Source organism: Protofrankia sp. Cr2 (assembly GCF_963555885.1).
Classification (GTDB): domain Bacteria; phylum Actinomycetota; class Actinomycetes; order Frankiales; family Frankiaceae; genus Protofrankia.
Genome location: NZ_CAUVXG010000008.1, coordinates 81,227 through 125,830, shown reverse-complemented (window position 1 = coordinate 125,830; position 44,604 = coordinate 81,227). Strand labels below are relative to the sequence as shown.

The 44,604-nt window shown below is 66.7% G+C and carries 31 protein-coding genes and 2 pseudogenes; 6 read left to right on the top strand and 27 right to left on the bottom strand.

Features of this window, described 5'->3' with window-relative positions; genetic code table 11:
• A pseudogene (locus U9978_RS06745) lies at positions 1–1,199 on the bottom strand (transcription-repair coupling factor); the annotation flags it as partial.
• A gap of 240 nt (positions 1,200–1,439) precedes the next feature.
• Positions 1,440–2,684, bottom strand: a complete 1,245-nt coding sequence (locus U9978_RS06740; protein ID WP_322760177.1) for a glycoside hydrolase family 26 protein — start codon at positions 2,682–2,684, stop codon at positions 1,440–1,442.
• 431 nt (positions 2,685–3,115) lie between these two features.
• On the opposite strand from U9978_RS06740, the gene U9978_RS06735 reads away from it, so the two are divergent.
• Together U9978_RS06735 and U9978_RS06730 are read left to right on the top strand one after the other, a co-directional pair.
• Entirely contained in the window at positions 3,116–3,907 is a 792-nt protein-coding gene (locus U9978_RS06735) for a glucose-1-phosphate cytidylyltransferase (RefSeq protein ID WP_322760189.1), read from the top strand.
• Between the two features lie 24 nt (positions 3,908–3,931).
• Positions 3,932–5,218 (top strand): DUF4910 domain-containing protein, encoded by a 1,287-nt coding sequence (locus tag U9978_RS06730; RefSeq protein ID WP_322760188.1) that lies wholly within the window; start codon positions 3,932–3,934, stop codon positions 5,216–5,218.
• Between the two features lie 55 nt (positions 5,219–5,273).
• Here U9978_RS06730 and U9978_RS06725 read toward each other — a convergent pair whose 3' ends face one another.
• The 7 genes from U9978_RS06725 to U9978_RS06695 form a co-directional block, all read right to left on the bottom strand.
• Positions 5,274–6,506, bottom strand: coding sequence for a hypothetical protein (locus tag U9978_RS06725; RefSeq protein ID WP_322760176.1), 1,233 nt, complete (start codon positions 6,504–6,506; stop codon positions 5,274–5,276).
• A 148-nt stretch (positions 6,507–6,654) separates the two neighbouring features.
• Positions 6,655–8,289, bottom strand: a complete 1,635-nt coding sequence (locus U9978_RS06720; protein WP_322760175.1) for a Wzz/FepE/Etk N-terminal domain-containing protein — start codon at positions 8,287–8,289, stop codon at positions 6,655–6,657.
• A 496-nt stretch (positions 8,290–8,785) separates the two neighbouring features.
• Positions 8,786–9,769, bottom strand: a complete 984-nt coding sequence (locus U9978_RS06715; protein WP_322760174.1) for a hypothetical protein — start codon at positions 9,767–9,769, stop codon at positions 8,786–8,788.
• Positions 9,770–9,794: 25 nt separating this feature from the next.
• Entirely contained in the window at positions 9,795–11,066 is a 1,272-nt protein-coding gene (locus U9978_RS06710) for a hypothetical protein (protein WP_322760173.1), read from the bottom strand.
• Between the two features lie 113 nt (positions 11,067–11,179).
• Positions 11,180–12,463: a class I SAM-dependent methyltransferase gene (locus tag U9978_RS06705; protein ID WP_322760172.1), complete on the bottom strand. Its 1,284-nt coding sequence runs from the start codon at positions 12,461–12,463 to the stop codon at positions 11,180–11,182.
• Between the two features lie 100 nt (positions 12,464–12,563).
• Positions 12,564–13,112, bottom strand: coding sequence for a dTDP-4-dehydrorhamnose 3,5-epimerase family protein (locus U9978_RS06700; RefSeq protein ID WP_322760171.1), 549 nt, complete (start codon positions 13,110–13,112; stop codon positions 12,564–12,566).
• Complete coding sequence (locus tag U9978_RS06695; RefSeq protein WP_322760170.1) at positions 13,112–14,137, bottom strand: SDR family oxidoreductase; 1,026 nt, start codon at positions 14,135–14,137, stop codon at positions 13,112–13,114. Before U9978_RS06695 ends, U9978_RS06700 begins: the two co-directional genes overlap by 1 nt.
• Positions 14,138–14,416: 279 nt before the next feature.
• Here U9978_RS06695 and U9978_RS06690 point away from each other — a divergent pair, with 279 nt between their 5' ends.
• Complete coding sequence (locus U9978_RS06690) at positions 14,417–15,322, top strand: glycosyltransferase family 2 protein (RefSeq protein WP_322760187.1); 906 nt, start codon at positions 14,417–14,419, stop codon at positions 15,320–15,322.
• Here the strand turns inward: U9978_RS06690 and U9978_RS06685 are convergent.
• On the bottom strand, positions 15,288–16,496 hold the full coding sequence (locus U9978_RS06685) for a glycosyltransferase (RefSeq protein WP_322760169.1): 1,209 nt from the start codon (positions 16,494–16,496) through the stop codon (positions 15,288–15,290). The two genes, U9978_RS06690 and U9978_RS06685, sit on opposite strands and share 35 nt — an antisense overlap.
• A 138-nt stretch (positions 16,497–16,634) precedes the next feature.
• On the opposite strand from U9978_RS06685, the gene U9978_RS06680 reads away from it, so the two are divergent.
• Both U9978_RS06680 and U9978_RS06675 read left to right on the top strand, forming a co-directional pair.
• Positions 16,635–17,930, top strand: a complete 1,296-nt coding sequence (locus U9978_RS06680) for a glycosyltransferase family 2 protein (protein WP_322760168.1) — start codon at positions 16,635–16,637, stop codon at positions 17,928–17,930.
• Between the two features lie 32 nt (positions 17,931–17,962).
• Positions 17,963–18,616, top strand: coding sequence for a PIG-L deacetylase family protein (locus U9978_RS06675; RefSeq protein ID WP_322760167.1), 654 nt, complete (start codon positions 17,963–17,965; stop codon positions 18,614–18,616).
• 20 nt (positions 18,617–18,636) lie between these two features.
• On the opposite strand, the gene U9978_RS06670 is transcribed toward U9978_RS06675, so the two are convergent.
• From U9978_RS06670 to U9978_RS06630, 9 genes are all read right to left on the bottom strand, one after another.
• Positions 18,637–20,049 carry a hypothetical protein gene (locus U9978_RS06670; protein WP_322760166.1) on the bottom strand — a complete coding sequence of 471 codons (1,413 nt, stop codon included), beginning with the start codon at positions 20,047–20,049 and terminating at the stop codon, positions 18,637–18,639.
• Between the two features lie 31 nt (positions 20,050–20,080).
• The gene (locus U9978_RS06665; protein ID WP_322760165.1) at positions 20,081–21,109 is read right to left on the bottom strand and encodes an NAD-dependent epimerase/dehydratase family protein; all 1,029 of its coding nucleotides are present in this window, start codon (positions 21,107–21,109) and stop codon (positions 20,081–20,083) included.
• A 5-nt stretch (positions 21,110–21,114) separates the two neighbouring features.
• Positions 21,115–21,996 (bottom strand): glycosyltransferase family 2 protein, encoded by an 882-nt coding sequence (locus U9978_RS06660; protein ID WP_322760164.1) that lies wholly within the window; start codon positions 21,994–21,996, stop codon positions 21,115–21,117.
• Positions 21,997–22,033: 37 nt separating this feature from the next.
• Complete coding sequence (locus tag U9978_RS06655) at positions 22,034–23,200, bottom strand: nucleotide sugar dehydrogenase (RefSeq protein WP_416210871.1); 1,167 nt, start codon at positions 23,198–23,200, stop codon at positions 22,034–22,036.
• A gap of 184 nt (positions 23,201–23,384) precedes the next feature.
• Complete coding sequence (locus U9978_RS06650) at positions 23,385–24,434, bottom strand: glycosyltransferase family 2 protein (RefSeq protein WP_322760162.1); 1,050 nt, start codon at positions 24,432–24,434, stop codon at positions 23,385–23,387.
• Positions 24,435–24,466: 32 nt separating this feature from the next.
• A complete protein-coding gene (locus U9978_RS06645) occupies positions 24,467–25,360 on the bottom strand; it encodes a WecB/TagA/CpsF family glycosyltransferase (protein ID WP_322760161.1) in 894 nt (297 codons plus the stop codon).
• A gap of 411 nt (positions 25,361–25,771) precedes the next feature.
• Positions 25,772–27,106 (bottom strand): O-antigen ligase family protein, encoded by a 1,335-nt coding sequence (locus tag U9978_RS06640; protein ID WP_322760160.1) that lies wholly within the window; start codon positions 27,104–27,106, stop codon positions 25,772–25,774.
• 86 nt (positions 27,107–27,192) lie between these two features.
• A complete protein-coding gene (locus U9978_RS06635) occupies positions 27,193–28,101 on the bottom strand; it encodes a hypothetical protein (RefSeq protein ID WP_322760159.1) in 909 nt (302 codons plus the stop codon).
• Between the two features lie 584 nt (positions 28,102–28,685).
• A complete protein-coding gene (locus tag U9978_RS06630) occupies positions 28,686–29,495 on the bottom strand; it encodes a DUF4082 domain-containing protein (protein WP_322760158.1) in 810 nt (269 codons plus the stop codon).
• Between the two features lie 342 nt (positions 29,496–29,837).
• Here U9978_RS06630 and U9978_RS06625 point away from each other — a divergent pair.
• Positions 29,838–30,962: pseudogene (locus tag U9978_RS06625) on the top strand (lipopolysaccharide biosynthesis protein); the annotation flags it as partial.
• Positions 30,963–31,432: 470 nt separating this feature from the next.
• Here U9978_RS06625 and U9978_RS06620 read toward each other — a convergent pair.
• The 8 genes from U9978_RS06620 to U9978_RS06585 form a co-directional block, all read right to left on the bottom strand.
• Positions 31,433–32,083, bottom strand: coding sequence for an acyltransferase (locus tag U9978_RS06620; protein ID WP_322760157.1), 651 nt, complete (start codon positions 32,081–32,083; stop codon positions 31,433–31,435).
• A gap of 88 nt (positions 32,084–32,171) precedes the next feature.
• On the bottom strand, positions 32,172–33,314 hold the full coding sequence (locus U9978_RS06615; RefSeq protein WP_322760156.1) for a DegT/DnrJ/EryC1/StrS family aminotransferase: 1,143 nt from the start codon (positions 33,312–33,314) through the stop codon (positions 32,172–32,174).
• Positions 33,311–34,681 carry a glycosyltransferase gene (locus U9978_RS06610; protein WP_322760155.1) on the bottom strand — a complete coding sequence of 457 codons (1,371 nt, stop codon included), beginning with the start codon at positions 34,679–34,681 and terminating at the stop codon, positions 33,311–33,313. The genes U9978_RS06615 and U9978_RS06610 overlap by 4 nt, the downstream gene beginning before the upstream one ends.
• On the bottom strand, positions 34,678–35,874 hold the full coding sequence (locus tag U9978_RS06605) for a DegT/DnrJ/EryC1/StrS family aminotransferase (RefSeq protein WP_322760154.1): 1,197 nt from the start codon (positions 35,872–35,874) through the stop codon (positions 34,678–34,680). The genes U9978_RS06610 and U9978_RS06605 overlap by 4 nt, the downstream gene beginning before the upstream one ends.
• Positions 35,871–37,010: a glycosyltransferase gene (locus U9978_RS06600; RefSeq protein ID WP_322760153.1), complete on the bottom strand. Its 1,140-nt coding sequence runs from the start codon at positions 37,008–37,010 to the stop codon at positions 35,871–35,873. Before U9978_RS06600 ends, U9978_RS06605 begins: the two co-directional genes overlap by 4 nt.
• Before the next feature lie 77 nt (positions 37,011–37,087).
• Positions 37,088–38,104, bottom strand: coding sequence for an SDR family NAD(P)-dependent oxidoreductase (locus tag U9978_RS06595; RefSeq protein WP_322760152.1), 1,017 nt, complete (start codon positions 38,102–38,104; stop codon positions 37,088–37,090).
• Positions 38,101–39,147, bottom strand: coding sequence for a Gfo/Idh/MocA family oxidoreductase (locus U9978_RS06590; RefSeq protein WP_322760151.1), 1,047 nt, complete (start codon positions 39,145–39,147; stop codon positions 38,101–38,103). The genes U9978_RS06595 and U9978_RS06590 overlap by 4 nt, the downstream gene beginning before the upstream one ends.
• Before the next feature lie 89 nt (positions 39,148–39,236).
• Positions 39,237–44,120: a DUF4082 domain-containing protein gene (locus U9978_RS06585; RefSeq protein ID WP_322760150.1), complete on the bottom strand. Its 4,884-nt coding sequence runs from the start codon at positions 44,118–44,120 to the stop codon at positions 39,237–39,239.
• Between the last annotated feature and the right edge of the window lie 484 nt (positions 44,121–44,604).

The following is a 44,604-nucleotide window of genomic DNA, read 5'->3' as shown; positions in this document are numbered from 1 at the left end:
GGGCGCAGGCTGGAGACGACGGAATCCTCGTCGAGGTCCTCCTCACCAGCACCAGCACCAGCACCAGCACCGACACCGACATTGAACGGGCTGACCGACCACCACGGCAGGCCGATCTCGGCAGCGCGCTGGCGGACCTGCGCGATTGATCGGTAAGCAGCCGCGCCGAGGTCGATCGGGGCACTGCCGCCGAGCGCGGCCGTGCTCCAGGACGCCTCCAGGAACTCCTGGCTGGTGCGCACCAGTTCGGCGGCGCGGGCACGTACCCGCTCGGGGTCGCACACCAGCACGTGCGTTCCGGCGGGCAGTTCATCGAGCATCAGCACCATCCGGTCGGACAGCACCGGCGCGAGCGCCTCCATGCCGTCGACGGGAGTGCCATCCGCGATCTTGTCGAGGATATCGAGGATCTCGGGATGCTGTGCGGCAAGCGCCCGGGCCCGGACCCGGACCTCGGGCGTGAGCAGCAGCTCCCGGCATGGCGGCGCGAACAGCCGGTGACGGCCGCCGTCGCCGTCGCCGGTATCGGTCAGCGCCCGCTGATCAGCCACGGAAAACGGCCGGATGTCCTCGACCTCGTCGCCGAAGAATTCAACCCGCAGCGGATGTTCCTCCGTGGGCGGGAAGATGTCGAGGATGCCGCCACGGACCGCGATCTCGCCGCGCCGTTCCACCAGGTCGACCCGGTGGTAGGCGACTCCGACCAGCTTTTCCACCACGTCGTTGAGATCGGCACTGTCACCGACCTGCAATGACACCGGTTCCAGGTCACCGAGCCCGGCGACCTGCGGCTGCAGGACAGCCCGGACCGGCGCGACCACGACCGACAGCGGCCGCTGGCCGGTGCTGTGCGGATGTGCCAAGCGCCGCAGCACGGCAAGGCGGATGCCGACCGTGTCGGCCCGCGGGGACAGCCGTTCGTGCGGCAGCGTCTCCCAGCTCGGAAACACCGCGACCGAGGCCGGATCCAGCATGCTCGACAGCGCGGCAGCAAGATCATCTGCTTCTCGACCGGTCGCGGTCACGGCGAGCACCGTCCGACCGCCCCGGCCCGCGAGTGCGGCAGCGGCGAACGGCCGCAGCGCAGCCGGCGCCGACAGGTCAAGCCGGAGCTCACCGACCGAGGCGAGGGCACGGGCCAAGGCCGGATCAGCGCCCGGGCTGGCCGTCAGAACGTCCAACAGCGGGGCGAGGGTCATAGGTGCGTCCCGAGCCTCTCGACGAACGGCGCAATCTTACAGACGGACACGACGTCGCAAACCCGGTCGCTGGCCGCGCACCGGAGCGTCCTCACGGAGCACCTCGCGACGCCGGCGCGCGAGGCGTTATGCCCAACCTTACCCGCCGAGGGATGCCCCACCCCGGTGGCCATGCTCCGACCACCGGGCAGTGGCCGCACCACAACCCTCCTGACCGTGGGTTCCCTCGTTCGGACGTCGCTACCACAGGCGCTGGTACTCACGGGCGGCCAGCGGGTTCACGGTCGGATTGATCAATGCTGACCGGACGTCACCGACCCTGTCCTCATTGAAATATGCCTCATAAGCAAGTATATCGGCATTATCAACAAATACCTTGTACATCTTCGCGACGAACAGGGCGTTGTCACCGCCGGCCTGGCCGAGCGGCCCGGCCTGCGAGCCCTCCTTCGCCACCACCCCCCACTCTGGCACCGAGAACAACTTGTTGTGCAGCCGGGCGAAACGGACCACTCCGCACAGTCCGTCGAGACCGTTGCACTGCGCATCAAAAGTCGCAGGGTCGACACTCGGCGGATAGTGATCGTAGGCATCTATGCCGATGACATCGACATAGGCGTCCCCCGGATACAGCTCGAACGCGTCAGCCACGCCGACCGACCCGTGCGCGTGGAGGTTCCAGTCGAGGCGAACCTGTGGGTCGGTCCGCCGAATCGCGGACGCGGCATGACGGTAACACCTGATCCACAAAATGGGGTTGACCGCGGACCACGCGAACCACCCGCCGTTGAACTCCCACCCCAGCCGGACGAACGAACTGCCGCGCCCCTTGGCCACCAGCCAGAGTCCGAAATCGCGCCAGTAGCCGTCGTAGGCGCCCGCGGCACAGTCCGTCAGGTTGCCCCTTTCCGGTCCGGACTCCGGGAACAAGGGCTGGGTGATGACCCAGGTGCCGGGGAATCCGGCAAAGTGGTTGCGGTCTCGTCCGATCCCCGGGCGGACGATCGTGTGCCAGCTTGACCGGTCGGTGTAGGTGACCACCACGTCGTTGGGCCGACCGCGAAATGTCGCCCACGCGTTCGCCTCGGCAAGCGTCCCGGCGGCCACCCCGCTCGGGAACGGGCCGAGATGAGTCGCGGGCGCGACCCGTGGCACCGCTGCTGCGGCAGCGTCATCTCCGGCGACCGCGGTTCCCGCACCCGCACCCGCTGTGGCCGTGGCGCTGGCCATAGCCGATGGGCTGACCGTAGCCGACGTCATGGCCGGGGCCGACGTGCCCAGGCCGCCCGCGGACACCGGTGAAGTGCCTGGCGGGTCTGACCCGGCCTGGTGCGCTCCGGTCGGGGTCAGCCGCCAAGCGGTCAACGCGAGGACCGCGGCCATGACGACGCCGACGACGGGAAGCAGTCGTTGGTCCAGCCGACCACGCCGCACCCACCCACCCCCCATACCGTCAGGGGTCTCCGGGTGCCCGAAAAAATCCATTATCGTGCACCCTTTGCCCATTTTATGATCTTCAATCACGCGATTACGGATCGTCAAAGATCATCGCAGTCAACGAAATCTTTTAATGTGACCTCGGATACCTCGCGAACTGTAACGAAGGGGGTCTGACGGACGGCGGGCAGCCCATCCGAGGCCGCACCGACGCCCGCGCCGGCGCCCGCGACAGCGCCCGCGACAGCGCCCGCGACAGCGCCCGCGACGATCAATATTGCCAACCGATCGTGGCGTCCGTCGCCCACCGCGGCCCATCCCGGTGAGCGTCGCCAGGAATACGGCCGACGCCGCGCGGGAACAACCGTGCCACGTATTCCCCTCCGGGCAGTCACCGGGTCGATCACGGGAGAAAAGAAGAAGTCGTGACAACCGATAAAAAACCCGTCGATGAAGAACGATCAGTTACATACTGTTACATGCCGGATATTCCGGTCGTCATCCTGTGCGGCGGCATGGGCACCAGGTTGCGCGAGGCGAGCGAGAAACTTCCCAAACCACTGGTCGACATCGGTGGCAGGCCGATCCTCTGGCACATCATGAAAACCTACGGACATTACGGATTCCGCCGTTTCATCCTGTGTCTCGGCTACAAGAGCGACTCGATCAAAAACTACTTCCTGAACTACCGCGCGCAGGTGGCCGACTTCACCCTGCACCTCACCGACGACCACACCCCGCGGTTTCACAACGCAGCCGGCGACGAGGACTGGGAGGTGACCTTCGCCGAGACGGGCCTGCTCACCGGCACCGGGGCGCGACTGGCGCGGGTTCGCGACTACCTGACTGAGCCCAGATTCATGCTCACCTACGGCGATGGGCTCAGCACGGTCGACCTCACCGCCGTACTTGCCGACCATGAACGCGCCGGCCGGATCGGCACGGTGACCGGGGTCCGGCCGTCCAGCCGTTACGGCGAACTCGCCACCGTCGCCGACACGGTCACGGGATTCGCGGAGAAACCACCGTCGTCCGGCTGGGTCAGCGGCGGATACTTCGTTTTCGAACGTGAGTTCGTCGACGGCTATCTGAACGACGACCCCGACCTGCTCCTCGAACGTCGGCCGCTGCAGCGACTCGCGCACGCGGGTCAACTCACGCTGCATGCTCACGAGGGCTTCTGGATGGGTATGGACACCTACCGGGACTGGACCGAGCTCAACCAGCTCTGGGACTCCGGCGCCGCGCCTTGGCGCGTCTGGAAGCACTAGTTCGTGCCGCGCATTCCCGGCGAGATGAGCAGTGCGCTCGGGGCACGCCTGTACGACCTGGTTGCCGAGCTCGCCCCCGCGATGCGCAGCATCACCGGCGACGGTGTGCGCGCGACGCTGGCCACGGTCCGGCGGGCACTCGGTCCGGCCGTCCCCTTCACTGTGCACGAGGTTCCCACCGGCACGCCGGTGCTCGACTGGACGGTGCCCAAGGAGTGGAATGTCCGGGAGGCATGGCTCGCCGGCCCGGACGGCCGGCGCATCCTCGATGTCGCCGACAATCCGCTGCACCTGCTGAACTACAGCGCACCGACGTACACCCGCCTTGCCCTCCCCGACCTGACGCCGCACCTGCATTCATTGCCCGACCGGCCCGACTGGGTGCCGTACCGCACCTCCTACTACCGCGAAACCTGGGGTTTCTGCCTGCCCGACCGGCAGCGGCGCGAGCTTCCCGATGGTGAATACCAGGTGCACATCGATACGGCACTCACCGACGGATCACTGACGTTCGCCGAGATCCTCCTGCCCGGTAGCGACCCGCGGGAATTCCTCCTGACCACCCACGTCTGCCACCCGGGCATGGCGAACGACAACGCCTCCGGTATTGCGATGACGACGCTGCTCGCCGGGGCACTCGCGGACCGGCCCCGGCGCCTGACCTATCGGCTCCTGTTCATCCCCGGAACGATAGGGGCGATCACGTGGCTCGCCCACAACCGCGACGCCGTCCAACGCATTGAGCACGGTCTCGTGCTGACCGGACTCGGCGACCGAGGGCAACCGACATACAAGCGCAGCCGACGCGGCGATGCGGACATCGACCGGGCCTCGGCGCGGGCACTGAAAGAAATGGATCGACCGCACCAGGTGGTGGATTTTTCGCCGTACGGGTATGACGAGCGCCAGTTCTGCTCGCCCGGTTTCAACCTGCCGGTAGGCCGCTTCGGCCGCAGCCAGCACGGTGAGTACCCGGAATACCACACATCCGCCGACAACATGGACCTCGTGACGGCGGAAAGCCTCGGCGACTCCTTCGCGATCATCATGCGCATAATCGAAATCTGCGAACGGGACCGGACCTGGACCAGCACGTCCCCGTTCGGGGAACCGCAGCTGGGACGGCGGGGCCTGTACCGCTCGATCGGCGCCACCCTCGGGCGCGAGGCCGTCGAGATGGGCCTACTGTGGGTCCTCAACCTCGCCGACGGCACCCACAGCATGCTTGACATCGCCGAACGTGCGGACCTGTCGTTCGACACGGTTGCGGACGCGGCGGACGCGCTCGCGGCGGTAGGTCTGTTGACCTGACCTGACCAAGTGCCCGGATCCGGACCCGGACCGGACCCGGACCCGGACCTGGGCATCACCAGACGTCGCGCGCGAACCAGGTCACCAGGAGCAACCCGAGGTAGACGACAACCGGGCTGAGCAGACTGCTGGACAGCACCGTGAAGAAGACCAGTACCGCACCGGAGAGGACGAAGGACGGGGATCCGCGCACGAACGCCAGCACGACGAGTGCGAGGAAAGCCGTCCCGCCGACGAGGCCGTACTCCAGGACGAGCTTGGGCAGCATGGCGTAGTTCAACGGCAGGCCGGTGTTCTGCATGAACTGGTCGGCGTCACGGTCGGACCAGCCCGGCCCGGAGCCGAAGAGCACGGTCAACGGATCGCCGCCGAGCCGGTCGAAGGTCCGGGTGTAGGGCTGGACGAAACGCAGGCTGCCACTGGAACTGCTCGTGGACGTCTCGGTGGCGCGCTCGGCGAAGACATCCGCAGCCGGCGTGAAGCTCACGACGGTCACGACCAGCGCAATACCCGCCGCCGCCGTCATCGCGAAGCGAGGTCCCTTGTGGACCGCGAGCAGCACAAGCGCGGCGGCCAGCAGGATCACCCCGGTGCCCGAGACCGTGGCCAGTATCGCCACGACGAGTAGCAACAGGCGCCACCAGCGGACACCCCGCAGCACCGAGACGACAAGACCGATGGCGAGGAACTGCGAGCAGAAGGACGGCTCCAGGCAGACGAACCCGTTCGCCTTGTACAGGTCGGCGCCGTAGGCCACTGGATACGAGGTGTTGAAGTTCCGCATGACCAGGTCGGGTGGGAGAATACCGCCGATGATGTCGCTGTAGTGCCAGCCCGCGAGCTGCAGACCGAACTGCGCCACCGCGAGTCCGGCCAGCACCGCCGTCATGATCGCAAAACGGTCCAGTACCCGGGGGAACAGCGTCGCCGATACGTCGGCGCGAAGGCCGTAACAGAACGGCGCATAGGTCACCACCAGCAGGAGCAGCGACGTCAACGAATTGTCGTCAAGGCCCCGGATGAACGCGACCAGCGCCGCGCTGACGCACGCCGCCATGGCGATCAGGTAGGCCCTGGTTCGGCCCATGTTGGCCGCGAGATCACACCGCGCGAGCAGGACCACGGTGCCGCCGAGAATTCCCGGCAGCATCAACGGCACCTGGGTGGAACCCACCGGGACCGCCAGCCGCTGGAGAAAGACCTCACCGAACAGCAGCACCGTCAGCAGCCGTAGCGTCCGGCGGTCGGCGGCGGGGTCGGTCACCGCCGCCGCCGGCTCAGGGATCACCCAGTTCCGTGGAATGCGGGTTGTCAAACTTGTTACCACAGACGGCCATCCGGCTTGGTCCGTGTGACGTCCCTGGTCACGCTGGCGCTCTGGGCATCAGCCACCTGTGCCGCCGACCTCGAAGTACCGCCAACCGCCGCCCAGGCGCTCACCGCTTACCCGTGGGACGGACGTACCTGTCCGTAGCCTCTCTGTCGCTGCGCCTACGGCGCCCGGCGTCCATCGACGGCCTCGACGATGCGCCTGGCGCGGAGGCAGCACGACCACCGGCACCCACGAGCGGGCCGACGATGTCGTCAGCGGCGCTCGCGGGCACCGCATTCCGCGCGGACCGACGCAAGCCGGACCGGCCGTCGAAGACCACGCCCACGATCCGCCCGGCCAGGGCCGGCCAGTCCCGCGGCACCCGCGACAGCTCCTTGAGCAGGGAATCACTGCTGGCGACAACGATGATGGCATCCGCCTGCGCGGCGGACACGGCTGTCGTGGGAAGCTCACTGAGCGTCGGCGTCAGCAGGATGACAAGATCGACGACAGGAGCGCGCTCCGCCAGGATGGGCGCGAGCCCACCAGGCCGGGCAGCCCGCGCCGGCGCGACCCGGTTATACAGCAGATGCCCTCGGCCGGTGCCGGATGAGCGGGCCAGGCAGGTCTGCTCGTGCGCCCAGCGGGGCAGCTCGCCGGAAACCGCTGGAGGCAGGCGCTCCAACAACGCGCGGACGTCCTGCTCCGGGGAAGCATCGATGATCAGTACAACTCCCTGATCGTCTGCCCAGCTCGCGGAGACGGCCGCCACCAGATCGGCACCCAGATCGCCTCGCACCGCCGGAACGAGCGCCACCACTTTGACAGTGGGCGTCAACACCGCGGACATGGCGGAGACAAGAGTGTCGGTCGGGAGTCCGAGGCCACGCCGGTCGGGAACGTCGGCAAGCAGTGGAGCATCAAGGGCAAGAGCCGCGCCGCGCCCGTCGAGAACCGTTGGCCGGCGCAGGTAGACGCACCAAACCAGTGCCGCCGCCAGGAACATCCCGACCAGTGCGCCAACCAGAGCGTCACGGAACAGATGCGGTGCGACCTTGCCATCAGAGCGCGGAGCCTCCGCCAGAGTCACCGAACCGGCCCTCAACGCGGCGTTGACCTGCGCCTCGGGAATCCGTCGGTTGAGATCGGCGATCTGTGAGTTGAGGTTGCTGATCTGACTGGCAAGAGCCTGTTCGTCTGCGTTACGAGGCAGGGCCGCCTGCTGGGCCTGCAGCCTCTGGACGTTCTTGTACGTATCGTCCCGCAGCTTGGTAAGCCGCTCGACAGCGCCACTGCTATCCGCCCCATACTGGGACAGAAGTTGCTGATAGGCGGCCTCGGTGGCCTGGACCAGCCGCACCGACTGCTCCTCGGTGCCGCCCCTGCCGACGATCGTGAAGAAGTAACCTCCCGCCGACGGCGTGACCTTCACCCGTTTGGCCACATAGGGCCGCGACACCTTGAGCTGTTCGGCGATCAGGTCCAGAGCCGCGGTGGATGCGGCGAACTGGGCCTGTGTCTGGACGACCCGGGTGGCATCGACCGAGCCCCCGCCGAGCGCCGCGTCGGATGTACTCAGGAACACCCGGCTCGTCGCCTGATACACCGGAGCCTGCCGCTTGGCGAGGATGAGCGCCAGCGCCGCTCCGATAACCACCGCGATGACGATCGTCAACCAACGGCGTCCCAGGATCCGCAGCAGGGACACCCCCGCAAGACCCCGGGCCGCGTCGGCCGACGGCTGCGCAACCGGGCTCACCTGCGCGCTCCCGTCGACTCAGGCACGATCAGCACATCGGAGATCCCACGGAAACGAAGGGATCGGCCGCCCTCGTGCCACCCGGATCGCGGAAACATCGCAGCCCCCTGTTTGTGGTGGCCGCCGGACGCGCGAAGAACCATGATCGCGCGCCCTTTGGCCAAGACTCCATCTCACGGCCGCCGGACGCGCGAAGAACCATGATCGCGCGCCCTTTGGCCAAGACTCCATCTCACGGCCGCCGGACGCGCGAAGAACCATGATCGCGCGCCCTTTGGCCAAGACTCCATCTCACGGCCGCCGGACGCGCGAAGAACCATGATCGCGCGCCCTTTGGCCAAGACTCTTCCACCGCGCACACAATTCCATGGCGACGGAGCCAGCTTGTGAGCATAGCTCGTTGCGCACAGTCGCAACCGGGTGCCCCGAAGCGTCGGTACACAGCCGCACAAACCCCCTGGTCATCTCCTGGAACCTGCTGTGAAACAGGCTCTTGTCAGGCATCCGGTTTCGGTGCATCCGGTTTCGGTGCCCCCGCTTTTGGTGCCCACGGCGTCTGCTGACCACGACTGCGTGACCAATGCGCGACCGCCGTAGCCACAGCGGCCCAGTCGGTGCCAGGTGCCAAGAACCGCTGCTCCATATGCGTGACCAGATCTGGATCAGGTGCCACCAGCGTCCGCCGCGCGCGCTGACGCCGCGCAAGAGCGACAGCGTCGGCGGCGGTCCGCACACCGACCAGCGCGACCCGGCGAGCCGCGGCCCGAGGCGGCCCCATGTGTCCGGGATCCGGCCTACCGCCGGCGAGTTCCCGCAGGCCGAACGGCCGGTATCCCTGGTAGGCCAGACAGGTGGCATGGTCCCATGCCTCGCCGAGGAACGGGCAGGTACGCAACAGCCGCTCGTCGGCGAGCACCGCCCCGAGCCGTGCCCCGAACGTGCTGGTGGCGCTCACCGCGTGGTACCAGCGTGCCGTGCCCAGGAGTACCGCATCGGGATCACCCTGAGAACGAGTCGCCGAACTGATCAACGGCGAGCATCGGGTGGCTGCGGGATCAAAACGCATCGAGCTGTAGAGAGCGAAGTAATCGGCGAGGTCCAGCTCGTTCGCCGCCCGGACGAGATCGCGCAGGCTCGCAGCGGTGTAGAGGTAGTCGTCCTCGGAAAACCAGACGAGATCGGCCGGCGACCAGCCCCGCTGCCGGGGCAGACGCAGCACCCACCGGTATGACGACCGGTTGCTGCCGCAACGGACGCCGAGAACCTCGCCCGCTTCCGACATCATCTCCAGGCGGCCGGCGGGAATCGGCCCGTCGTTGACGAAGACAAGTTCGGTCTCAATATCGACATTGTCCGCCGCACGCAACAGCGACGCGAGGGCCAGGGACTTGTTGTAGAAGTCCGGTCGGTCCTTGCGGTTCTCGCTGCCGACGGATCGGTAGACGATGTGCAGTCTCACCGCGAACTCACGATATCTCACCGTCCGCCCCGACGACGCCGACCGATCAACACACCGTCCGCATCGCCTTCGGCCCGCTGGGCGTGGCCTTCTCGGCAGACCCGAGCAGGTCACGAGTCGGAGCCTCGGCCCGGTGCGCGGCTCGGCGCAACAGCACGAACCACAACGGCACGGTCATCCAGAAAGCGACAATGTACCCGACGACAGCCCCGTGCAAACCGTAGAGCGCCAGACCTGCGATCGGGAACACGAAAAGAGCCGGCGCGAGCACACAGTGGACGCGGAAAGTGAGCTTCGGCTGGCCGAGCGCATAAAGCATGCAGGCCGGTCCGACTGACGCAGCCGCCCCCGCCTGCTGGATGATTGTCAAAACGAGTATGCCACGGGTCTGCGCCCACGTGTCACCCAGCAATGCGACGCCCACGCGGTCGGGAACAAGAAGGAACAACGCGCCCCACAGCACGCCGGCACCGACGACCAGACATGAAAGCATGGTCGCGGACCGAATGCGGGCGCGGGCGGACATGTCCCGCCGACGAGAGAACTCCGGAATCGCAAAACTGATGATACCGACGGCGAGAATCGTGGTCGGGCCGAGCAGGGTCTGGACCCCACGCAGCGCGCCGACCGCGATCGCGGTGGCGAATACGCCGATCAGCAGTGTCGACCCCTGCTGGGCGCCCTGAACAGTGATGTACTCAGCGCTCATGTAGCCCGCGACCTCGCGGTGCCGTCTGATCCATTCACGCGACCGGGCCGGTGCGGGCCAGAAACCGGACTGGGCGATCCCCAGCAGGGCTGCCGCAGCGGCGGCTCCACCCCAGGCGAGCAGATACGTCGCGGACGACCCGGCGCCATGACGGAGCAGGAAGAACACACCGCCCAGTTGGATCACGGTCCACACCGTGTCGTTCACGGCGGCCTTCGCGGGCCTGCCTTCGGCGATGAACACGTAACGCCACGCATCCTGCAGGAGTAGGCCCGGCATGACCAGACCCATCGCGGTTATCGCCGCACCGACCGTCGAGCCCAGCACCGTACCGACGGCTACCAGACATCCACCTGTGATCATGCCGAGTACCAGCGCCGTGCCGGTCGCCGCGGCGCCGGCCGCCCGGAAGATCCGCGGGGCGGCGTCGGCATACTTCATGCCCAACGGTGACGTACCAGCGGCCCGGGAGAAGCCGACGACCAGCGCGAACAGTGCGAAGGCGATCGAGAACGCGCCGAACTGGCCCGCCGAGACCCGGCGAGCGACGGCGAAGGCGATGACCGCGTTGGTGCCGCTGGAGACAACCTGGTCGCCCAACGTCCACATGGCCTTCGACCGCCCGGAGGCACGACCGGCGCCGTGTCGCCGCCGCCTGCAGGCACGACCGGCGCCGTGTCGCAACCGGCCGTGGTCGGACTCCGGCACAGCGCACGCCGACGTCAGCAAACGACCGGTCGAGGAACAGGCACGATGAACTTGCCGCCACGCCGGGCGAAGGCGGCCTGCTGCTCCATGATCTCATCCCGGACATTCCAGGCCAGCACGAGCAGGTAGTCGGGTCGGCGCTCGGCCAGGACGGACGGGGCCAGGATCGGCGTGCGCGCCCCCGGGATGTACTTGCCCTGCTTGTGGACGTTGCGATCGACCACGTACTGGACGAGGTCGGTGGTGATACCGCTCGAGTTCAGCAGGGTGGCACCCTTGGCAGCGGCGCCGTAGCCGGCCACCGTCCGGCCTCGTCCGGCCAGCTCTCGCAGCAGCGCAAGCAGTTCGGCCTGGAGCTCGCGCACGTCGGCACCGAAGCCGGCATAACGCTCAAAGGTGTCCAGGCCGGCCGCACGCTCACCTTCCAGGCGCTCCCGGAGCTGCGGCGAATCCCGATCGGCCGCGGTCCGCCGCATCCGCCAGCGCAGCGTGCCACCGTGAAGTTCGGGAAACTCCGCCACCCCGACAATGCTGAGACCGTGGCGACGCATGAGGGTGTCCACAGCGATTGTGGAGAAATAGCAGAAATGTTCGTGGTAGACCGTGTCGAACTCGGTGTTCGCAAGCAGCGCCCCCACACCCGGGTTCTCCACGGTGATTACTCCGTCGTCCGCGAGGAGGATCGACATCCCCGCTACGAAGCTGTTCAGATCAGGTACGTGCGCAAGCACGTTGTTCGCGATGATGACGTCTGCGCGCAGGCCGTCGGCAACCAGCTCCCGGGCCAAGTCTGCGCCGAAGAACTCCGCACGGGTCGGCACACCGATCTCACGGGCCGCCGCCGCGGGACCCGGCGACGGTTCGATACCGAGTACCGGAATCCCCCGCTCGACGAAGGCCCGCAACAGGTAACCGTCATTGCTTGCGATCTCCACGACGAGGCTGTCGGGGCCGAGGTCGTGGCTGGCGATCAGATCGATCACATGCTTTTCGGCATGCCGGCAGAGCGTGTCACTGAACGATGAATAATACGGGTAGTCTGCGTCGAAAATCTCCGCTGCCGGCAGGGCATGGGTGAGCTGGACCAGTGCGCAGGACTCGCAGAAGCCGATTTCCAGGGGGAAGACCGGCTCCTGCCCGGCGAGGTCGTCCGGCCGCAGCAGCCGGTTGGCGATGGGAGTACATCCAAGCGTCAGGAACGGGCGCGGCGACGGCCCACCGCACGAACGGCAGGCCGCGACCGGCACGGCCGCGACCTGTCCACGGGGCACTGACTGGCCGGCGTGCTCGGATGACATACGGTCCCCTCGTGCATGATATTGATGGCTTCAGGTGGGAGGGATGTGGCGCCCACGCGAACAACGCGCCGCCTACCACGGGTAATTGCCCCACCGCCGGTCAGCCGGCGGCAACCGGCGGCTCGTCGAGCAGCGCCCAGGCACGGTCCTTGGCGGAGACGACCGTAGCAGTCAGCGGCCAGCGGATTGCAAGACGCCGGTCGTCGTAGCGGGCACCGCGGTCATGGCCGGGAGCGAAGGGTACGTTCATCTGGTAGGTCGCTTCGGTGGCGTCGACGAGCGTCTGGTACCCGTGAGCCAGACCAGCCGGAACGAACAGTGCCCGGCGGTTGTCCGCGGTGAGCTCGACGGCGACGTGGTGAAGGTAGGTCGGCGACCCGGGGCGGAGGTCCACGGCAACGTCGAACATGGCCCCACGGGTACAGCGGACGAGCTTGGTCTCCCGCACCGGTTCAGCCGCCCAGTGCATCCCGCGGATCGTCCCGGCGCTGTGGTTGAAAGCGACGCTGCACTGGGCCACCTCGGGCGCCAGGCCCGCCGCGACGAACTCGCGTGCGCAGAAGGTCCGGGCGAAAAGGCCGCGGGAGTCGGGTAACGGCTCGACATCCACGATGAACACCCCGGCCAGCCCAGTCGACGTTATGATCATCAGTACGTCCAAAAAAGCTCGTCATCGACCTGACCGGTCTCGATCAGATACTGGAGCTGCCTGATCCGGATATGCCCGCGGCCCGTGAACGTCTCCCCTGCCAGCTGGATACGCGCGAAGATGTCATGCAACTGCCTGACTCCCAGCGGAGCATCCCAGTCGCAGGAGAAACCGGGAAGCACATCGTTGATCTTGTCGAAGTCGACCCGATAGCTGCGGGTGTCACCACTGCTGTCACCGAAGCTCAGCCGACAACCGGTGAAGATACTCGCGACCGCGTCCGCGATCTCCTTGATCTGGTAGTTCTGCGTACTGCTGCCGACGTTGAACACCTCGTTGTGGATGAGCCCGGGTGGCGCGGCAAGCACGCACCGGATGGCCTTGGCGATGTCCAGACCGTGAACCAGGGGACGCCATGGCGTCCCGTCGCTGGTCATCGCGATCTCGCCGGTCGTCCAGGCCAGCCCGCAGAGATTGTTGAGCACGATGTCGAACCGCATCCGGGGGGACGCGCCGTAGGCGGTGGCATTACGCAGAAACGTGGGCGAGAAATCGTCGTCGGCCAGGGACCCGACATCGCGTTCGACAAGAGCCTTGCAGCGCGCGTACGGCGTCTGCGGGTTCAGGGCGGCGGTCTCAGTGACGTTGAGGCCCGCTGCGGCGCCATACACGCTGCACGACGACATGTAGACGAATCGGGATACCCCGGCATGTTTCGCGAGCGTCGCCAGCCGGACGGAACCCTCGTGATTGACCTTGTAGGTGACCTCGGGTGCGAGTTCACCCAGCGGATCGTTGGACAGTTCGGCCATATGCACGATCGCATCCACACCGGCCAAATCCTCGGCCGTGACACGGCGTAGATCCTTGTCAAGGGTCCGCGGGCTACAGTCGGCACCCCGGTGGAGCCAGCCGAACTTGTAGTAGCCCGTATCCAGGCCGAGGACCGCGTGGCCGGCACGCATCAGCCCGGGTGCGACCAGGGCACCCAGGTAGCCCTCGGAACCGGTGACGAGCACCTTCATCCGCATGTCCTCCTCATGCCGGAACAGAACCACCGGAGCAACAAAAATCGCACTACCGAAGCACAACATGGTACGGCCAGGCATCCCTCGACATGAGACCGTACCCAGCCGACGCGGCCTGCTGGTCAGAGTGCGCAACCCGTCACCAGACGGCGAACCCCGTTGGGGGATACCCACTTCGGTCGGATCATCACGTCATTCGGACCAGCGAGCGGTCAGCAAACACCTGCAGTGATGTGACACACTCACAGAGTGCACGACGTGCAACCAGCCACGGTGATGCCCGCCGACCGTCAACCGGAATGGCCGTTCGAGCTTGTCCTCGTCAGCTATCACAGCCGAGATCAACTCGAACAGATGCTCGCCAGCCTGCCCGTGAACATCCCGATCGTGATCGTCGACAACGCCGGTGGCGCGGACCGTGTCGACGAACTCGTCGCCGCCAGGCCGCGGGGTCGCTATGTGGACTCCGGCGGTGGCAAGGGGTTCGCCAAGGCCGCGAACCTGGGGGTGCGGACGTCGCGCCACGAATATCTGATCTTTGGAAACCCGGACAGCCGCCCATCGATCGAGATCATGATCAAGCTCGTGGACGACGTCCGCAGCGATCCCGGCCTCGCCACCAGCGCAGCCACGATGACAGGCCCGGACAACCGGCCTGAACTGGGCAACGGCGGCTGGGAGCCGACACCGCGTCGGGTCCTCATGCACGTGATCGGAGCACACAAGATCGCCCCGACCGTCGGCCTGTTCGCCCGTCCCAGGCCCGGCCGCCCGATGAACGTCGACTGGCTCACCGGCGCCTGCCTGGCCGTCCGGCGTGAAACGTTTCTCACGATGGGTGGATTCGACGAGAGTTTCTTCGTCTACAACGAGGACATGGCGCTGGGACGTCAGATCCGTGCAGCCGGCATGCGCCAGCGGCTGCGGACGGACCTACTGGTACCGCACAGCGCGGGTGGTTCGGGCGCACCGAAGATCTGGATGTTGCAGATGCGCGGCGCGTCCATGATGAACTACCTGGCCATGCACAACTCCCCGACACGGGTGCGGCAGATGCAGGCGATGCTCGTGGCCGGATACGCCGGCCGCACGGTGCTGTCATGGGCGCGCCGAAGGCCGGCCACCGCGGCCGAGCACCGCTCATACGTCAGAGGGCTCCTGGCCGGGCCGCCCCCGCCATAGCCGATCGCATCCGCTCCAGGAGTACCTCCCTGTCGAGCTCGCGGGCGACGAACGCCCGACCGGCCGCGCCGATCCGCATGGCCAGACCGGGCGCGTCCAGGAGTGCGCAGACCGCGTCGATGAACCCGGTGGAGTCGTCCGCGATCATCAGGTCACGCCCTGGGAGCCAGCCCAGGCCACGACCGCCGACCCGGGTGCTCACCACCGCGACCCCAGCCGCCATCGCCTCGACCACCTTGATGTTGACCCCGGAGCCCGATCGCATCGGGTTCAGCGAGACCGCTGCGCCGGCGATGTATCCATGCACGCTGGTGACATCGGTGTGGACGCTGACCCGGTCGTGACCTCGCAACCAGGCCACCAGCCCGGGTTCCCCCCGCCGGCCGACGACCTGAAGCGACGCCTGCGGGTGTCGGGCGCGGACGGTCGGCCAGCAGTCGGTGAGGAACCATCGCAGTGCCTCGATGTTGGTCGGGGTGTCCAGCGATCCGACGAACAGCAACCGGCCGGGGTCGCGACCGGTCACGACCTGCCGAGCGGACGCCGTGACCACCTGGGCGGGCAGGAAGGGTGGCAGGTGGATCGCGCGCGCGCCACAGCGTTCCCGGCGCCAGGCGTGGTCGTCCGCGGAGATGTCCGCGATGCACGTGACGGTCGGCGACTGGTGGAGAAGACGCTCGGCCCTGCGGAGCTTGCGATGTTCCAGTTCGTAGGCCAGTGCCCACAGCCCCGTGGCGGCGCCCGCCAGCGCCCGGAAGTACTCCGAGTCGATGTTGTGGGCACGCACGAGGTGCGGGATCCGCCAGGCGCGGGCAACCTGTTCGCCCAGGTGTGCGGCCCGGCAACTGTAACTGATCACCGCATCGGCGGATGGCGGCGTGACGGCGAGCGCACGCCGCAGAGCGCCGAGCGGGCGTGAGGTGTATGCATACGGCCGCAGCCTGAGATGCGCCAGCGGAGTCAGGCTACGCGGCAGCCCGATGACCACAGCGCCGGGCAGTGCCGCCTGGTAGGCAGCCAGGTCAAGCGCCTTCGGCGTTGGGACGAGCACCCGCAGCCCGATCCCGGCCGCCGAGGCGGCAGCCAGAAACGTCAACGTCTCCACCCGGCCGCCGGCGTCCGCGGGTAGGAACGGCTCTTCGACCGCAACGATCCAGCGCTCTGTGCCAGCCATCAGCCGCTCCCCTACGTCGGTTCGCCCGGACATCACGCCTGAACGCGTTGAGTGACAGGCCAATTCATGTCCGCATCCACAGCGAACTCGCGATGACTCCGAATGGTTACCTCAAAAACACAGGATACGGTGTTCGCCATGACGGGAGTACGCAGCATTGGACGTAGAGTCGCGATATCGACACTTGGAGCGACGGCAATGTACGGCCACGCCGTGTATCCGCTTTACATCGCGCTGAAAAGCCGTAGTCACCCGGCCGAGAAGCCAGAAGATCCCGACATCTGGCCGTCAATGACCGTGGTCGTCTCGGCATACCGCGAGGCGACGGTGATCAGAAAGAAGATCGATGAACTCTCCGCCGCCGGATATCCGGGTCCACTGGAAATAATCATCGTCGCGGATGACCCAGCCACCGCGCAGGCGGCTCGACGGCCCGGCATCACGGTGCTTTCAGCCGGGGTGCGGCTGGGCAAGTGTGAGGCCGTCAACCGGGGGGTCGCCACCGCGAGTCACGACATCGTGGTGCTCTCGGATGCGAACGCGGGGTTGGCCCCCGGTTCTCTGCGGGCCGCGGCGCGGCATTTCCGCAACCCGACCGTCGGTGCGGTGGCCGGTGAGAAGAGGGTCGATGACCCCGCCGGTGTCCAGGGCTTCTACTGGAAATTCGAGTCCTGGCTGAAACAGTGCGAGTCGACCATCGGCCAGACCATCGGCGTCGTCGGCGAGATGCTCGCGTTCCGCCGGGAGGTCTTCCAGACGCTGCCCCCAGACGTCGCGGTGGACGACGCCTGGCTCGCTCTCGACATCACCGAGGCCGGCCTGCGGGTCGTCTATGAGCCGTCCGCGTACTCGGTCGAGACCCCCAGCTCCACGTACAGCCAGGAGTGGGAACGACGGACCCGGGTGGTGGCCGGCAACCTCGACATGCTCTGGCGCCGCCGGGCGGCGCTGGTGCCAGGTGCCCTACCGGTCACCCCACAGTTGTGGGGGCACCGGCTCGTCCGGTCGTCGTTCGGGCCGATGGCCCACGCCATGCTGATCGCGGTCAGCGTTCCCGCAGCCCGGCACAGCCGGATCGCACGGCTGTTCCTGGCCGGTAACGTCGCGGGAGCGGGCAGCCTGATCACGGTGATCAGGGGTGGTAACCCGCCTGCACCGCTACGCCTCGCGGCCCAGGTCTTCTTCCTGCAAGCCGTGGCACTCGGCGGAATCCGCCGTTTTCTCAAGGGGGAACGGCCGGCGGCCTGGCCGAAACCCGATCGCGCGAGCCCGTTTCCAGACCGATCGACGGTGGTGGTCGGCGAACAGACCGGCCCACCCACCCACACCGCGGTCGATAACAGCCGTTTCGCACATATTCGGAGGCATCGCCATGTATTTTTCCGGCCTGCCCCAGGTGTTCGGTTGGCACGGCTGGGTAATTCCAGGACGTGAATCTGATGCGCACGGCGCGAAGGTAGTCGCCGATGTTGGAGTTGACCGCCGCGCCGCCCGCCGACGGGCATGGCTATCGGATACTCGCTCTCGGGGCGCACGCGGACGACGTGGAGATCGGCGCCGGCGGTACCATCATCACGCTCCTCGCCCGATATCCCACGGCGTCAGTGCACTGGGTCGTCTTCGCGGGATCGGGCGAGCGCGGCGCCGAAGCCGAGACGAGCGCGCGCAATCTGGGCGGCGGCTCGCTGGGTTCCCTGCATCTGCACGAGGTCCGGGACGGCTTCCTTCCCCGGGAATGGGCAGGGGTCAAGGAGGTGCTCCTGGCGATCGCGCGGCAGGTCTGCCCGGATGTGGTGTTCGCGCCGTCGCTGGGCGACGCACATCAGGACCATCGCACGCTCGGGGAACTTGCCTGGCAGGCGTTTCGCGGGGCGCTGATCCTCGGCTACGAGATCCCGAAATGGGACGGCGACATGATGCGTCCCACGCTGTACGTACCGCTGTCGGAGGAAACCGTCGCGGCAAAGCTTGCACACATCACCGAGCACTTTCCCAGCCAGAAGGAGAAGCCCTGGTTCGACGAGGAGACCTTCCAGGCGGTACTGCGGTTACGCGGAGTCGAGTGTGGTACACGTTACGCTGAAGGGTTCGAGGCCCGGAAGGTCATGGTGCGATGGTGACCTGGTATGCCTGCCGGCGCTCAACGGTCGAGCACGGCCTGACAGGGCAGGTTCGCTGACCATCCCGGCGGACTGACCCGCACCGTGACCCCCGCGGAAGCGGGCAGGGTTGCGCAGTGTGCGCGGCCCGCGTCCAGCTCCCGGCTGAACCGGGGGCCGTCACCGCGGGCGTTGTCCATCCAGAACCCCGTTGCCATGGCGAAGACCAGCAGAACCACGAAGGCATACTGCAGGAATCCGACCCGTCGCGGTTCGCCGACAGCCAGGTTGTCGCCAACGGTGACCGCAGAGTCCACGATAACAGCGGTCGCCGACAGCAATATCAGCGCGGGTGCGAGGGCGTACCGCGGGGTTGCAGCCCCGGCGAGTAGCACCGGCCCGGCATAGAGCAACACGCTCTGCCCAACCATGATCATAGCAAGCCAGGTGGATGGTGCCCGGCGACGCTTCCAGGCGAGCGCGGCGAACACGCTGAGCAGCATGACCGCCAGAAGTATGAACAGCACTGCCCGGGGCGAGGTCACCGAACGACCCGGTAGCCTGTCCCCGAACAGCCCGCCAGCCAGCACGTTATGCGCGTAATACACCGGAATCTTCAGTGGGCTGAGCGCCAGCGGTTCGAACGCGCGGTCCGTGTGGCCGGTCACTCGCGGAATCATCTGCACGACGAATCCGGCCAGGAGCACGGCGCCGGGCACCCATCCACGAAGCCCCCGCAACAGCACTCCCCGCAGCAGGGCAACCGGAGCCAGCAGGATCATTGTCGGATCGGAGAACACAGCGAGGGCCACCACCACCACGGCCAACGCGCCGAAGGCCCGCCCGCGCGGGTTCCACAGCAACGCCCACACGCTCGCCGCCATCAGCGGGAAGTGCACGTTCGCGGCGACGTTGTTGAGGACCTCGCCCTGACCCACCGGAAGGACGACGAATGATGCGGCTAGCACCAGCCGCACCGGCCGGTGACGCAGTGTGGCGCCGCTTGCGACATAGACGAAGACAGCGGTGGCTGCAAGGAGCAGGGCCGAGAGGACCGCAAAACCCGCTGCCGCATCCCGCAACGGCAACAGAGCGGCGAGCGCCGCGACCGTCCTCGGCACGACGTGCAGATATCCGGCATAGGTGGTGCTGAAGGCGTCCAGTACCGACAAACGCACGGACTGTTCCAGGAAAATATGCCCATCCTCGGCCCACATCGTGTCGAGCGCGCCGATCCCACCCTGGCGGGCGAGGGACACCAACGTGCCGGCGACCAACGCCGCCAAGAGGAGCAGCACGTTGCCGGGACGCACCAACGGCCCGGAGTCCAGCGGGAACACTGACCGGAGGCGGTCGGACAGCTCAATGCGCGCGGCGAGCCCACGCGGACGCCGATGCGTGACGACGACCCGGCCGGCGGCGACAACGGTCCCGCCGGACCTGCGTGATGCCATCCTTGACCTCCAGTCAGCTCCAGATCCCGCTCTAGATCCGGCCGTCCGTGACCGCCTGCTCGATCCACGGGATGACCTCGTCCAACATGACCTCGAGAGGCGTGTCGGCGGTGAATCCCAGGACGCGCTGGGCCTTGTCCACGTTCGGCACCCGCTTGGCCACGTCGTACTGGAAGGGGTCGTCGCTGATGTAGCGGAACTCCTCGTCCGGACCCTTGATTTTCTTCCAGATCAGCTCGGCCAGCTCCAGGACAGTGGTCGACTGGGCGGTGGAGAGGTTGAAGTCCTCGTTGAGAGCATCCGGATGCTCCATTGCCGTCACGATCCCCGCGGCCAGATCGCCGCCATAGGTGTAGTGCCGCACCTGGCTACCATCACCGAGGATGTGCAACGGGTCCTGGTCCTTGAGTACTTTCTGAACCAGGTCGGGCACCACGTGGCTCATGGCCAGCTTGACGTTGCCCGACAACACCTCGACCTCGCCGAGCGCCCGGCCCTCGCCGACACCGACACAGTTGAAGGGCCGTGCGATCGTGTAGGGCAGCGCGTACTGGTCCCATGCAGCCCGAGCGAAGTACTCGACCGCGAGCTTCTGGAATCCGTAGGAGGAAAGAGGCGGCGCGACCTTGCGCTCGTCGCCTTCCACTGACGGCCAGCGGTCCGTCGACTCGAACACCATCGACGAGCTGAGGTATGTCACCTTGCGCAACCGTCCGCCGGCGCGGAAGACCCGGATAGCGGCATCACACGACGAGGCGATGATGCGCTCGTTCGTGGCGAGCAGGTCATATGCGTAGGTGTGGAAGTAGGAAATCCCACCGATCATGGCCGCGCCGGCGATGAAATGATCGCAGTCGGCGAGCAGTTCACTGAGCAGATCGGTGTCCCGCGCATCGCCCTCGACAAACCGGTAGTTCGGATGCTCGTCGTAGCTGCGGGCGACCGGCCCGTACTTCGAAAGATTGTCCAGACCCACCACGTCGTAGCCACGACCCAGCAGATCCTGCACAACATAGCCACCGATGAAGCCGGCCGAACCGGTCACCAGAACAGTTGCCATCTGTATCATTCCTCGATATCTCTCGGGGCCTCCGCCGACGCGGGAGAACCAGTTTTCGCGCTGTCTTCGGACGGAGTCTCACCCACACCCTTGACCTTCGGGAGCCGCGGGCGGGGATAATTTCCGTTTCGTGGGCCGGGTCCACCGGTTCCCGCGGTGTGCCGCAGGGCCTGAAGTTCGCCGACAGTCAACCTCCGACCGAAGGCGAAGCGGTACCACTGGAGGTACTCGGGCAACCAGCGGGCAAGATCAAAATTTGACTCGCCGAGTGCCCGGTCAAGCCATATCGTCGGAATCTCGGCGACGGGCAGGCCGAGACGGCGCGCCTTGGCGGTCAGCTCAAGACCGATCTCGAAACCGGACCGGCTGTCGATTCCGACGTTACGGACGAAACTGGTGGAATACGCCTTGAAACTGTTCGTCGCGTCCCGGGTACCGATACGTGTCAGTAGCGACAGGGATCGCCCGGCCGCGCGCGACAACACCCGCTTGAGCATGGGGCCGCCCACCTGCTGACCGCCGGGCATGTAACGGGAAGCCGCGGCGACCACCACACCACGGTCAACCAGCCGCGCCAGCTCGTCGATCTGGCGCGGATCGTCACTGCCGTCCGCCATCGTCACCACGGTGACCGGCGCGACCGCGTGCTCTATGCCGAAGCGAATCGCATTCGCCGGCCCCCGCCCGTAGGTGTTGCGGACCGGTCGCACCCGCGGGTCCTTCTCCGCGTAAGCGACCAGGCTCGGCACGGTCGAGTCACCCTCGAAGTCATAGATGACCATGATCTCACACGGGAGACTCACTGATTCCAGCAGGCGGTCCAGCACCGGCACGATGGCGTCACCCTCGTTGTAGACCGGCATCACCACGGACACCCGCGGAGTCATCGGAGGTTCTCCGTACCGCCCTCAGTGGAAAAATAAATCATACCCGCACACCTTCGCCGAGAAGATTCCAGATGTCGACCACCGGCTTGTCCGTCGCCAACGTGGCGTAGTCCGGATGCGGTGCGGCCAGGACGAGGAGATCGGCCCGCTCGAGAACCGTTTCCAACGGCAGCAGACGAGCATCGGTGGTGACATACGGATCGGTGCAGAGCGTGCCGGCCGCCGAGTAGTCGAGAATCCTGCGGAGCTTGTACGACAGGCTTGCCCGGGTGTCGTCACTACCGCCCTTGAACGCCATCCCGAGTATGCCGACGACCATCCCGGCGAGGTCGAATCGTTCCTTCAACCGGGAGACCAGGTAAAGCGGGAGGCCCTCGTTCACCAGCATCGCGGCATGGCCGAGAGCGAACGTGTTGTTGGTTACGGCCGCCAGCTGCATCGTGTCCTTGAACAGACATGGCCCGGCGGCGAGACCGGCACCGGGCAGGTCCGCCGCCCTCGGATAGTTGTGGCCGAGTGCCTTGCGGATGCGCTCGAAATCAAGATCAAGATCGTTCGCAATCATGTAGAACTGGTTGGCGGTCGCGAACTTGATGTACCGCCAGGTGTTGGTGAACAGCTTCGCGAGCTCGGCCTCCTCGGGCTGGAGGTCCACGATCTCGCTGGTGAGAACGGCGAAGAGCGCGGTCGCGCGCACCCTGGTGGCGTCCGTCCGGGCGGCGACGATCTGCGGGAGCTCGAACAGCTCGGTCATGGCCCGCCCTTCGGCGATCCGTTCCGGGCAGAAGGCGACCTGGATGTCGCGACCGATCTCCGAGATGAGTTTCTCCACCAGAGCGGTCACGCCCGGGTAGACGGTGCTGCGCAGGATGAGCAGCTGGCCGTCGACAAGATGATCCGAGAACGTACGTATCGCCCTGGGTACCACCTGCGGGTCGGGGTTGAGATGCCCGTCCACAGGCGTACCGACCACGACCACTACGTGCTCCGCTTCGGAAATCACCGCCGGATCGGTCGTGGCACGTAGCTGACCCGCCGCCGTCATCTCGGCGAGTACCCCGGCGGCGCCCGGCTCCCGGAAGGGCAGGCGACCTTCGTTGACGATCCCTACCGCGCCCGCGTCGATGTCGTACAGGCGGACCCGCTGGCCGCGCGAGGCCAGCGCGATACCCAGTGGAAGCCCCACGTGGCCGCAGCCACCCACGATGACGACATCCGTGGGAAACGGCCGCACCGCCGCCGGCTGCACGGTGCCGGTGCCGGTGCCGGTGTCACGATTCTGTGTCACTTTCTCCCCCAAAACCTCATCAGCGTGAGCGCGTCGCAGAGCTGCAGCGGTTCCCCAGCGCGGGCCTGCCAGGTCACGACTTCCCGCGCCGTGGGCATGGTCATGGCCCGGCCGCCGGCGGACCACTCGAAATGTCCGGAACCCCGATCAACGAGGCAACCGGCGGGAACCCGACCGCGGGGTTGATGGACAACAGCAGTCGCAACGCCCGTCTGTGTGTCGGCGACCGGCGGGCACGAAGACCCGCGTTGAGAATCAACGCCCAGCGCATCGCGCGCGCGGCGGCCACACCTCGGCGATGGCGCTGCAGCCGTACTCTGTTCATCTGACCCAGAGCCCATAGCTGCGGCGAGAAATTCTGATCACCACCCAGCTGGACGGCGCCCGCCGGTGGTACGTAGCGCAGCAGGAATCCGTGATCGCGAGCGCGGAGGATGAAGTCGGTCTCCTCCGAGTACAGAAAGAAGGACTCGTCCCAGGGACCCACCGCGTCCAGGCACTCCCGGGAGATCAGCATAGCGGCACCGGTTGCCCAGTCCGCGACCTGGGGTGAGGCGTACAGACGGTCGTCCATGACGACCTCCCCGAGCGTCGCAGTCCGCCCGGATCGCTCACCACCGAGCACCGCTTCGCCCAGCGCCCGAAGCACCGTGGGCTCACGGCGCAGCGAGTGGTGCAACCGGCCGTGAGCATCACGCAATCTCGGGACGCAGATGCCGGTGTCGAAGGGCCGCAGGGCGTCCCACAGCGCCGTGACACTGCCCCGGTCAAGCCGAACGTCGGAATTGATCACCAGAGCCGCCCGTCGCGGCTGCACGGTGGCAAGGCCGGCGTTGACACCCGCCGCGTATCCGTTGTTCGCGCCGGTCTCGACAACCAACGCGTCCGGGTCGGCCTTGCCGACCAGAACCGTCGTGTCATCGGTCGAGCCGTTGTCGACGACCACGACCCGCCACGAGAGCCCGCCGCGCGAGCCCGCCGCGAAGGCCCCGGGCAGTGCATCCAGGCAGTCCACGATGACCTCGGCGCTGTTGGACGTGACGACGACCACCGTCACGTCCGGCTGCTCCCCGGCCAGCGATACCGCGTGCGCCGAAGAATCACCCAGGGACGGCATGTGCAGCGCCGCCGGCTCCGCCGAAGCTGGCATCTGGGCAGAGCCCGATGGCTGACGGTCAGCGGTCACTGTGACGCCTCTGCCGGCGGGGCCAACCTGGCGTGGGATGCGGGCTGACCCTGGCGAACGACCCATGACTCAGCCGGAACCGGGTACGCGCCGGCGAGGACACGGCGCCGCAGCCGAAGCTGGGCCGGTGGCTGCCTGCTCACCAGCGTCCGCCAGATGAACAGTGGATTACCGACCAGGTAGCGACGCCACATCCGGCGTGGCTCGACGCTGAGGCGCCACATCCACTCCAGGCGATTTTTGATCATCCAAGCCGGGGCGCGCGGCACCCGGCCGGCTGTGAAGTCGAGAAACGCGCCGACCCCGACCCCGAGGCGCACGCCGGTGGCTTCCAGATAGCGGTCCAGCCACAGCTCCTGTAACGGGTTCCCGAGTGCGGTCACCAGCAGGTCAGCCCGTGCCGCCCTGATCTCCTCGACAACCGAGTCCGGATCGTCCGTCCAGCCATAGCCGTCCCGAACTCCAGCGATGCGTAGCCCCGGGATCCGTTCCCGTAGGACATCACCGGCTTGGCCGGCCACACCGGCCCGACCGCCGAACAGGAAGACCCGATACCCCTGTTCGGCGGCGAGGGTGAGCAGCACCGGGGTGAAATCCGTACCGTTGAGGTTCGCGGCGAAACGCAGCCCTCGCATCCTGGCTGCGACCGCGACACCGATACCGTCCGGCAGCACCAGGTGAGCCCGCTGCAGCGCAGCCCGGTAGGCGATGTCGGTGTAGGCGAGATTGAGCGAGTGCGCGTTGACATAGGCAACGAGTGCGGGCCGGGGATCCTCCATCGCTGCCCGGACGGCGTTGCGCGCGTCGGCAACCGTCAGACAGACCAGGGGGATGCCCTGCAGCTCGATGGACGGGAAGGACGCGTTTTCCTCCGCCGCTCCACGCAGCATGCCCCGAACGAACCGGCTGCGGGTCGACGGCAACCCGCCTGGAGATAACTCAGAATAACCGTCGGTTTTTACCGACGGTTCACTCTCACTACCCACGGCTATGCCAACGACAGCACAATCGTCGCGTGACTGGGCCCCCGTCATCCATCCCCCCCAGGTATGGCGCACTCCCACCGGCCAAATCGAGCCTAGCAGATTCGACCACGCACCAGTATCACCGGTCGCCGGCCACGACCGGCTCCACGGACAACCCCCGCCCGGTATCGGGGAACCACTCGCCACGCTGGCGGAACTCTTCTGGGATCGCAACCTGAAGGCAGGACCGGCAAGCCTTCCACGAATACAGGAAAAAGCCTGGTGAGAGTAGCCGTCAAGCCATGCGAAGGATAATCACGCAACCTGCAGTACTGATCAACGGGCCGCACCGGTCATCTGGTCGACCAAAGGCCGTGCAGGTGCAACCGAGGCGAGGGACGCACGAGGCTCCGGACGGCCCTGCTCAATCTGATCATGAGGTTGACTCGACAATCGCCACATCGCGCCGGCAAGACCAATCAACAAGAAGAGCAGCCCACCACACATCGGGAAGCTGAGTGCGTCAAAGGTCGCGAAGCTGACCATTGCCGCCGCGATGGCCGCCGCGATCCCCTGAGCAAGATCCTTACGAATGGGATCGTCGTTACGCCGGCGCGCACCGCGAGCGGTGAAGATTCCGATCAGGAAGGTCAACAGCAACAGGACCAGGCCGATCAGCCCAGCATCCACGATGGTCATCAGATACTGGTTGTCCAGGAACCGGTACATGCTCGGGATGAACGTACGAAAACCTCGCCCGAACAACGGATGTAATGCAATGTACTTCGCGGCCGCCGCATAGTCCTCGGTCCGGCCCGTGGTGCTCGGGTCGCTGCTGATGTTTGTGAACAGGCTCGTGATCGTACCGAGCAATCCGGGAATCATCAGTCGCACGCCGACGAGAAACAGTGGCATCACCTTGAGCGTGGCGAGTCGCCGCCGGCGATCCCAACTCGGGATGATGAAAAGGGCAACCACCACGATGGTAAGAATCGCCGACCGTGACACCGACATGGGCAGTGCGAGGCCGATGCTGCCCGCGGCGAACCACCGCCGCACCTTCAGCTTCCCCGGCGGTGCGGCAAACGCACGGCTTATCGCGAGAGGAAACAGCATTCCCAGTACCACACCGAACTCGATCGGATGGCTCGCGGTACCGGTGATCCGGCGGAATATCGACCGGGCGGAGATGAGATCAAGGGTCCCGTTCACCCGTAGACCCGGAATGTGGATGTATCCGGCGATGTTGAGGCCGATCGAGAACTGCAGTATGCCGAGGACCGCGAGAAAGACACCCATCCCGACCAGACGGCTGATCAGATCGTCCAACCGGCTCCACGACCGGATGCCGTCCGCGGTTATCAGGGCCACACCGGCCCAGGTCGCCAACAGCAATAATCCACGGTCAGCGGCGCGGAGTTCTTCGGGGACGATATCCGGCCGCATCGCACCGGCCGCGTAACTTCCCAACACCATGGCGGACAGGAACACCATCGCGATACGGACCGGCTGTGGGCCTGATGCCACACCCCCGAACGGCAGCATGACTGCGAGGATCCACCAGAACAGGCAGACCATTCCCAACAGATTGGCCGGTGTACCTGCGGCGCCGAGAGGGCCGAAAATCAGCTGTGACGGAATACCGAGAAGGAGCAGAACATAAAGCGACAACAATGAAGTGACATCTACATATGGCAGGTGAACACGAGGCGACACGAACCGGGCGGTACCGAAGGGCAGACCACGCATTGGCCGGCCTACTTTTCGGAACGGCGACGCAGGCCTACCAGAACCATCGTGGTCTCACGGGTGTCCCGTGGCTGCGCGGGGCCCTGCTTCTCGTCGTCTCCCTCGTCATCCCAGTCCAGCTCCTCCAGCTCCTCCAGATCTTCGGAATCAACGTCGCTGCCGTCGTCCTCCTCCACATCATCGACGCTGCGCCCCTTGGCGGACGCCGCGGAGTCGCGCGAATCGCCCCGCGACCGGGCTGCGCCCTTCGAACTCGCGCCGCTCGGCGAGCCGGTGGTGCGCCGGCCGCGGACCGCGGCGGCCAAGGCCGCGCGCCGCCCGGTAAAGGCTCCCTCGGCGATGAAACACATCGTGACCGATAGGATGAGACCAAGCGCGACTACACCGAGTAGCGCCCGAATCTGGCTCCCGTGGAGTACATCGGGTTCGCTCGGGGAAATAAGTTGGCTGGCCCGGATCATCGCGTTCTTCGGCACGTTCTGCATGACCTGCAGCTTTTCAAGCTCGGTCCCGGCCACCTTGACCAGCACGGAGGCCGTGTTGGTCGCAGCGGCCGGTGAAGTGTCCGTTGCGGCAATCTCAAGCACTGGAGAACCATCGGCTACCAGCGCGATGGTGTAGGCCGACGTGGCGTGTGCGGCCTTGAGCTCCTGTCGAACGCTTTCGGTCCCCATGATCCGAGTAAGAACGTCCGCGGTGTTACCCAGGGGTAGGGACAGATACGGGTTTCGGCTCGCCGCCGTGCTGGTCGTACCGGCGTCCGACGTCGGCGGAAGTACCACCACCGCCGCATGGGCTTGGAATGTCGGACCGATGGTGGCGCGCACGCCGACCCCAGCCAGGCCGGTCAGAATAATCCCGACGATCAGGATATACCAGCGACGGACAAGAACCCCGATGAAATCCGAAAAATACACTCGTGCCCCTTGCCCCCCAGCGCGGGTCAGCATTGCGCCGACACCGGATCAGGTCCAAGATACACGGCCGACATCCGAGCGAGAAGGGCGTTGGAGCTTGTCGTGACGATGCACGACAAGCGACAACAACCCAACAAGATACCAAGCATCCCCCCTCGACGCCACTATTTGAGCTCAGGAAGATGAACGTCATGTGACGAGAACGAATCTTGCCGCAGGCCTGCCCCGGGCGCCCGGGATGGCGGGGCGGCGGGGTGCGCGCCGACGCGACATGCCCCCGCGCATCCCACCGACCGGCCTGATGATCAGGCCGCGCCCCACCACAACGTAGGCCGCCAGCGATAACCACCCGTTAGCGCTCCGGGGACTGCGGCCTCCGGGCACGCGATCTGACGATCGTCGCGCGCCCTTCGACCCGTCAGAGCGCCCGACAATAGAAAAGTAGATCAAGGAGCGGGGCTGAGGTGCGTAGATCGTGAGGTGCGAGGAGGAAGTCACCGGAGGTGTCGGGTGGCGACCGACGACAACAACGCGAGTTGCGTGCCCCGGCCCCGCGACGCCGCGTCCCCTATTGCCGGTCGCTCTTATGAGACCGGAGTCAAAGGAGCGGCCGTGGGCTCATCTGAGGGCTGCGACGCCGGTCGAAACAGGACATCGGTCCAGTAGTTGGAGTCGCGGTAGGTCGTCTCAGGAAAGCCGCCGCCGTAGTGATACACCCCGCTGGTCGCCCCGGCGACGCGCAACGGCCCGCTGACCGGCACGACCTGATCGAAGAACTCGGGGGTCGCCGAGTAATGGCCCGTCGGCGCGAAATACGAGGCCGTGTACGTGATGGCCGCCTGCACCGACACGGGCTTGGCCAGCATCACCACCTGCCAGCCGGTATCGCTTTCACCGGTAGCGGTGGCCATCGCCAGCCGCTCACCGGCGCCGGACCACAGACTGACCGTATGTTCACCGATGTTGTCGGGACCCTTGTAAAACCGTATTCCAAGGATGTCGCCCGGGATGTCGACACGGAACCGGAGCCCGACTTCGACCGCGGCGGGGTCCGGATCGGCCTCGGGCACGGGCTTGGCGTCGTTGTTCCAGAGGGAGATCAGTTGCGACCGCGCCTGTGGGCTCGGGCTCACCGACGGCCTCGGTCCGTCCCCGACGGAATCGGAGCAGCCAGCGGCCGCGAGCCCCACCACGCCCAGGAGCAGGACCGCTACGACCCGAGGCGCATGCCGGTGGTACCCACGGCGGCCGCCGCGTACCCCGGGAACCCGGGCCTTCCCCACCGAGGAAAATCCATGCTCGAACGTGCGTCGGCCCGCTGGCCACCACGCCCGACCGGACCCGTGCGCGGATCGACCGGCAACCCCGAGCGAAGGACGAATGAAGGTCGTCATATAGACATATCCTTTGGTCGGGACACCGATTCAAGTGATCGCCTGCTGGCGACGCGACCGATGCGCAATGAACACGCTGCATATGCCTGAGAGCAGTACCGTCGCCGACGGTGATGCATCCATCGCCTCTCGCGATTCACTCCGGAAGGGCACCCTGCACACCCGTCCCGGATGGAGCAGTGAGGCAACGCGGCGTTGTCATCGTGTTGTTTCCAGATGATGTCAACGATGACATTAACGATGACAATAACGATGATCGGCATAAATTCTAGCAGAACCAGGCTTCGATAAGCGCCACCGCATGGCCGCGACACCGACCGGCCAGTCGCAGATGGGGGAACCATGCCGCACATGCCGGCAAACGCGTCAACACCTGGGGTGCCATCCCCGCAGACCTTGGCCGATCCGGCCCAGGGACCGTCCGCCGAGAACCATGACGACAACGACCAGGAGGGCAACACCGACGGGGGCGACAACAACCAGGGCGACAACAACCAGGGCGACGGCACCGGAGCGAGGCTCGGCGGGGCCGTCCGGCGCGGCCTCGGCTTCAGCGTCCTGAACAATGCGCTCAGCCGCCTGGGCACCGTCGTCACCGGGGTCGTCCTCGCCCGACTGCTCAGCCCGTCGGACTACGGCGACTTCGCGGTCGCGCTGGTCGTCCTGAATGCGCTGTTGTCCATCAACGAGCTGGGTGTCTCCCTCGCGATCGTGCGTTGGCCGGGGAACCCACGACTGATCGCCTCGACCGTACAGACGTTGTCGACCGGCTTCAGTACCGGACTTTTCCTGCTCACCCTGGTGCTGGCACCTGCCATCGCACGTCTGCTCGGCTCAGGCGAGGCGACCGGCCTGGTCCGGCTGCTGGCAGCCAGCATGATCGTCGATGGATTGGCATCGGTTCCCGCGGCGTTGCTCACCCGCGGTTTCCAACAGGGCCGGCGAATGGTCGCCGACCTTGCCGGGCTCGTTGTCAACACGACTGCCACCCTCGGGCTGGCCGTCCTCGGGCATGGCGCCTGGAGCCTGGCCATCGGTTATCTGGCCGGTAACATCACCACCTCATTGCTGATCTTCATCTTCGCCGGAGCACAGATCCGGTTCGGCTTCGACCGGAGTCAGGTCCGCGCGTTGCTGGACTTCGGTCTTCCGCTGGCGGGCTCAAGTCTGCTGGTCTTCGGAGTGCTCAACGTCGACTATGTCGTCGTCGGCGCTGTCCTGGGACCGGTGGCGCTCGGTTTCTACATGTTGGCGTTCAACCTTTCCAGCTGGCCGGTCAACATGTTCTCCCTGGCCGTGCGCAGAGTGGCCATGCCGGCGTTCGCCCGGCTGTCGACCGATCGCCGTGCGCTCAGCGACGCGTTCGCCCGCTCGATCGCACTGCTGATGGCGGCCACGCTGCCGGTCTGCGCGATCCTCGCCGTGCTCGCCGGGCCGGTGATCCGCACCGTCTACGGATCGAAATGGGATGCCGCCGCCGACGCCCTGCGCTGGCTCGCGGTCCTCGGGGCCGCCCGCGTCGCCGCCGAACTCGCCTACGACCTGCTGGTGGGTGCCGGCCGATCCCGCGCGGTCTTCGCCGTCCAGGGGATCTGGCTGGTGGTCCTCACCCCGGCCCTGCTCATCGGCGCACACACGGCCGGCATCGGTGGTGTCGCCTTCGCCCAGGCCGCGGTGGCCGTGGCGGTCGTAGGCCCCGCCTTCATGTTCGCCATTGCGCGGGCGGACGTCCGCCCCACCGCCGCCCTGCGGTACTGCGGCCGGCCGGCCGTCGCAACCACTGCCCTTGTCCTGGTGATGACGGGCCTCGGCACGGCGGTACACGGGGACGCCGCCCGGCTGGTCCTGCTCCCCCTCGCCGGGCTCGCCGTGTGCGTCGTACTCCTGTTCCCGCTGCTGCGGCTGGCCCGATCAACACCGGAACAGCCGCAGCATTCCTATGGCACGGAAACAGCGGAGGGCATCGAGCCACCGGCAGGCGCCGAGACACCGCCAGGCGCCGAGACACCGGCTGACACCGCCTCGCACAGCCCGTCGGTGTCAGCCGCCGGCTTGTAAACCTTCGAGCAGGCCACGCAGCGCAGCTGCGAATCAAGCCGTTCCCCACAGGCACAGACCCAGCCCAGGGCCCGTCCGGGATTGCCCGCGACCAGTGCGTACGCGGGTACATCCCGGACGACGACGGCTCCGGCAGCCACGAACGCGTACTCGCCCACGATCACCCCGGCGACGATCGTGGCATTGGCCCCGATCGTCGCACCACGGCGGATCAGCGTCGGGGTGAGCGCGTCCCGGGTCTTCTTCACCTCGGCACGCGGCCGGAAGTCGTTGGTGAAGACCATGTTCGGACCCAGGAAGACATCGTCCTCCACGGTGACCAGATCCCACACGAGCACCGCGTTCTTCACCGTCACCCGGTCGCCGATCCGGGCGCCGGACTCGACGAACACGTGGTCACAGATGTTGCAGTCCGCGCCGATCACGGCACCGGGCAGCACGTGCGCGAACGCCCAGACCCGGGTTCCCGGGCCTACCTCGTCGCTCTCGCACAGGCCGTGGGAATGGACGAAAACGGCCTCCCCACTCATGAGGCGGCGTCCTCGGTCAGCCCGACACCCGCGTCCGGTGGCCCAATCGTCTGGGTCCCCCGGTGGAGGACGCCGTAGGCAAACATGATCATGACAGTGCTCTCCGCAACTCTTCGGTCACCCGCTCCTGCTGTTCGGGGGTGATGTGCGGGTACAAGGGCAGGGAAAGAATCTCCCCGGCCGCCTTTTCGGCGACGGGAAAATCACCGACACCGTAGCCGAGGCCCGCAAAGGCCGGCTGCAGGTTCAGCGGCACCGGGTAGTGGATCCCGGCTCCGACACCCTGTTCATGCAGCCGTGCCAGCACCGCGTCCCGGTCGGGAACACGAACCACGTAGAGGTGCCAGACATGGACGTTACCCGGCAGCGTCGCCGGTAGCCGGACCCGGGAGTCCGCACCCAACAGCTCGTCGTAGCGCCGGGCCGCGACAGCCCGCGCCTCGTTCCACCGGGCCAGCCTGGCCAGCTTGGCCCGCAACACCACGGCCTGCAGGGTATCGAGCCGCGAGTTGAAACCCAGCGACTCATGCACGTACTTGCGTTCGCTGCCGTGCGCGCCCAGCAGCCGCACCTTGCGCGCGAGCTCGGCATCGTCGGTCAGGACGGCACCGGCGTCGCCGGCCGCACCCAGGTTCTTGCCCGGATAGAAGCTGGTGGCCGCCAGCAGTCCCAGCCCGCCGGCAGGCCGTCCACCACGGACGGCGCCCTGTGCCTGCGCGGCATCCTCGACGACGATGGTGTCGGGGCGGCACGCGGCCGCGATCTGCTCCACCGGCGCGGCCTGCCCGTACAGATGGACTGGGATCACGGCGCGGGTACGGTCGGTCAACGCCCCACCCAGCGCGTCCGGATCCATGAGCAGATGATCGTCATCTACGTCGACGAACACCGGCCGCGCACCCGCACGGACCACGGCCTCGGCGGTAGCCACGAAGGTATTCACCGGGATGACGACCTCGTCAGTGCCGGCACTGGCACTGTTCGCAGCACTCACCACGGTGCCCGCACCGACACCGGCCGCCCGCAGCGCCAGCTCGATCGCGTCAGTGCCGTTGCCCACACCCACGCAGTACCCGACTTGGCAGAAGTCGGCATACTCGCGCTCGAATGCCGAAACGTGCTTTCCACCGACAAACGCGGTGGTCGCGAGCACTTCGTCGAACCCGGCCCGCACCTCCTCGGCGATCTCGGCCTGCGCAGCCGCCAGATCCACCAGCGGAATCGTGGTCACCGCAACGTCCCTTCGATGGGGTGAGACGGCAGCCCCGCGGAGCCTGGAGCCGCCGGATCTGACAATGGTTGACCGGACGCAGATACCACGGCCGCGGACTTCGCCGGGCCGCCCCGGGCCTGCGGGTTACCGGGCTGGACACGACGGGCGTTGAAATCGTCCAACGCCGCCTGCCCGCGGAGTTGGTCATAGTGCCGTCGTACCTCGTGGGCGAACAGGCCGGCCGCGCTGACCCCGAGTGTGCGCACGTCCGGCCGACCGGCGCCGGTTGCCAGCGTCCGGGTGTACAGCGCCTCCTGGACGCGGGCCGCCCGTTCCAACGAGAAACGTTGCGTCACCAGTTCGCGACCATAGTCACCCAGCTCACGGCGACGGTCCGCGTCGGCGAGCAACGGCCGCAGGATCGTGACCAGTCTGCGCGCACCGCTGGTCCGGTCGCCCGTACCAATGCCGTACCAGCCCTGCCAGAGAAAGGTCGCCACACTGTCGGGAGTCAACAGCTCGAAAAAGCCACCCTCGCCCTGGACCACCAGCGGCTTGGCAAAAGCTGACGCCCGCAGGGCCGACCCGCCCATGCCGATCGAGATATCGGCGAGAGCATAGGCGGGGCGTGGATCGGTGAGTTCACCGGTGAGCACGACCACCTGTCGGCCCCGGACAGCGCCGACCCGCGCGACATGCGCGGCGAGCTGGTCGCGCGCAGGGCCGTCACCGACCACCACCAGCCGAACCGGCATGTCCACCGCCAGCCGTGCCACCGCGTCGACCGCAGCCAGGAGTCCTTCCAGCTTCAGCTCGGTTGCCAACCGTGACACGACGACCACATGGAGGTCGGCCGGGTCCAGATCGAAACGCGTTCGCAGCTCGGTGAGCGCAACGTCGCTGACCGCATCCGGGGCGTTGAGACGCACGTCGACCGGTGGCTCGATGAGGTCGACCGGACCGCGCCGGGCGGCCCGTGCGGACTCGCCGATCAGCTCGGTGCCCACCACCAGAGGCATCGTCGCGGGCAGGAACGGTGCGACCGCCATGGACATCACCGTGGCGAACGCCGGTACGCCCAACCTCGTCCGCGGCCCGACGAACGCCTCCAACGCGGGCGGCCATTCATAGCCGTGTACCAGGTCGATCCGGCGCTCGCGCACCACCTGGCACAGCGCGCTCATCACCCGGGGCGACGGCCGACGCCCCGGCTTCGGCGACGCGACATAGTCAAGCTTGAGATCACCGACCGTGTCGACCAGCGGACCGGGCACCCCGAAGACGGTCACCTCATGACCGAGGTCCCGCACGGCCCCGGCGAGCTCCACCGCGTTGAGCTGGCTTCCCCCGATCTCCATCATGTGGGGATAGACCAGGATCCTCACGGTCTGCGCACACCCTGTCCGACAGCGGCATCCGCCAGGTCCGCACCAGCACCGCCCCCATCGCTACCAGCGGTGATGTCCAGCAGAGCCGCAACCACACGATCATGCTGTTGCTCGGTCATCGTGTGGAACAGCGGCAGGATGAGTGACTGCCCGGTCAGCCATTCGGTAACAGGAAGATCGTCACGGCGATGCCCACCATAGGCGGGTTCCAGATGAGAGGCCATGATTCCACGTCGGGCCGAGATGCCGCGCTCGGCGAGACGAGCGAGCAGTTCGTTGCGACTGACCGCTGACGTCGGCGGAACGACCCAGAAGCTCTGGTAGTTCGTTGTCCCGTTCGATGGGTCACCTACGGTCACCAACCCTGGGATCGCAGCAAGCAACCGCTGGTAGCGCTCGGCAAGGAAGCGGCGGCGTTCGACCATCGCGTCGAGCTTCGCCAGCTGAACCAGCCCGACCGCGGCCTGGATGTCGGTCATCCGATAGTTGAAACCGGTCTCGACGTAGCTTTCCAACACCGGCGCCCGGCTGCGGTGCCGCTCGGCCGCGCTCACGTTCATCCCGTGCTCGCGCAGCCGCCGCGCACGTGCGGCCCAGGTGGGATCGGTGGTGGTGAGCATTCCCCCCTCACCGGTGGTGAGCAGCTTGCGCGGGTGGAACGACCAGGCCGCCAGCGGTGCACCCGCGCCGACCGACCGACCGTTCATCGTCGACCCGACGGCGCAGGCCGCATCCTCGATCACCGCGACACCGCGCGGCCCGCACAACTGGGAAACCCCGTCGACATCGGCGGGTACCCCGCCCTGGTGCACGACGATCACCGCCCGGGTGCGGCCGGTGAGGACGGGAGCCACCGTGTCTGGCGTGACGTTGCCCGTCGACGCCTCGACGTCGGCGAACACCACGGTGGCACCGACATAACGGACGACATTCGCCGTGGCGATGAACGACAGGGACGGCACCACCACCTCGTCACCGGGGCCGATGTCCAACAGCACCAGCGCGAGATGCAGCGCGGTCGTGCAGGACGACACCGCGACCGCCTCGCCGCCCCCGAGACGGTCTGCGAACGCACGTTCGAATTCGGCGACCCGTGGCCCCTGCGCCACCCATCCGGACCGGACGGCGTCCGCCGCAGCCTGCGCCTCCTGCTCGCCCAGCCAGGGCGTCATCACCGGAATCGAACTCATCGGTCGACTCCCTTCAACGAGGCGAGCGCCGTGACACTCGCCAGATCACCGGCAGGCCCCGGCGGCAGACCGCACAGCTGCGCAAGCTCCGCCGTGCGGGCCGCCCAGTCATGGCGAAGGGCGAACGCTCGCCTGGCAGCCGCCAGGCCATCGGTACGGACCACATCCAGCGCCGCAGCGGTCGCCTCGGCGAACCGCGGCGGGCTCGCGCCGATACTGAGCAGATCGGTGTCCAGCCACCGGCTGGCGGGCAGATCGGTACTCACCGCTCCCCGACCCGCGGCCAGGTACTCCAGGGTCTTGAGCGGGAAACTGGCCTGGTTGAAGGCTGAGTCGGTATACGGCGTCAGCCCCACATCGATCATGCGCAGGTAGGATGGCAGGTCCGCGAACGCCTTCGGGCCCACCCACTCCACGTTGGGCCGCGACAGCAGCGCATCCAGACGCTTGATCTCGAATGTCGCCTGCCGCGGCCCGACGAGCAGGATGGAGATACCCCGATCGGCCACAGCCTCCAGGTGGGTCAGATCGATACGGTCGGAAAGGTGCCCGACAAAGCCCGCGATCGGGGATGCAAGGTGCACATCCTCCGGCAGCGGTGCGTTGTCGCAGTCCGCGAAGTGACCGGCGTCGACACCGTTGGGAACCAGCACCGGCTCGGTTCCCATGGCCCGCCACCGGTCCACCAGCACCGGGGAGACCCCCACAACGACATGCGCCTTGGCAAGCTGACGCTGCTCGGCCTGCTCCAGCCATGGTCTGGACACGCCCATCAACTCGGCACCGGCGACGAAGTCATCGGTGCCGTAGAAGACCCGGCGCGCGCCGGGCGCGACATCGAGCATGTCGGCAAGGGAGTCCACAATCACCGCGCGGACCGTCGCACCGATCCGGCGCAGGGCCCGCCGGACGGCGTCCCGGGCGGCCAGTCGCGCTGCTTCCCGCATGATCGGACGACTCACCCCGGGCGGGGTGACGGGCGTCAGCCTGATGATTCCCGGCTGGACCACGCGCAGCCGGGGACGACGCAGGGCAGCGGCGGTGTTGCGGTCCTTCAGCGGTGTCAGGTAGGAGATCGGCGGGTCAACCCACAACACCGGGATCTGGCGGGACAGATGCAGCGCAACATGCCGCATCGGAAACCAGATCCCATCCCAGGACGTACCGGAGCTGCAGACCACGAGCTCGCGCGGACGCGGAAGCGGCGAGGGGCTCATGAGGCGAGCTCCGGCCGCGCCTCGCGCCACCATTCCACCAGCTGCCCCAAGCCGTCGGCGAGGCCCACCTCGGCCTTGAAACCCAACCGGGACGCGGCTGCGGAGGTGTCCGCGAGACGACGGGCCACCGGATTCACCCGACGCGCCGGTCCGTACTCCAGGCCGAGATGACCGGCGTCCATCACCGCAGCCAGGGCCTCGGCGAGTTCGCGCAACGAGGTCTCGACGCCGGATGCGACGTTGAAGACCTCGTCGGTGATGTCCGCCTGCGCCGCTGCCAGGTTGGCTCGGGCGATATCCGAGGTGAACACGAAGTCCATGGTCTGCGTGCCGTCGCCGAGGATGAGCGGCGGCTGGCCGCCGGCGATCCGCTCCATCCACCGCACCAGGACTTCGGTGTAGACCCCGTGAACGTCCATGCGCGGCCCGTACACGTTGAAATACCGCAACGCGACGTAGTCAAGGCCGTACATGGCATGGAAGCTGCGCAGCAGACCTTCGTTGAAGACCTTCGCCGCGCCGTAGATCGTGTCGTTGTGATACGGATGATGATCTTCAGACGTGGGGAACGCCGACGCCTGGCCGTACACCGATGCCGACGACGAGGCCACCACCTTGCGCACACCGGCCGCGACCGCGGCTTCCAGGACGTCGAAGGTCCCGTCGACGAGCACCTCGAGTGCCAGCCGTGGTTCCTCGGCGCACTGGGTGATCCGGATGGCGGCGAGGTGGAACAGAACGTCGGTTCCGGGCATCAGTTCCGCCAGCAGCGCACGGTCACAGATGTCGCCGTTGACCAGGCGCACCCGCCCGGACTTCATGGCGGTCGCAAGGTTGGCCTCACGACCGCGCGTCAGGTTGTCGAGTACCACGATTTCGGCCACGCCCGCCTCGACAAGCTGATCACACACGGTCGAACCGATCGTGCCGGCGCCACCGGTGACCAGGCACCGGGTGCCGGCAAGGTCGACTGCGGCGTTGTTCACTGCGACGCCGTCCGCGGCCCCGGTCATCGGGCGACCTCCAGCAGCGGGACGCGGGCGCCGCCCGAGCGCAGGCTGCGCGACGCCGCTTCGAGCATTCCCAGGACCCGCAGGCCGGCGCGACCATCGGTCGCGGGCGGGTTCCCACTGTCGATAGCCGTCGCCCACTGGGTCATCACGGTACTCAGCGCTTCCCGCTCGGCCAACGCAGGGGCGATCATGTCGCCACTGCGATAGGAGATCATCATGTTCCGCCTGCTCTCACTTTCCAGCACGTCGGCTTCCGCGAGATCGACCCCACGGTCATAGATCGACAGACGCTGCGCGGGGTTGAGGTCGTTCCAGACAAGGGTCCGCCGCGAACCGCCGACGATCACCGTCCGAACCTTGATCGGCGAAAGCCAGTTCACATGGGTATGGGCGATCGCGCCGTTGGACAGTGCCATCGACAGGTAGCCGACACAGGCCCTGCCCGCGCCGATCGGGTCGGCACCGGTGGCCGTCACGGCCTCGGGCGTCACCCCCTCCGGCAGGATGAAGTCAAAGATCGACAAATCGTGCGGAGCGAGATCCCAGATCACGTCGACGTCGCGCTGAACAAGACCGAGGTTCACGCGTACCGAGTCGACGTACTGGATCTCGCCGAGGGCGCCGGACCGGACGAGTTCGCGGATCTTCATGACCGCCGGCGTGTAGCAGTAGGTGTGGTCGCACATGAGAACGAGACCACGGGACTCTGCGGCGTCGACCAGCTTGCGACCCTCCGCCACCGATGAGGCGAGCGGCTTTTCGACGAGCACGTGCTTGCCCGCGTCCAGTGCCCGCAGCGCAACGTCCACGTGTGTGGCGGCCGGCGTGGCGATGGCCACCGCCTGCACTTCTGGATCATCAAGAATGTCATCGAGACGGTCGGTGGCCTGGACATCGCCGTACGAACCGACAACCGCACGGGCGCGGTCGGTGTCGATGTCGCACAGCCATCTGAGCCGGAACTCCGAGCTCCCCTGGATGTTTCGGACGAGGTTGGGACCCCAGTACCCCGCACCGACGACGGCGGCGCCGATCAAGGACAACGCTTTCCCCCCCAAAAGACAGTACGGGTTTGCCGGGCACGCGAGCGCACCCGGCAAACTCCGCAGCGAATCACCCCGCGACCGCGCGGCTACGAGGTCGGATCAAACACCACATCAACCCAGTAGTTGGCGGCATTATACGTACCCGTCGGAAACACTGAGGCGACCGAGTAGGCATATACACCGTTTCCACCGGACGAACCGCTGGACGGTGCGGTGAGCGGCCCGCTCGTCAGCCCGGACGACAGGAAGTAGCCGCCATTGGCAGCGTAGTGGCCGACGGCGGTGTGGTACGAGACCACATACGTGTTACCCGCCGTGACGGCAACGGGCGTCGAGAAGTGAACCTCCTGCCATCCGGTAGTTGACTCACCGGTAAACGTTGCGGTGGCGAGTGCCGTACCGGAGCTGCTCCACAGTGTTCCCGTATGCGTACCGGTGTTCGCCAGCGACTTGTAGAAGCGGACCCCGAGGATCTGACCGTTCACCGACGGTATGAACTGCACACCCAGCTCCGCCGCGTTGGTGTCACCCGCGTCGACGGATCCCGGCACTGTCGAGTCACTCCAAAGCGAGAACGGTCCGGTCGGACTGGATGCACTCGCTGTAATGAAGGTCCAACTGGTGGACGACATTGTGTTGCCAGCAGCATCTTTGGCGCCACTGATGGTGACAGTGTACTGAGTACCCGGCGCCAGCGCGGCGGCGGGGGTGAAGGTTTCGGTCAGGGTGGCGGCGTCATAGGCAGCCGATCCGCCGACCGACCCGGCCCCGCTGGACAGGGTCATCGTGACCGTCGACGGGGTGACCGCTTCGGTGAAGGTCGCCTGCGGCGTCACGTCCACCGGCACGGACGACGCGCCACCCAGAGGTGACCGCACCGCTACCGCTGGTGGTGTAACGTCCGGTGGTGCGGTCGTGCTGAAGACCACGTCCACCCAGTAATGGGCACCGTTGTAGCTGTGGTCGGGGAATCCACCGGCGCCGTACAGATACAGGCCGTTGCCACCTGCGGTCGCAGTGTCCGGCGCATGCAGCGGCGCATTGTTGACGGTGGTGTTCAGTATGCCGCCGCTGGCCGAATAATGACCGTTCGGAGCGTGGTAGGACACGACATAGGTGGTGCCGGCGGTAACCGCGACCGCCGTAGAAAAGGTCACCTGCTGCCATCCGGACGCGGTCTCGTTCGTGAACGTGGCGGTCGCCAGCGCCGTGCCGTTATTCGTCCACAGCGTGCCGACATGGGTGCCGGTGTTGGCCGCGCTCTTGTAGAATCGCAACCCGGTCACCCAGCCACTGACATCCGCCGTGAAGCGAACCCCGAGCTCGACTCCCTGGGTATCGCCGGAATCCACGGTCGCCGGAATGGACGTCGTGTCAAAAATCGAGCACGGACACAGGCCCGAGGTTGTGAAGGACCACGATACCGGCGCCATCGTATTGCCGGTCGGGTCGCTCGCCCCCGACACGGAGACGGTGTAGACGTGACCGGCCGCCAGCGTGGTGGTCGGAGCGAGCGTTGCCGTCCTGCTCGGCAGGTCGTAGGTCACCGTCGACGCGACGAGGTTGTTGTTCTGAGCGTCGGTCAGTTTCATCACGATGCTCGACGGCGTGACGCGCTCGCTGAAGGTCGCCTTCACCAATGACGTGGCGGGGACGCTGTTCGCGCCCGCCCCCGGGCTTGCACTGGCAATCGTCGGCGGTGTCACGTCCGGTGGTAGCGACAGGACCACGTCGACCCAGTAGTTCGTGGTTGACGGCTGCGACGGGAAGGCGTGCGTGCCATAAATGTAGACGCCGTTCGACCCGTCCTCTCCGTTGGCAAGGGCATGCAGCGGAGGATTGTCGACCCCACCCGAGGCGAACTGGTTGGCCGTCGTGGAGTACCGACCGGTAGCGGTGTGGTACGAGGCAATATAGGTGGTGTTCTTGACGATACTCACGGGGGTGGCGAACGTCAGTGTCTGCCAACCGGTACTGCTCTCCCCGGTGAAGGTGCCGGTGGCCAACTGGGTACCCGTGGACGACCACAGCGTGCCGGTGTGGGTGCCGGTGTTCGCCGGCCCCTTGTAGAAACGGATACCGGTGATCTTTCCGTCCTCGTCGGAGCGGAACTTGACTCCGAGCTCGACCGCACCGGCGTCGGACTCGGAGATGTTCGCCGGAGTGGCCGCGTCGGACCAGATCCCGCACGGGCACAGACCTTCAACCAGCGGCTGCACAACGGTGGTGAAGGTCCACGTCGCCGGAGCGGCAAGCACGTTGTCGGCGATGTCACGCACCCCGCTGACCGTCGCGGTGTAGGTCGTACCGTTGGCCAGCGCCGCACTCGGAGTGAACGTCGCCGTTCTGGTCGACGCGTCGTATCCGACGCTTCCCGCCACGTTCTGCCCGCCCGCGGCAACGGTGAAGGTGATCGTCGCCGGCTGGACGGGCTCGTTGAACACCGCTGTCGGGGTCACCGTCGGGGTCACGCTGGACGACGCGGGCAGCGGCGTCTGGCTCGCCACCGTCGGTGGGGTGACGTCCGGTGGCGCGACATTGGTGAACACCGGGTCCACCCAGTAGTTGGTGGAACCGTAGGTGCTGGTCGGGAACCCGGTGCTACCCGCGCGGTACACACCGTTCGCGGCGGTTGCGGAGTCCTTGGTCGCGTGCAGCGGCACCGCGTCGGCCGCGTTCACCTCGAAGAAGCCCGCGTCCGCCGCGTAGTGCCCGGCGGGCGCCCAGTAGGACGCGACATACGCGGTGTTCTTGGTGATCTGTACCGGCTGTGCGAAGGTGACCTGCTGCCAGCCGGACGCGCTCTCGCCGGTAAAGGTGGCGGTCGCCAGCTGGGTGCCGGTGGCCGACCACAGCGTGCCGATGTGCGTACCGGTATTGCCGCTGCCCTTGTAGAACCGGACTCCGGTGACCCAGCCGTCGACGTCGGCGGTGAAACGGACGCCGAGTTCCAGTGCGCTGGTGTCGGTGACCGCCGGGGTCTTCGGGGTCACGGCGGAACCGAAGATCACACATGAGCAGTTGACAGTGACCGAAACGGTCACCGGCGCGGAGATGTTGCCGCTGTCATCGGCTGCACGGGCTTTGACCGCGACCGCGCCGAGCCCGTGGACCGTCCCGGTGTAGCTCCAGCTACCGCGACCGGTCGCCGGGTGCCAGCTGGCACCACCGTCGATGGAGACCTCGACCCCGCCGACGGCGCCGGCCGTGTCAGCGGCGGTGCCGGTCACGGTCAGTTGACTGCCGTTGGTGACGGTCGCTCCGGCGCTCGGCGAGGTGATGCTGACCGACGGTGGCGTGTGGTCGGTGGACGCGGTAGCCGCGACCAGCCCGGCCATCAGCGTCGCCGGCTGCGCGCCCATATCCGCCAGCAGGTTCACGGTGGCCTGCTGCATGCTGGTGTTGACGGCCGTCGTCGTGCCGTCGTGGACGCCGTCCAGGCCCCAGGGGAACTGGATCGTGCCCGCGCCGAACACGAGCGCGCCGCTCGCGGCGCGATAGAGCGTCAGGTGGTGCGTGGTCGTACCCGCCGCGACTGTGGTCCCGTAGTCCTGCAGGTACTGGCTGACAGCACCGGTGGTCGTCGACAGCTGCACCAGACCAGCCGGGCGGGAACCGTTGTCGAGATCCTCATCGGACTCGTACCCGATCGAGTGCTGGGACAGAGCCGCGGACGCACCAGGCGCCAGGCTGGCGATGGATGTGTTGCGCCAGAAGCGCATCTTGCCGTCGGCGGCCGGGACCGTGATGGTGAGGTCGCTGTTGTTGGCCATGTAGGCGGTGCCGGTCAACGCGTTCTCCGGCCGGCCACCGTCGGCCGGCGGGCTCTTACGTGGGTCACGCCAGGTACCGGTCCATACCGGCGGGTCCTGGGGGTCCACCACGTCGAGATAGGTCTCCTTGTAGGTGACCATCGTCCGGTACGGGGTGCTGGCCCCGTCCGCGCTCGGCTCCCAGCGCGTCTTCCAGTAGACCTCGTTGCCGCTGAAGAACGCCAGGTTCACACCGGCATCGCGGGCCGCCTCGACGTTCGCCCGCTGCGGGCCTGACCAGTACTCGTCATGACCGACCGACAGAAACGTCTTGTGGTTGGTCAGCAGGCTGCCGTACCGATCGGTGTCGACACCGCTGGCGTAGGAGACGTCGTAGCCGTTCCGCTCAAGAAAACGGATCATCGGATACTCGTTGGCGAAGACGAAGTCGCGTCCGTCCGGCACGTCACCACGGGTCGTGAACGGACGGTTGTAGCTGACCTTGTAGGCGCGTCCGATCGGTCCCGGGTAGAGACTCGCTCCGCCGAAGGCGTTGTATGCCTGCCAGGTGGTGTCAGACGTCTGGTACAGCACGTCCGAGTGGCTTGTGTCATTTCTTACCACGAAAACGATGTGATTGTCCGCGTTGGTATCGATACGGGTCAATTTGGCCACATAAACGCCGGAGACCGCGCTACCGGGCACCGCCCAGGATGCCGATTCCGCCCAATTGCCACAGTCGGTGAGGTTGGTGGCGGTATAGAAGAAGCAGGCGGGCTGGCTCTGTACGCCGGTGTGGTTGACGGTGGCCATCTTCCTGGCTCCGTCGCCCCCGTACCAGCCAAGACGATAAACGTCAATCCGATAGGCACTGGCACTTGTTTTGATCTTGAAATGCACTGTGCTGCCGGCGTTGACGCTGATGTCGGTGCTGAATCCTTGAATGGTGTCGTCACCGGTGCCGGTGGTGTCCCACTCCGACTGCGGTGAACCGGTCTTGGTGTTCTCGCATGCGATCGGATTGACGACCGGAGGACCGCACGGGTCGGCCGCGTGAGCGCGGGAGGCGAGCGGTACAGAGAGAGCCATCAGCATCGCGACCGCTACCGACAGGACGATCAGTCGTGAGCTGACTGGCGAGACGAGCTGACGGTACCCCTCGCCCCTTCGCACGATCAGTAACGGGGACAACGGATTTTCACGGCTTGAAATGCGCACCTGCCGGACTCCTACCTGCGGAGACGCCCCCGGAAGAACGTCATCGAATCGCGCACTGCCCTCCAGGATGACGAAGCCCGATATTCGGTGATGTATCGGCATGGCATGCTCGACCCTCAGCCCCGCGGACGCAGCCCGGCTGCCGCGGTCTCACCGCGCCACCGCGCCGACCTCCGGACGGGACAGCCCCCTCCTGGACGCCGGGCCACCCCCCTACCGGAGCCCGACCATGAGAAATTACCCTATATAGCCCTGCATATCCAGCCCGAGCCCACATGTTGTGGCGGTAATCAGAAAATCAGCCCATTGTCCGCACACAGCCGGACATCCGAACAACACCGGATCATAAACTTGTCAAGACTTCAACCATAATATTGTGGCGAACATGGATAGTTGGTTCTTCGGCTCGGCCGGAGGGGGAAGAGCCTTTGTACTCAACGCTGCGTGACGGTCCACTGCCCCACACGCCGGACACCGCGCCCGG

Bases quoted from the DNA above. Each gene is read 5' to 3' on its own strand.
- U9978_RS06670 (WP_322760166.1), bottom strand. From the start codon at position 20,049: ATGGCATCACGCAGGTCCGGCGGGACCGTTGTCGCCGCCGGCCGGGTC.
- U9978_RS06700 (WP_322760171.1), bottom strand. From the start codon at position 13,112: ATGATCATAACGTCGACTGGGCTGGCCGGGGTGTTCATCGTGGATGTC.
- U9978_RS06735 (WP_322760189.1), top strand. From the start codon at position 3,116: ATGCCGGATATTCCGGTCGTCATCCTGTGCGGCGGCATGGGCACCAGG.
- U9978_RS06595 (WP_322760152.1), bottom strand. From the start codon at position 38,104: ATGACCGGGGCCGCGGACGGCGTCGCAGTGAACAACGCCGCAGTCGAC.
- U9978_RS06620 (WP_322760157.1), bottom strand. From the start codon at position 32,083: ATGAGTGGGGAGGCCGTTTTCGTCCATTCCCACGGCCTGTGCGAGAGC.
- U9978_RS06695 (WP_322760170.1), bottom strand. From the start codon at position 14,137: ATGAAGGTGCTCGTCACCGGTTCCGAGGGCTACCTGGGTGCCCTGGTC.
- U9978_RS06665 (WP_322760165.1), bottom strand. From the start codon at position 21,109: ATGGCAACTGTTCTGGTGACCGGTTCGGCCGGCTTCATCGGTGGCTAT.
- U9978_RS06645 (WP_322760161.1), bottom strand. From the start codon at position 25,360: ATGCTGCGTGGAGCGGCGGAGGAAAACGCGTCCTTCCCGTCCATCGAG.
- U9978_RS06675 (WP_322760167.1), top strand. From the start codon at position 17,963: ATGTTGGAGTTGACCGCCGCGCCGCCCGCCGACGGGCATGGCTATCGG.
- U9978_RS06740 (WP_322760177.1), bottom strand. From the start codon at position 2,684: ATGGATTTTTTCGGGCACCCGGAGACCCCTGACGGTATGGGGGGTGGG.
- U9978_RS06660 (WP_322760164.1), bottom strand. From the start codon at position 21,996: ATGACTCCGCGGGTGTCCGTGGTGATGCCGGTCTACAACGAGGGTGAC.
- U9978_RS06730 (WP_322760188.1), top strand. From the start codon at position 3,932: ATGAGCAGTGCGCTCGGGGCACGCCTGTACGACCTGGTTGCCGAGCTC.
- U9978_RS06680 (WP_322760168.1), top strand. From the start codon at position 16,635: ATGACGGGAGTACGCAGCATTGGACGTAGAGTCGCGATATCGACACTT.
- U9978_RS06650 (WP_322760162.1), bottom strand. From the start codon at position 24,434: ATGCCAGCTTCGGCGGAGCCGGCGGCGCTGCACATGCCGTCCCTGGGT.
- U9978_RS06605 (WP_322760154.1), bottom strand. From the start codon at position 35,874: ATGAGTTCGATTCCGGTGATGACGCCCTGGCTGGGCGAGCAGGAGGCG.
- U9978_RS06690 (WP_322760187.1), top strand. From the start codon at position 14,417: ATGCCCGCCGACCGTCAACCGGAATGGCCGTTCGAGCTTGTCCTCGTC.
- U9978_RS06705 (WP_322760172.1), bottom strand. From the start codon at position 12,463: ATGTCATCCGAGCACGCCGGCCAGTCAGTGCCCCGTGGACAGGTCGCG.
- U9978_RS06630 (WP_322760158.1), bottom strand. From the start codon at position 29,495: ATGACGACCTTCATTCGTCCTTCGCTCGGGGTTGCCGGTCGATCCGCG.
- U9978_RS06600 (WP_322760153.1), bottom strand. From the start codon at position 37,010: ATGCGGCATGTTGCGCTGCATCTGTCCCGCCAGATCCCGGTGTTGTGG.
- U9978_RS06685 (WP_322760169.1), bottom strand. From the start codon at position 16,496: ATGGCTGGCACAGAGCGCTGGATCGTTGCGGTCGAAGAGCCGTTCCTA.
- U9978_RS06710 (WP_322760173.1), bottom strand. From the start codon at position 11,066: ATGTGGACGTTGGGCGACCAGGTTGTCTCCAGCGGCACCAACGCGGTC.